The 57,671-nt window shown below is 71.2% G+C and carries 50 protein-coding genes (2 of these 50 running past the window's edge); 44 read left to right on the top strand and 6 right to left on the bottom strand.

Features of this window, described 5'->3' with window-relative positions; translation table 11 throughout:
- From secD to ACWD11_RS12535, 4 genes are all read left to right on the top strand, one after another.
- Nucleotides 1-1,281, top strand: partial view of a protein translocase subunit SecD gene (gene secD / locus ACWD11_RS12550; protein ID WP_389419246.1) — the 3' portion only. 465 nt of this gene lie to the left of the window's left edge; only the last 1,281 of its 1,746 coding nucleotides appear in the window; its start codon lies beyond the left edge, outside the window; it ends in the stop codon at nt 1,279-1,281.
- 1 nt (nt 1,282) lies between these two features.
- A complete protein-coding gene (gene secF, locus ACWD11_RS12545) occupies nt 1,283-2,398 on the top strand; it encodes a protein translocase subunit SecF (protein ID WP_451282845.1) in 1,116 nt (371 codons plus the stop codon).
- On the top strand, nt 2,395-2,934 hold the full coding sequence (locus ACWD11_RS12540) for an adenine phosphoribosyltransferase (protein WP_451282843.1): 540 nt from the start codon (nt 2,395-2,397) through the stop codon (nt 2,932-2,934). The genes secF and ACWD11_RS12540 overlap by 4 nt, the downstream gene beginning before the upstream one ends.
- A gap of 221 nt (nt 2,935-3,155) precedes the next feature.
- Complete coding sequence (locus tag ACWD11_RS12535) at nt 3,156-5,690, top strand: RelA/SpoT family protein (protein WP_389419243.1); 2,535 nt, start codon at nt 3,156-3,158, stop codon at nt 5,688-5,690.
- Nucleotides 5,691-5,778: 88 nt separating this feature from the next.
- Here ACWD11_RS12535 and ACWD11_RS12530 read toward each other — a convergent pair whose 3' ends face one another.
- Together ACWD11_RS12530 and ACWD11_RS12525 are read right to left on the bottom strand one after the other, a co-directional pair.
- On the bottom strand, nt 5,779-7,008 hold the full coding sequence (locus ACWD11_RS12530) for a DUF349 domain-containing protein (protein WP_389419242.1): 1,230 nt from the start codon (nt 7,006-7,008) through the stop codon (nt 5,779-5,781).
- Between the two features lie 136 nt (nt 7,009-7,144).
- On the bottom strand, nt 7,145-7,993 hold the full coding sequence (locus ACWD11_RS12525; protein WP_451282841.1) for a peptidylprolyl isomerase: 849 nt from the start codon (nt 7,991-7,993) through the stop codon (nt 7,145-7,147).
- 180 nt (nt 7,994-8,173) lie between these two features.
- Between ACWD11_RS12525 and ACWD11_RS12520 the strand changes: the two genes are divergently transcribed.
- The 5 genes from ACWD11_RS12520 to rpsD all read left to right on the top strand — a co-directional run bounded on the left by ACWD11_RS12520 (nt 8,174) and on the right by rpsD (nt 13,354).
- The gene (locus ACWD11_RS12520) at nt 8,174-8,893 is read left to right on the top strand and encodes an MBL fold metallo-hydrolase (protein WP_389419240.1); all 720 of its coding nucleotides are present in this window, start codon (nt 8,174-8,176) and stop codon (nt 8,891-8,893) included.
- A gap of 13 nt (nt 8,894-8,906) precedes the next feature.
- Nucleotides 8,907-10,169: a histidine--tRNA ligase gene (gene hisS, locus ACWD11_RS12515; RefSeq protein ID WP_389419239.1), complete on the top strand. Its 1,263-nt coding sequence runs from the start codon at nt 8,907-8,909 to the stop codon at nt 10,167-10,169.
- Nucleotides 10,170-10,352: 183 nt separating this feature from the next.
- Nucleotides 10,353-11,003, top strand: coding sequence for a vitamin K epoxide reductase family protein (locus ACWD11_RS12510; RefSeq protein ID WP_451282839.1), 651 nt, complete (start codon nt 10,353-10,355; stop codon nt 11,001-11,003).
- Between the two features lie 74 nt (nt 11,004-11,077).
- Nucleotides 11,078-12,433: a replication-associated recombination protein A gene (locus tag ACWD11_RS12505; protein ID WP_389419237.1), complete on the top strand. Its 1,356-nt coding sequence runs from the start codon at nt 11,078-11,080 to the stop codon at nt 12,431-12,433.
- A gap of 306 nt (nt 12,434-12,739) precedes the next feature.
- The gene (gene rpsD / locus ACWD11_RS12500; RefSeq protein ID WP_389419236.1) at nt 12,740-13,354 is read left to right on the top strand and encodes a 30S ribosomal protein S4; all 615 of its coding nucleotides are present in this window, start codon (nt 12,740-12,742) and stop codon (nt 13,352-13,354) included.
- 30 nt (nt 13,355-13,384) lie between these two features.
- On the opposite strand, the gene ACWD11_RS12495 is transcribed toward rpsD, so the two are convergent.
- The gene (locus tag ACWD11_RS12495) at nt 13,385-15,544 is read right to left on the bottom strand and encodes an ATP-binding protein (protein ID WP_451282836.1); all 2,160 of its coding nucleotides are present in this window, start codon (nt 15,542-15,544) and stop codon (nt 13,385-13,387) included.
- A gap of 160 nt (nt 15,545-15,704) precedes the next feature.
- Here ACWD11_RS12495 and ACWD11_RS12490 point away from each other — a divergent pair, with 160 nt between their 5' ends.
- The 13 genes from ACWD11_RS12490 to nusB all read left to right on the top strand — a co-directional run bounded on the left by ACWD11_RS12490 (nt 15,705) and on the right by nusB (nt 28,986).
- A complete protein-coding gene (locus ACWD11_RS12490; protein ID WP_451282834.1) occupies nt 15,705-16,139 on the top strand; it encodes a DUF948 domain-containing protein in 435 nt (144 codons plus the stop codon).
- 7 nt (nt 16,140-16,146) lie between these two features.
- Nucleotides 16,147-16,497 (top strand): hypothetical protein, encoded by a 351-nt coding sequence (locus tag ACWD11_RS12485; protein WP_389419233.1) that lies wholly within the window; start codon nt 16,147-16,149, stop codon nt 16,495-16,497.
- Nucleotides 16,497-19,169 (top strand): alanine--tRNA ligase, encoded by a 2,673-nt coding sequence (gene alaS / locus ACWD11_RS12480; RefSeq protein ID WP_389419232.1) that lies wholly within the window; start codon nt 16,497-16,499, stop codon nt 19,167-19,169. The genes ACWD11_RS12485 and alaS overlap by 1 nt, the downstream gene beginning before the upstream one ends.
- Entirely contained in the window at nt 19,169-19,633 is a 465-nt protein-coding gene (ruvX, locus tag ACWD11_RS12475; RefSeq protein ID WP_389419231.1) for a Holliday junction resolvase RuvX, read from the top strand. The genes alaS and ruvX overlap by 1 nt, the downstream gene beginning before the upstream one ends.
- A gap of 121 nt (nt 19,634-19,754) precedes the next feature.
- Nucleotides 19,755-21,431 (top strand): endolytic transglycosylase MltG, encoded by a 1,677-nt coding sequence (mltG, locus tag ACWD11_RS12470; RefSeq protein ID WP_451282832.1) that lies wholly within the window; start codon nt 19,755-19,757, stop codon nt 21,429-21,431.
- A 19-nt stretch (nt 21,432-21,450) separates the two neighbouring features.
- Entirely contained in the window at nt 21,451-22,290 is an 840-nt protein-coding gene (locus ACWD11_RS12465; RefSeq protein WP_451282830.1) for a shikimate dehydrogenase, read from the top strand.
- Nucleotides 22,291-22,338: 48 nt separating this feature from the next.
- Nucleotides 22,339-22,614 carry a hypothetical protein gene (locus tag ACWD11_RS12460; protein ID WP_451282828.1) on the top strand — a complete coding sequence of 92 codons (276 nt, stop codon included), beginning with the start codon at nt 22,339-22,341 and terminating at the stop codon, nt 22,612-22,614.
- Nucleotides 22,615-22,799: 185 nt separating this feature from the next.
- Entirely contained in the window at nt 22,800-23,984 is a 1,185-nt protein-coding gene (gene aroC, locus ACWD11_RS12455) for a chorismate synthase (protein WP_389420698.1), read from the top strand.
- Nucleotides 23,985-24,010: 26 nt separating this feature from the next.
- The gene (aroB, locus tag ACWD11_RS12450; protein ID WP_451283125.1) at nt 24,011-25,624 is read left to right on the top strand and encodes a 3-dehydroquinate synthase; all 1,614 of its coding nucleotides are present in this window, start codon (nt 24,011-24,013) and stop codon (nt 25,622-25,624) included.
- Nucleotides 25,625-25,789: 165 nt separating this feature from the next.
- Complete coding sequence (locus ACWD11_RS12445; RefSeq protein ID WP_389420697.1) at nt 25,790-26,647, top strand: Pro-rich N-terminal domain-containing protein; 858 nt, start codon at nt 25,790-25,792, stop codon at nt 26,645-26,647.
- Between the two features lie 182 nt (nt 26,648-26,829).
- Nucleotides 26,830-27,936, top strand: a complete 1,107-nt coding sequence (locus tag ACWD11_RS12440; protein WP_389420696.1) for an aminopeptidase P family protein — start codon at nt 26,830-26,832, stop codon at nt 27,934-27,936.
- A 49-nt stretch (nt 27,937-27,985) separates the two neighbouring features.
- Nucleotides 27,986-28,552: an elongation factor P gene (efp, locus tag ACWD11_RS12435; protein ID WP_328870023.1), complete on the top strand. Its 567-nt coding sequence runs from the start codon at nt 27,986-27,988 to the stop codon at nt 28,550-28,552.
- A 2-nt stretch (nt 28,553-28,554) separates the two neighbouring features.
- Nucleotides 28,555-28,986, top strand: a complete 432-nt coding sequence (gene nusB, locus ACWD11_RS12430; protein WP_451282825.1) for a transcription antitermination factor NusB — start codon at nt 28,555-28,557, stop codon at nt 28,984-28,986.
- Between the two features lie 263 nt (nt 28,987-29,249).
- On the opposite strand, the gene bldD is transcribed toward nusB, so the two are convergent.
- Nucleotides 29,250-29,750 carry a transcriptional regulator BldD gene (bldD, locus tag ACWD11_RS12425; protein WP_007380685.1) on the bottom strand — a complete coding sequence of 167 codons (501 nt, stop codon included), beginning with the start codon at nt 29,748-29,750 and terminating at the stop codon, nt 29,250-29,252.
- 252 nt (nt 29,751-30,002) lie between these two features.
- On the opposite strand from bldD, the gene pyrR reads away from it, so the two are divergent.
- The 14 genes from pyrR (at nt 30,003) to ACWD11_RS12355 (ending at nt 46,558) form a co-directional block, all read left to right on the top strand.
- Nucleotides 30,003-30,560, top strand: a complete 558-nt coding sequence (gene pyrR, locus ACWD11_RS12420; RefSeq protein WP_351980902.1) for a bifunctional pyr operon transcriptional regulator/uracil phosphoribosyltransferase PyrR — start codon at nt 30,003-30,005, stop codon at nt 30,558-30,560.
- A gap of 84 nt (nt 30,561-30,644) precedes the next feature.
- Entirely contained in the window at nt 30,645-31,622 is a 978-nt protein-coding gene (locus ACWD11_RS12415) for an aspartate carbamoyltransferase catalytic subunit (protein WP_389420694.1), read from the top strand.
- A gap of 5 nt (nt 31,623-31,627) precedes the next feature.
- Nucleotides 31,628-32,914 (top strand): dihydroorotase, encoded by a 1,287-nt coding sequence (locus ACWD11_RS12410; protein ID WP_451119487.1) that lies wholly within the window; start codon nt 31,628-31,630, stop codon nt 32,912-32,914.
- Complete coding sequence (locus ACWD11_RS12405) at nt 32,911-33,468, top strand: PH-like domain-containing protein (RefSeq protein ID WP_389420692.1); 558 nt, start codon at nt 32,911-32,913, stop codon at nt 33,466-33,468. The genes ACWD11_RS12410 and ACWD11_RS12405 overlap by 4 nt, the downstream gene beginning before the upstream one ends.
- A complete protein-coding gene (gene carA, locus ACWD11_RS12400; protein ID WP_451282823.1) occupies nt 33,465-34,607 on the top strand; it encodes a glutamine-hydrolyzing carbamoyl-phosphate synthase small subunit in 1,143 nt (380 codons plus the stop codon). Before ACWD11_RS12405 ends, carA begins: the two co-directional genes overlap by 4 nt.
- Nucleotides 34,600-37,908: a carbamoyl-phosphate synthase large subunit gene (gene carB / locus ACWD11_RS12395; protein WP_451282821.1), complete on the top strand. Its 3,309-nt coding sequence runs from the start codon at nt 34,600-34,602 to the stop codon at nt 37,906-37,908. Before carA ends, carB begins: the two co-directional genes overlap by 8 nt.
- 95 nt (nt 37,909-38,003) lie before the next feature.
- Nucleotides 38,004-39,110, top strand: coding sequence for a quinone-dependent dihydroorotate dehydrogenase (locus ACWD11_RS12390; protein WP_389420689.1), 1,107 nt, complete (start codon nt 38,004-38,006; stop codon nt 39,108-39,110).
- Nucleotides 39,107-39,949: an orotidine-5'-phosphate decarboxylase gene (gene pyrF, locus ACWD11_RS12385; RefSeq protein WP_451282819.1), complete on the top strand. Its 843-nt coding sequence runs from the start codon at nt 39,107-39,109 to the stop codon at nt 39,947-39,949. Before ACWD11_RS12390 ends, pyrF begins: the two co-directional genes overlap by 4 nt.
- A 317-nt stretch (nt 39,950-40,266) precedes the next feature.
- A complete protein-coding gene (locus ACWD11_RS12380; RefSeq protein ID WP_003977346.1) occupies nt 40,267-40,590 on the top strand; it encodes an integration host factor in 324 nt (107 codons plus the stop codon).
- 60 nt (nt 40,591-40,650) lie between these two features.
- A complete protein-coding gene (gene gmk / locus ACWD11_RS12375; RefSeq protein WP_389420687.1) occupies nt 40,651-41,208 on the top strand; it encodes a guanylate kinase in 558 nt (185 codons plus the stop codon).
- A gap of 50 nt (nt 41,209-41,258) precedes the next feature.
- On the top strand, nt 41,259-41,531 hold the full coding sequence (gene rpoZ, locus ACWD11_RS12370) for a DNA-directed RNA polymerase subunit omega (protein WP_003988945.1): 273 nt from the start codon (nt 41,259-41,261) through the stop codon (nt 41,529-41,531).
- A gap of 111 nt (nt 41,532-41,642) precedes the next feature.
- The gene (coaBC, locus tag ACWD11_RS12365) at nt 41,643-42,845 is read left to right on the top strand and encodes a bifunctional phosphopantothenoylcysteine decarboxylase/phosphopantothenate--cysteine ligase CoaBC (protein ID WP_451282817.1); all 1,203 of its coding nucleotides are present in this window, start codon (nt 41,643-41,645) and stop codon (nt 42,843-42,845) included.
- Nucleotides 42,846-43,083: 238 nt separating this feature from the next.
- Complete coding sequence (gene metK, locus ACWD11_RS12360; RefSeq protein WP_389420685.1) at nt 43,084-44,292, top strand: methionine adenosyltransferase; 1,209 nt, start codon at nt 43,084-43,086, stop codon at nt 44,290-44,292.
- Between the two features lie 109 nt (nt 44,293-44,401).
- Entirely contained in the window at nt 44,402-46,558 is a 2,157-nt protein-coding gene (locus ACWD11_RS12355) for a primosomal protein N' (RefSeq protein ID WP_389420684.1), read from the top strand.
- A gap of 592 nt (nt 46,559-47,150) precedes the next feature.
- Here ACWD11_RS12355 and ACWD11_RS12350 read toward each other — a convergent pair.
- On the bottom strand, nt 47,151-47,693 hold the full coding sequence (locus ACWD11_RS12350) for a hypothetical protein (protein ID WP_389420683.1): 543 nt from the start codon (nt 47,691-47,693) through the stop codon (nt 47,151-47,153).
- Nucleotides 47,694-47,931: 238 nt separating this feature from the next.
- Here ACWD11_RS12350 and fmt point away from each other — a divergent pair, with 238 nt between their 5' ends.
- The 3 genes from fmt to ACWD11_RS12335 all read left to right on the top strand — a co-directional run bounded on the left by fmt (nt 47,932) and on the right by ACWD11_RS12335 (nt 50,860).
- Nucleotides 47,932-48,864 (top strand): methionyl-tRNA formyltransferase, encoded by a 933-nt coding sequence (gene fmt / locus ACWD11_RS12345; RefSeq protein ID WP_389420682.1) that lies wholly within the window; start codon nt 47,932-47,934, stop codon nt 48,862-48,864.
- Between the two features lie 86 nt (nt 48,865-48,950).
- The gene (locus ACWD11_RS12340) at nt 48,951-50,369 is read left to right on the top strand and encodes an RsmB/NOP family class I SAM-dependent RNA methyltransferase (protein ID WP_451282814.1); all 1,419 of its coding nucleotides are present in this window, start codon (nt 48,951-48,953) and stop codon (nt 50,367-50,369) included.
- 71 nt (nt 50,370-50,440) lie between these two features.
- Nucleotides 50,441-50,860 carry a DUF6027 family protein gene (locus ACWD11_RS12335; protein WP_389420680.1) on the top strand — a complete coding sequence of 140 codons (420 nt, stop codon included), beginning with the start codon at nt 50,441-50,443 and terminating at the stop codon, nt 50,858-50,860.
- Here the strand turns inward: ACWD11_RS12335 and ACWD11_RS12330 are convergent.
- On the bottom strand, nt 50,811-52,958 hold the full coding sequence (locus ACWD11_RS12330; RefSeq protein ID WP_451282812.1) for an MMPL family transporter: 2,148 nt from the start codon (nt 52,956-52,958) through the stop codon (nt 50,811-50,813). The two genes, ACWD11_RS12335 and ACWD11_RS12330, sit on opposite strands and share 50 nt — an antisense overlap.
- 92 nt (nt 52,959-53,050) lie before the next feature.
- Here ACWD11_RS12330 and rpe point away from each other — a divergent pair, with 92 nt between their 5' ends.
- The 5 genes from rpe to ACWD11_RS12305 form a co-directional block, all read left to right on the top strand.
- Complete coding sequence (rpe, locus tag ACWD11_RS12325) at nt 53,051-53,737, top strand: ribulose-phosphate 3-epimerase (RefSeq protein WP_451282810.1); 687 nt, start codon at nt 53,051-53,053, stop codon at nt 53,735-53,737.
- Between the two features lie 78 nt (nt 53,738-53,815).
- Nucleotides 53,816-54,859: a sugar-binding transcriptional regulator gene (locus tag ACWD11_RS12320; RefSeq protein ID WP_389420677.1), complete on the top strand. Its 1,044-nt coding sequence runs from the start codon at nt 53,816-53,818 to the stop codon at nt 54,857-54,859.
- Between the two features lie 105 nt (nt 54,860-54,964).
- Nucleotides 54,965-55,255 (top strand): barstar family protein, encoded by a 291-nt coding sequence (locus ACWD11_RS12315; RefSeq protein ID WP_389420676.1) that lies wholly within the window; start codon nt 54,965-54,967, stop codon nt 55,253-55,255.
- Between the two features lie 131 nt (nt 55,256-55,386).
- A complete protein-coding gene (locus ACWD11_RS12310) occupies nt 55,387-56,829 on the top strand; it encodes a GuaB1 family IMP dehydrogenase-related protein (RefSeq protein WP_389420702.1) in 1,443 nt (480 codons plus the stop codon).
- A 333-nt stretch (nt 56,830-57,162) separates the two neighbouring features.
- Nucleotides 57,163-57,671, top strand: partial view of an amino acid permease gene (locus ACWD11_RS12305; protein WP_389420675.1) — the start only. 961 nt of this gene lie beyond the right edge of the window; 509 of the gene's 1,470 nt are visible here — the first part of the coding sequence; the start codon lies at nt 57,163-57,165; the stop codon falls past the right edge of the window.

Genomic DNA, 57,671 nt, shown 5'->3' with positions numbered 1-57,671 from the left:
GCGACCGACAAGGCGACCTCCTCCTCGTCCCCCTCGGCGACCGGCACCCCCTCGGCGAGCGCCACCTCCCAGGGCCGCGCGGTCACCGACGCCCTCAAGGCGGACCCCACCGGATCGGCGAGCCCCAGCTCCAGCGCCTCGCCGTCCGCCAGTGCCTCCGGCGCCGCGGACACCAGCAAGCTCGAAGCCCAGTACGCCGCCCTCGACTGCACCGACGAGACGGCCCGCGCCAAGGCGGGTGACGGCGCCAAGCCCACCGAGCCGACCGTGGCCTGCGGCCAGAGCACGCCGGGCCAGTGGCAGAAGTACATCCTCGGCCCCGCCGAGGTCGACGGCACGGACGTCGCCGAGGCCGAGGCCGCCTTCGCCACCACGACCGGCGCCGGCTGGACCGTGAACATGAAGTTCACGGGCGAGGGCCGCAAGAAGTTCGGTGACATCACCGGCAAGCTGGCGCAGAACCAGCCCCCGCAGAACCAGTTCGCCATCGTCCTGGACAACGAGGTCGTCTCCGACCCGCGCGTCAGCCAGGCCCTGACCGGCGGCAACGCCGAGATCTCCGGCAACTTCGACCAGGAGTCCGCCCAGAGCCTCGCCAACATGCTGTCGTACGGCGCCCTGCCGCTGTCCTTCAGCGAGGACAGCGTCACCACGGTGACCGCCGCGCTCGGCGGCGAGCAGCTCAAGGCCGGTCTGATCGCGGGCGCGATCGGTCTCGCCCTGGTCATCCTGTACCTGGTGGTCTACTACCGCGGCCTGTCGCTCGTCGCCATCGCCTCGCTGCTGGTCTCCGCCGCCCTCACCTACGTGATCATGTCGCTGCTGGGCCCGGCCATCGGCTTCGCGCTGAACCTGCCGGCCGTCTGCGGTGCCATCGTCGCCATCGGCATCACGGCGGACTCGTTCATCGTGTACTTCGAACGCGTCCGGGACGAGATCCGCGAGGGCCGTTCGCTGCGCCCCGCCGTGGAGCGGGCCTGGCCGCGCGCCCGGCGCACCATCCTGGTCTCCGACTTCGTGTCGTTCCTGGCCGCCGCGGTGCTTTTCGTCGTCACCGTCGGCAAGGTCCAGGGCTTCGCGTTCACGCTGGGCCTGACCACCGTGCTCGACGTGGTGGTCGTGTTCCTGTTCACCAAGCCCCTGCTGACCCTGCTGGCCCGCACCAAGTTCTTCGCGAGCGGCCACCCCTGGTCCGGCCTCGACCCCAAGCGACTGGGGGCCGAGCCGCCGCTGCGCCGTACCCGTCGTCCCGCCGGCCCCGTCGACCCGAAGGAGGCGTGAGATGTCGAAGCTCGGCAACCTCGGCGCCCGACTGCACCGTGGCGAGGTCGGCTACGACTTCGTCGGCAACCGCAAGCTCTGGTACGGCCTGTCCATCCTGATCACCATCACGGCGATCGTGGGCCTCGCGGTGCGCGGCCTGAACATGGGCATCGAGTTCCAGGGCGGCGCGGTCTTCACCACCCCGAAGACCTCCGTCTCCGTCGCCCAGGCGCAGGAGTACGCGGAAGAGGCCTCCGGCCACGACGCGATCGTGCAGAAGCTCGGCGACGGCAAGCTGCGCATCCAGGTCGCGGGCATCGAGACCAAGGAGGCCGACCGGGTCTCCGCGGAGCTCGCCAAGGACCTGAAGGTCGACGAGAACGACGTCACCGGCGAGCTGGTCGGCCCCAGCTGGGGTGAGCAGATCGCCAACAAGGCCTGGCAGGGCCTGGGGATCTTCCTGGTCCTGGTGGTGATCTATCTGGCCATCGCCTTCGAGTGGCGCATGGCGGTGGCCGCGTTCGTCGCGCTGATCCACGACATCACCATCACGGTCGGCATCTACGCCCTGGTGGGCTTCGAGGTCACCCCGGGCACGGTGATCGGTCTGCTGACCATCCTCGGCTATTCGCTCTACGACACGGTGGTCGTCTTCGACAGCCTCAAGGAACAGACCAAGGACATCACCAAACAGACCCGCTGGACCTACAGCGACATCGCCAACCGGTCGATCAACAGCACGCTGGTGCGTTCCGTCAACACCACGGTGGTCGCGCTGCTGCCGGTGGCCGGCCTGCTGTTCATCGGCGGCGGCTTCCTCGGCGCCGGCATGCTGAACGACATCTCGCTGTCGCTGTTCGTCGGCCTCGCCGCCGGTGCGTACTCCTCGATCTTCATCGCCACCCCGCTCGTGGCCGATCTCAAGGAGCTCGAGCCGCAGATGAAGTCCCTGAAGAAGCGCGTACTCGCCAAGCGCGCCCAGGCCGCGGCCAAGGGTGAGCCGGTGGGCGACGGTCCGGTCGACGAGCCCTACGACGACGAGCCGGACGATGCCGCGCCCGCGGTCGTCGGTCCTCGCAACCAGCCCGCGTCCCGCACCCGGGGCCGTGGCCGCCCGTCGGGGAAGCGGCGATGACCGGCATCGAGGAGCTGCTGCTCAGCCGTATCCGTGATGTGGCCGACTACCCGGTGCCGGGGGTGATGTTCAAGGACATCACCCCGCTGCTGGCGGACCCGGCCGCGTTCACCGCGCTCACCGACGCCCTCGCGCAGATCGCCGAGCGCACCGGCGCCACCAAGGTCGTCGGCCTGGAGGCCCGCGGCTTCATCCTCGGTGCCCCCGTCGCCGTCCGCGCCGGACTGGGCTTCATCCCGGTGCGCAAGGCGGGCAAGCTCCCCGGAGCCACCCTCGCCCAGGCCTACGACCTGGAGTACGGCTCGGCGGAGATCGAGGTGCACGCCGAGGACCTCACCGCCGAGGACCGCGTCCTGATCGTCGACGACGTCCTCGCCACCGGCGGCACCGCCGAGGCCTCGATCCAGCTCATCCGCAGGGCGGGCGCCGAGGTCTCGGGCCTGGCCGTGCTGATGGAGCTCGGTTTCCTCGGCGGCCGCGCCCGCCTGGAGCCCGCGCTGGCCGGCGCCCCGCTGGAAGCGCTGCTCAGGGTCTGACCCCGCACATCACGGAAACGGCCGCCCCGGCACATCGGGGCGGCCGTTTCCGTGCGCGCCGCGACGCGGAGACCCCTCCCCGGGAATCCGGCGGCAGTCCCTCGCGTTCCTCCGGTATACGGCCCCCACATCGGCCTGAAGGCGATCCCGGGGCGCAGGATCGCTACCATGGGGTATCCGGAGCCTGACCGGGGGACCCGGATCGCGCACGAGGAGCCCTCTTGCCAGACGAGGCCCAGCACCTGACCGCCGCCAAGCCCGACTCCGCCTCGGGCCCCGCGGACAAGCCCGCGCCGAAGACGTCGAACGCGAAGAACGACGCCCGCGGGCCGGTCGAGCACGCCCAGTCCGCGCCCGTCGACAAGTCGGCCGACGAGTCGCGCCCCAAGCCGGTCCCCGCCGAGCGCCCGGCCGCCCCCGTGGTCCGCCCCAACACCGGCCAGCCGCCCCGCACCGGCTCCTCCAACCGCGTCCGCGCCCGTCTCGCCCGCCTCGGAGTGCAGCGCTCCAACCCGTACAACCCGGTGCTTGAGCCCCTGCTGCGGATAGTGCGCAGCAACGACCCGAAGATCGAGACGGCCACCCTCCGGCAGATCGAGAAGGCCTACCAGGTCGCCGAGCGCTGGCACCGCGGCCAGAAGCGCAAGAGCGGCGACCCGTACATCACGCACCCGCTCGCCGTCACCACCATCCTGGCCGAGCTGGGCATGGATCCGGCCACGCTGATGGCGGGCCTGCTGCACGACACCGTCGAGGACACCGAGTACGGCCTCGACCAGCTCCGCCGGGACTTCGGCGACTCCGTCGCCCTGCTCGTCGACGGCGTCACCAAGCTGGACAAGGTCAAGTTCGGCGAGGCCGCGCAGGCCGAGACCGTCCGCAAGATGGTCGTCGCCATGGCCAAGGACCCGCGCGTCCTGGTCATCAAGCTCGCCGACCGGCTGCACAACATGCGCACCATGCGCTACCTCAAGCGCGAGAAGCAGGAGAAGAAGGCGCGCGAGACCCTGGAGATCTACGCGCCGCTCGCCCACCGCCTGGGCATGAACACCATCAAGTGGGAACTGGAGGACCTCGCCTTCGCGATCCTCTACCCCAAGATGTACGACGAGATCGTCCGGCTGGTGGCCGAGCGGGCACCGAAGCGTGACGAATACCTGGCCATAGTGACCGACGAGGTCCAGCAGGACCTGCGCGCGGCCCGCATCAAGGCCACCGTCACCGGCCGCCCGAAGCACTACTACAGCGTCTACCAGAAGATGATCGTCCGCGGCCGTGACTTCGCGGAGATCTACGACTTGGTGGGCATCCGCGTCCTGGTGGACACCGTCCGCGACTGCTACGCCGCGCTGGGCACCGTCCACGCCCGCTGGAACCCGGTTCCGGGGCGGTTCAAGGACTACATCGCGATGCCCAAGTTCAACATGTACCAGTCGCTGCACACGACGGTCATCGGCCCCAACGGCAAGCCGGTCGAACTCCAGATCCGCACCTTCGACATGCACCGCCGTGCCGAGTACGGCATCGCCGCGCACTGGAAGTACAAGCAGGAGGCCGTCGCCGGCGCCTCCAAGGTGCGCACCGATGTGCCCAGGGTCGCCAAGGGCAAGGACGACCACCTCAACGACATGGCGTGGCTGCGCCAGTTGCTGGACTGGCAGAAGGAGACCGAGGACCCGGGCGAGTTCCTGGAGTCCCTGCGCTTCGACCTGTCCCGCAACGAGGTCTTCGTCTTCACCCCCAAGGGCGACGTCATAGCGCTCCCCGCGGGCGCCACCCCGGTCGACTTCGCCTACGCCGTCCACACCGAGGTCGGCCACCGCACCATAGGCGCACGGGTCAACGGCCGTCTCGTCCCTCTCGAATCCACCCTGGACAACGGCGACTTGGTGGAGGTCTTCACCTCCAAGGCCGCCGGTGCGGGCCCGTCCCGCGACTGGCTCGGCTTCGTCAAGTCACCGCGCGCCCGCAACAAGATCCGGGCGTGGTTCTCCAAGGAGCGCCGCGACGAGGCGATCGAGCAGGGCAAGGACGCCATCGCCCGCGCGATGCGCAAGCAGAACCTGCCGATCCAGCGCATCCTCACCGGCGACTCCCTCGTCACGCTGGCGCACGAGATGCGCTACCCCGACATCTCCTCGCTGTACGCGGCGATCGGCGAAGGCCATGTGGCCGCGCAGAACGTCGTACAGAAGCTGGTGCAGGCGCTCGGCGGCGAGGAGGCGGCCTCCGAGGAGATCGACGAGTCGGTGCCGCCCGCGCGCGGGCGCAGCCGCAAGCGGCGCAGCAGCCAGGACCCCGGTGTGGTGGTGAAGGGCGTCGACGACGTCTGGGTCAAGCTCGCCCGCTGCTGCACGCCCGTCCCCGGCGACCCGATCATCGGCTTCGTGACCCGGGGCAGTGGTGTATCGGTTCACCGCAGCGACTGCGTGAACGTGGATTCACTGTCCCGCGAGCCCGAGCGCATCCTCGACGTCGAGTGGGCGCCCACCCAGTCCTCGGTCTTCCTGGTCGCCATCCAGGTCGAGGCCCTGGACCGCTCGCGGCTGCTGTCGGACGTCACCCGCGTCCTGTCCGACCAGCACGTCAACATCCTGTCGGCGGCCGTGCAGACCTCGCGCGACCGCGTCGCCACCTCCCGCTTCACCTTCGAGATGGGCGACCCCAAGCACCTCGGGCACGTCCTGAAGGCGGTCCGGGGAGTGGAGGGCGTCTACGACGTCTACCGGGTCACCTCGGCGCGCAGCCGGTCGTAGGGCCTCGCCCTCTGACGGGACATGACGAGACGGGACATGACGAAAGGGGCTCCCCGCGGGGAGCCCCTTCCCATGTTCCTCGGCGTGGTCAGCCGCCGAACTCCTGAAGGCCCTTCAGGGCCTGGTCGAGCAGCGCCTGGCGGCCCTCGAGCTCACGCTCCAGCTTGTCGGCCTTGGCGTTGTTGCCCTGGGCGCGCGCCTGCTCGATCTGGCCGCGCAGCTTGTCCACGGCGGCCTGGAGCTGGCCGGTCAGGCCCTCGGCACGCGCGCGTGCCTCCGGGTTGGTCCGGCGCCACTCGGTCTCCTCGGCCGCCTGGATGGCCCGCTCGACGGCGTGCATCCGGCCCTCGACCTTCGGCCGGGCGTCCCGCGGCACATGGCCGATGGCCTCCCAGCGCTCGTTGATCTGGCGGAACGCGGCACGTGCGGCCTTGAGGTCCGTCACCGGGAGGATCTTCTCGGCCTCGTGGGCCAACTCCTCCTTCAGCTTCAGGTTCTCGGACTGCTCGGCGTCGCGCTCGGCGAAGACCGAGCTGCGCGCCGCGAAGAACACGTCCTGGGCGCCGCGGAAGCGGTTCCACAGGTCGTCCTCGTGCTCGCGCTGGGCACGGCCCGCGGCCTTCCACTCCGTCATCAGCTCGCGGTATCGGGCCGCCGTCGGACCCCAGTCCGTCGACCCGGACAGCGACTCGGCCTCGACGACCAGACGCTCCTTGGTCCTGCGGGCCTCCTCGCGCTGCGCGTCCAGCGCCGCGAAGTGGGCCTTGCGGCGCTTGGAGAACGCCGAGCGCGCGTGCGAGAAGCGGTGCCACAGCTCGTCGTCCGACTTGCGGTCGAGCCGCGGCAGCCCCTTCCAGGTGTCCACCAGCGACCGCAGCCGCTCGCCGGCCGACCGCCACTGGTCGGACTGCGCCAGCTCCTCCGCCTCGGCGACCAGCGCCTCCTTGGCGTGCCGCGCCTCGTCGGACTGCTTCGCGCGCTGCTGCTTGCGCTCCTCGCGCCGCTTCTCGACGGTCTCCACGAGCTTGTCCAGACGCTGCCGCAGCGCGTCCAGGTCACCGACCGCGTGGTGCGCGTCGACCTGCTGGCGAATGTGGTCGATCGCCACCTGGGCGTCCTTCGCGGACAGGTCGGTGGTCTTCACTCGCTTCTCGAGGAGGCCGATCTCGACAACCAGGCCCTCGTACTTGCGCTCGAAGTAGGCCAGCGCCTCCTCAGGGGAGCCGGCCTGCCAGGAACCGACGACCTGCTCGCCGTCGGCCGTACGCACGTACACGGTCCCCGTCTCGTCGACGCGGCCCCACGGGTCGCTGCTCACAGCGCCTCCTCCACATGATGCCTGCTCGGGGCTTCAGCGCCCCCGGGCATCGTCCACAGTTTCGTCACGGCCAACATAGGCGACCGGCGGGTTGCCTGTCCGCATCCCGCGCGACCGAAATTTCGCAGTTGAGGGGTCAGGATTTGGTGACAGTTGCCTTGTTGATCACCACGGTCGCGTTGGGTGCGGTGTTGCCCGTCGTGGGGTCCGCGGCCTGCGCTCCGGCGGCCGCCAGCTTCTTGAGAACCTTCATCCCCGCCTCGGACACCGTGCCGAACGGGGTGTAGTTGGGCGGCAGCGGACTGTCCTGGTAGACGAGGAAGAACTGGCTGCCGCCGGAGTCCTTGCCCTCCCCGGTCTGGGCGTTGAACTGGTTCGCCATCGCGACCGTTCCCGCCGGGTAGGTGTCGCCCTTGAGGCTCTTGTCCTTGAGGTTCTCGTCCGGGATCGTGTAGCCGGGACCGCCGGTGCCGGTGCCCGTGGGGTCGCCGCACTGGAGCACGTAGATCCCGCTGTCGACCAGCCGGTGGCACTTGGTGTGGTCGAAGTAGCCCTTGCCGGCGAGGAAGTTGAACGAGTTGACGGTGTGCGGGGCGGCCGACGCCTTGAGCGCTATGTCGATCTCACCGCAGGTCGTGTCCAGCTTCATCGTGTAGTCCGCGGCCTTGTCGATGGTCATGGCCGGTTCCTTCTTCCAGCTCATGGTCTCGACCTTGCCCGCGGCCGGCTTCTTGCACGGGTCCGGGACCTTGCTGGTCGGCGCCGCGCTCGGGGTGGCCTCCGCGCTCGCGTTCGACTTGCCGTCGTCCCCGTCGAAGGCGCCGGCCGTATACAGCCCGAGGCTGCCGATGAGTACGACGCCGAGCGCGGACGCGATGACCGCGTTGCGCGTGCGTGACTTGCGCCGCGCGTCCGTGCGCCGCTGCTGCTGCCGCAAGAACTTCTCCCGGGCGAGCTGACGCCGCCGCTGTTCCTGGCTGACCACGGGGTTGTCTCCTCAAGCGTCTGAATGCGTCGACCGGTGCGAGTGCGTCCGGTGGGCCGACCGTCTGCGTGTGCCCCGTACCGTATATGGGTTCGCTGAGGAATCGGCAGCGCCGGTAGGCTCTGACCTCAGGCGCAGCCCACCGACTTGTCACCCGAACCGACACAACGAAGGACGATCGTGCTCATTGCCGGGTTCCCCGCCGGGGCCTGGGGGACGAACTGCTATCTCGTCGCCCCCGCCGCCGGTGAGGAGTGCGTGATCATCGACCCGGGCCACCAGGCGGCCCCCGGAGTCGAGGAAGCACTGAAGAAGCATCGGCTCAAGCCCGTCGCCGTCGTCCTCACCCATGGCCACCTCGACCATGTGGCCTCGGTCGTCCCGGTGTGCGGCGCGCACGACGTGCCGGCCTGGATCCACCCCGAGGACCGGTACATGATGAGCGACCCCGAGCGGGCGCTCGGCCGTTCCATCGGGATGCCGTTGCTGGGCGACCTGACGATCGGCGAGCCGGACGACGTCAAGGAGCTGGCCGACGGCGCGAAGCTGGAGCTGGCGGGCCTGGAGCTGTCCGTCGCCCATGCGCCGGGCCATACCAAGGGGTCGGTGACCTTCAGGATGCCCGAGGCGGCGGACATCCCGCCGGTCTTCTTCTCGGGCGACCTGCTGTTCGCCGGCTCCATCGGACGCACCGATCTGCCCGGCGGTGACATGGCCGAGATCCTCGACTCGCTGGCCCGTGTGTGCCTGCCGCTCGACGACTCGACCGTGGTGCTGTCCGGCCACGGCCCCCAGACGACCATCGGCCACGAGCGTGCCACCAACCCGTATCTGCGGCAGGTGGCCGCAGGCCGCCAGGATCGCGGAGCAGCCCCGCAGGCTCCCCGACGAGGAATGTGACGAGAGACCTCCCGTGAGCACCTTCAAGGCCCCCAAGGGCACCTACGACCTGATCCCGCCGGACAGCGCCAAGTTCCTGGCCGTCCGCGAGGCCATCGCCGCCCCGCTGCGCAACTCCGGCTACGGCTACATCGAGACGCCCGGCTTCGAGAACGTCGAGCTGTTCGCGCGCGGAGTCGGGGAGTCCACCGACATCGTGACCAAGGAGATGTACGCCTTCGAGACCAAGGGCGGCGACCGGCTGGCCCTGCGCCCCGAGGGCACCGCGTCCGTGCTGCGCGCCGCGCTGGAGGCCAACCTGCACAAGGCGGGCAACCTCCCGGTCAAGCTCTGGTACTCCGGCTCCTACTACCGCTACGAGCGCCCCCAGAAGGGCCGCTACCGCCACTTCTCGCAGGTCGGCGCCGAGGCGATCGGCGCGGAGGACCCGGCGCTGGACGCCGAGCTGATCATCCTGGCCGACCAGGCGTACCGCTCCCTGGGCCTGCGTGACTTCCGCATCCTGCTCAACAGCCTGGGCGACAAGGAGTGCCGTCCGGTCTACCGCGCCGCGCTCCAGGAGTTCCTGCGCGGCCTCGACCTCGACGAGGAGACCCTGCGCCGGGCGGACATCAACCCGCTGCGCGTCCTCGACGACAAGCGCGAGGCGGTCCAGAAGCAGCTCGGGGACGCGCCACTGCTGCGCGACTACCTCTGCGACGCGTGCAAGGCGTACCACGAGGAGGTCCGCGAGCTGATCACGGCCGCGGGCGTCGGCTTCGAGGACGACCCCAAGCTGGTGCGCGGCCTGGACTACTACACCCGGACGACCTTCGAGTTCGTCCACGACGGTCTGGGCTCCCAGTCCGCGGTGGGCGGCGGCGGCCGCTACGACGGCCTGTCCGAGATGATCGGCGGCCCCGCGCTGCCGTCCGTCGGCTGGGCCCTCGGCGTCGACCGCACGGTCCTCGCGCTGGAGGCGGAGGGCGTCGAACTCGAACTGCCCTCCACCACCAGCGTGTTCGCGGTCCCGCTCGGCGAGGAGGCCCGCCGGGTGCTGTTCGCCAAGGTGGGCGAGCTGCGCAAGCAGGGCGTCGCGGCGGACTTCTGCTACGGCGCCAAGGGCCTCAAGGGCGCCATGAAGAACGCCAATCGCAGCGGCGCCCGCTACACGGTCGTCGCCGGCGAACGCGACCTCGCCGAGGGCGTCGTCCAGCTCAAGGACATGGAGTCCGGCGAGCAGACGGCGATCGGCGTCAACGAGATCGTCGCCGAGCTGGAGGCCCGGCTGGGCTGAGGGCCGCACGGTCACGGTCACGGGGGCTTCGCGGGAACGCGAGGCCCCCGTTGTCGTGAACCGAACGCTCCTCGTCCCTCGCGAGGGTTCCTTATCTCCAGTGAACGGTGGGGACGGGTCCGTTTGCGGCACAATGACCCCTGCCCGGAGCAGGTCCCCCTCTCAAGTGACGGAATCGGCGTGATGAGCAAGACGACCCTCCAAGACGTCTCCACCGAGCCCGAGCGCACCGTCGAGGCGCCGCGCACGGCGGGCGGCAGCACGGCCTTCGCGCTGATGCTGGTGATCACCGGCGCGGCCGGGCTGCTCGCCGCGTGGGTCATCACGCTCGACAAGTTCAAGCTGCTGGAGGCCAAGGCCGAGGGGAAGACCTTCGTCCCCGGGTGCAGCCTGAACCCCGTCGTCTCCTGCGGCAGCGTCATGGAGAGCGACCAGGCCTCGGTCTTCGGCTTCCCCAACCCGATGCTCGGCCTCGTCGCCTACGGCATCGTCGTCTGCGTCGGCATCAGCCTGCTCGCCCGCGCCCGCTTCCCGCGCTGGTACTGGCTCACCTTCAACGCCGGCACCCTGTTCGGCGTCGGCTTCTGCACCTGGCTGCAGTTCCAGTCGCTGTACCGCATCGGCGCCCTGTGCCTGTGGTGCTCGCTGGCGTGGGTCGCGACGATCATCATGTTCTGGTACGTCACCTCGTTCAACGTGCGCAACGGCTTCCTGCCCGGCCCCCGCCGGCTGAAGGCCTTCTTCGGCGAGTTCACCTGGGTGCTGCCGGTGCTGCACATCGGCGTCATCGGCATCCTGATCATGACCCGCTGGTGGGACTTCTGGACCAGCTGACGGCGCCGGGGGCATTGTCAGTGCGGTGCTGTGCATTCTGGGGGACACCCCCAGACCCCCGGTAGGGTTTCAGGGTGGAGCCCGACCTGTTCACCGCCGCAGCCGAAGAACGCCAGGAGAAGGACCCGGCCGCCAGCCCCCTGGCCGTCCGGATGCGCCCGCGCACCCTCGACGAGGTGGTGGGCCAGCAGCACCTGCTGAAGCCGGGCTCACCGCTGCGCAGACTGGTGGGGGAGTCCGGCGGCGGCCCGGCCGGCCCTTCCTCGGTGATCCTGTGGGGCCCGCCCGGCACCGGCAAGACGACCCTCGCCTACGTCGTCTCCAAGGCCACCAACAAGCGGTTCGTGGAGCTGTCCGCGATCACCGCCGGGGTCAAGGAGGTCCGCGCGGTCATCGAGGGCGCCCGCCGCGCCACCGGCGGCTACGGCAAGGAGACCGTCCTCTTCCTCGACGAGATCCACCGCTTCAGCAAGGCCCAGCAGGACTCCCTCCTGCCCGCGGTGGAGAACCGCTGGGTGACGCTGATCGCGGCGACCACGGAGAACCCGTACTTCTCCGTCATCTCGCCCCTGCTGTCCCGCTCCCTGCTGCTCACCCTCGAATCCCTCACCGACGACGACGTCAGAGGTCTGCTGAGGCGGGCGCTGAGCGACGAGCGCGGCCTCGGGGACGCCCTCGGCCTCCCGGAGGACACCGAGGAGCACCTGCTTCGGATCGCCGGCGGCGACGCCCGGCGCGCCCTGACCGCCCTGGAGGCCGCCGCGGGGGCCGCCCTGGACCAGGGCGAGAGCGAAATCAGCCTCCGGACGCTGGAGCAGACCGTCGACCGGGCGGCGGTGACGTACGACCGCGACGGCGACCAGCACTACGACGTCGCCAGCGCCCTCATCAAGTCCATCCGCGGCTCCGACGTCGACGCGGCCCTGCACTACCTGGCCCGGATGATCGAGGCCGGCGAGGACCCCCGCTTCATCGCCCGCCGGCTGATGATCTCGGCCAGCGAGGACATCGGGCTCGCCGACCCGCAGGCCCTGCCCCTCGCGGTCGCCGCGGCCCAGGCCGTCGCCATGATCGGCTTCCCGGAGGCCGCCCTCACCCTCAGCCACGCCACCATCGCCCTCGCCCTGGCGCCCAAGTCCAACGCCGCGACGACCGCCATCGGCGCAGCCATGGAGGACGTCCGCAAGGGACATGCCGGGCCGGTGCCGGCGCATCTGCGCGACGGGCACTACAAGGGCGCCGCCAAGCTCGGCCACGCGCAGGGGTATGTGTACCCGCACGACCTGGCCGAGGGCATCGCCGAGCAGCAGTACGCCCCGGACGCCCTCAAGGACCGCGAGTACTACACCCCCACCCGGCACGGCACGGAGGCCCGGTACGCGGACGCGGTGGAGTGGACCAGGAAGCGCCTCGGTCGCAAGCGGTCCTGAGCAACCTGTAGACTCCCTCGAAGTGCTGTGTCCCGTGCAGTCAGAACGGGACGGTCAGCCGGAGACCCGGTTCCCAGGAACCGGCTCCAGGAGCGTCGCGCACCGTCGAACGGTGTCGCGGGCAGCCCACCACCACTCGTCGCAGGACGGGACCGGTCGGTGGGCCACTCGCGTGCTGCACGTATGTGCCCAGATCAGGGAGCGGCTGCCCAGCAGGTCCGACCGACCGGACGTGCAGGGTCTCCCCGGCTGCGGATGCGACCTCCCTCAACCCTGACAAGCCGAACACCAGGAAATGAGAAACAAGTGGCGAATCAGCCCCGCCCCAAGGTCAAGAAGTCGCGTGCCCTCGGCATCGCGCTGACCCCGAAGGCCGTCAAGTACTTCGAGGCCCGTCCCTACCCGCCGGGCGAGCACGGCCGCGGCCGCAAGCAGAACTCGGACTACAAGGTCCGTCTGCTGGAGAAGCAGCGTCTGCGCGCGCAGTACGACGTGTCCGAGCGCCAGCTCGTCCGCGCCTACGAGCGTGCCTCGAAGGTTCAGGGCAAGACCGGTGAGGCCCTGATCATCGAGCTCGAGCGTCGTCTCGACGCCCTGGTGCTGCGTTCGGGCATCGCCCGCACCATCTACCAGGCCCGTCAGATGGTCGTTCACGGCCACATCGAGGTCAACGGCCAGAAGGTCGACAAGCCGTCGTTCCGCGTCCGTCCCGACGACGTCGTGATGGTCCGCGAGCGCAGCCGCGAGAAGACCCTCTTCTCGATCGCCCGTGAGGGCGGCTTCGCCCCCGACGGCGAGATCCCGCGCTACCTCCAGGTGAACCTCAAGGCCCTGGCGTTCCGCCTGGACCGCGAGCCGAACCGCAAGGAGATCCCGGTGATCTGCGACGAGCAGCTCGTCGTCGAGTACTACGCCCGTTGATCCGTCAGCGGACGTAGCACCACCTGCGCGTCAGCCCGCCGTCTCGCCGCCCTTCCGGGTGGGCGAGGCGGCGGGTTCGTGCATGTCAGGGGTGGCGGGCGAGTGCCGTACGGGCCCGCGCGGCGCGGGCAGCCCCGCCGGCCCCCCGAGGCGCAGCGCCCGGGCCACCGCCGCCTCCCGGTCGAGCAGCGCACCCGCCCGTACGCACTCCTCGTACCGCTCGTCGCCCAGTCGCTCCCGGGCCATGGCCTCGCACAGCTCGTGCGGGGCGTTGTAGTAGGCCGAGCCGAACAGCGGCAGTCCCACCGACGGCCACATCCGCTCCGCCGCCCCTTGCAGCAGCGCCGCCTCCGCCGCGTCGCCGTCGGCCGCCGTGACCAGGGCCAGCAGCTCCACCGTGAGCACCGCGCCGAGCAGGTCGTGGAAGGAGTGGGCGCCGGACAGGCAGTCGGTCAGCAGCTCGCGCGCGCGTGCCCGGTCGCCCTCGCGCCAGGCGGCGTACGCCAGTACATACAGGGCGTAGCCGCGGGCCCAGCGCTCGCCGTGGTCCTCGCACACCCGGCGCACGTCCTCGCACAGCCGTACCGCCTCGGCCGGATCGTCCTGGAAGGCCCGGGCCATGGCGAGCTCCACCTGGCCCATGAGGACGTTGCTGTTGAGCTCGCCGATCTCCTGGTAGCGGGCCAGCGCCGAGCGCAGCAGCGTTTCAGCACGGGCCATGTCGTCGGTGACCAGGGCGACACAGCCGATGCGGTGCTCGGCGTAGGCCGCCGCGACGGGGTTCGCCGACGCCCGCGCCTCCTCACCGCACTCGTGCAGCGCGGCGAGCGCGGCGCCCGTGTCGCCCTGGAGGACCGCCACGTAACCCAGCACCCACAGCGCCTTCAGCCGGGACTGCTCATGGCCGGAGTCCAGCCGGACGGCCTGGTCCAGCCAGTGCCGGCCCTCCGACAGACGTCCGCAGCCGACCCAGTAGAACCACAGCGAGCCCGCGAGGAGCTGGCCCAGATGCGCCTCGTCGGGCTCGGACAGGCAGTGCTCCAGGGCGCTGCGCAGATTCGGCAGCTCCGCCTCCACGCGCGCGGCGACCTCCGCCTGGCGCGGCGAGAACCAGTCCAGCTCGCACCAGGTCGCCAGGCCCAGGTACCAGTCGCGGTGCCGGCGCCGCAGCCGCTCCGCGTCACCGGTCGCCGCCAGCCAGTCGGCCCCGTAGGCCCGGACGGTGTCCAGCATGCGGTAGCGCACGCCCGACGCGGTCTCCTCCCGGGAGACCACCGACTGGGCGAGGAGTTCCGAGAGCACGTCGAGGACGTCGTCGGCGTGCAGGCCGTGCCCGCTGCACACGTATTCCACGGACTCCAGGTCGAAGCTCCCCGCGAACACCGACAGGCGCGCCCACAGCAACCGCTCCTCGGGCGTGCACAGTTCATGGCTCCAGCCGATCGCCGTGCGCAGCGTCCGGTGCCGCCACAGCGCCTCCCCGCCGTCCCGGGTCAGCAGCCGGAACCGGTCGTCGAGCCGGGCCAGCAACTGCCCGGCGGACAGCGCCCGCAGCCGCCCGGCCGCCAGCTCCACCGCCAGCGGGATCCCGTCCAGGCGCCGGCACAGCTCCCGTACGTCGTCATCGCCGGTGGCCACCTTCGCCCCGTGCAGCGCGGCCCGCTCCGCGAACAGCTCGACGGCCTCGTCCTCGGCCAGCGGCTCCAGCGGGAACAGCCGCTCGCCCCGCACCGACAGCGGCCTGCGGCCCACCGCGAGCACCGTCAGACCCGGCGCCCGGCCCAGCAGCTCGGTCACCAGCTCGGCACAGGCGTCGACCAGGTGCTCGAACCCGTCGAGCAGCAGCAGGAGTTGACGTCCGGCGAGATGGGACAGGAGCGTTTCGCGCGGCGGGCGGGTGGTGTGGTCGGTGAGGCCCAGCGCCGCCACCACCGCGTGGTCGACGAACGCCGGATCGCTGACCGGCGCCAGCTCCACCCGCCACACCCCGTCCGGCGGCGCGCACCGGGCGGCCGCGTGGGCCGCGAGCCGTGACTTGCCCACCCCGCCCGTTCCGCACACGGTCACCAGCCGCGTCTCGCCGAGCGCCTCGGCAAGCCCCGCGAGTTCGGCCGTACGCCCGACGAACGCGTCGAGCTCCAAAGGGAGATTGCCGGCCACCGGAGCGGCCTCACGCTGTCGATCTCGCATGGGATACGGAGCGTACTGAACCGTATTCACTCCGTACAATCGCTTCGTCGAACTCGCGCGCCCGCGGGCCGTAATCCGGTACGGAGCCGCGCGCCCGGCGCGATAGGCTCGACCCACGACTTTTCGATGGTGAGACACGTTTCAGGGAGCGGGTGCAACAGTGTCCGGTGGAGAGGTGGCCGGGATCCTGGTGGCCGTGTTCTGGGCGATCCTGGTCTCCTTCCTCGCCGTGGCACTGGTGAGGCTGGCCCAGACGCTCAGGGCGACCACCAAGCTGGTCGCGGACGTGACCGATCAGGCCGTGCCGCTGCTGGCGGACGCCTCCTCGGCGGTGCGCTCGGCGCAGACCCAGATCGACCGGGTCGACGCGATCGCCTCCGACGTCCAGGAGGTCACCTCCAACGCCTCCGCGCTGTCCAGCACGGTGGCCTCCACCTTCGGCGGCCCCCTGGTCAAGGTCGCGGCCTTCAGCTACGGCGTGCGCCGCGCGATCGCGGGCCGCAAGGACGACGTGCCCGCCAAGGAACCCCGACGTACCGTGATCGTGGGCCGTACCGTTCCGGCCGCACGGCGGAACAAGCGGAAGAAGGGCTGATCCAGCGATGTTCCGCCGTTCGTTCTGGTTCACCACAGGTGTCGCGGCCGGTGTGTGGGCCACCACCAAGGTCAACCGCAAGATCAAGCAGCTGACCCCGGAGCACCTGGCCACCCAGGCCGCCAACAAGGCACTCGAGGCGGGCACCCGCCTCAAGGACCGCGCGGTGGGCTTCGCCCTCGACGTCCGCGACAACATGGCCCAGCGGGAGGCCGAGCTGGAGAACGCGTTGGGCATCGACGCGGACCCCGAACTCCCCGCACTGCGGCGGCAAGCCGCGATCGAGAACCGCACCGAGCCGAAGACGTACGTCATCGACGACACGACGTACACGTACAACCGGAATGAGGACCACTGATGGAGTCGGCTGAGATCCGCCGCCGCTGGCTGAGCTTCTTCGAGGAGCGCGGGCACACCGTCGTCCCTTCGGCGTCGCTCATCGCGGACGACCCGACTCTGCTCCTCGTCCCGGCCGGCATGGTGCCCTTCAAGCCCTACTTCCTGGGTGAGGTCAAGCCGCCCTTCGACCGCGCCACCAGCGTGCAGAAGTGCGTGCGCACGCCGGACATCGAAGAGGTCGGCAAGACCACCAGGCACGGCACGTTCTTCCAGATGTGCGGCAACTTCTCCTTCGGCGACTACTTCAAGGAAGGCGCCATCAAGCTCGCCTGGGAGCTGCTCACCAGCCCCCAGGACAAGGGCGGTTACGGCCTGGAGCCGGAGAAGCTCTGGATCACCGTCTACAAGGACGACGACGAGGCCGAGCGCATCTGGCACGAGGTCGTCGGGGTGCCGAAGGAGCGCATCCAGCGCCTCGGCATGAAGGACAACTACTGGTCGATGGGCGTCCCCGGCCCCTGCGGCCCCTGCTCCGAGATCAACTACGACCGCGGCCCCGAGTTCGGCGCCGAGGGCGGTCCCGCCGTCAACGACGAGCGGTACGTGGAGATCTGGAACCTCGTCTTCATGCAGTACGAGCGGGGCGAGGGCACCGGCAAGGAGAGCTTCGAGATCCTCGGCGACCTGCCGAGCAAGAACATCGACACCGGGCTCGGCCTGGAGCGGCTCGCCATGATTCTGCAGGGCGTGCAGAACATGTACGAGATCGACACCTCCATGGCCGTCATCAACAAGGCCACCGAACTGACCGGCGTGGCCTACGGTGACGCCCACGGCTCGGACGTCTCGCTGCGCGTGGTCACCGACCACATGCGCACCGCCGTGATGCTCATCGGCGACGGCGTCACCCCGGGCAACGAGGGCCGCGGCTACGTCCTGCGCCGCATCATGCGCCGCGCCATCCGGAACATGCGGCTGCTCGGCGCCACCGGTCCGGTGGTCAAGGAGCTGGCCGACACCGTCATCGCGATGATGGGCCAGCAGTACCCGGAGCTGGTCACCGACCGCGAGCGGATCGAGAAGGTCGCCGTCGCCGAGGAGAACGCCTTCCTCAAGACGCTGAAGGCCGGCACCAACATCCTCGACACCGCCGTCACCGAGACCAAGCAGGCCGGTGGCACGGTCCTCGCCGGTGACAAGGCCTTCCTGCTCCACGACACCTGGGGCTTCCCGATCGACCTCACCCTGGAGATGGCCGCCGAGCAGGGGCTGTCCGTGGACGAGGACGGCTTCCGGCGCCTGATGAAGGAGCAGCGGGAGCGCGCCAAGGCCGACGCCCAGTCCAAGAAGACCGGCCACGCCGACATGGGCGCCTACCGCGAGATCGCCGACCGGGCCGGTGAGACCGAGTTCATCGGCTACTCCGACACCGCGGGCGAGTCGACGATCGTCGGCATCCTCGTCGACGGCGTCTCCTCCCCGGCCGCCACCGAGGGCGACGAGGTCGAGATCGTCCTCGACCGCACCCCGTTCTACGCCGAGGGCGGCGGCCAGATCGGTGACACCGGCCGCATCAAGGTGGACTCCGGTGCCGTGATCGAGATCCGCGACTGCCAGAAGCCGGTGCCGGGTGTGTACGTCCACAAGGGCGTCGTCCAGGTCGGCGAGGTCACCGTCGGCGCCAAGGCCGAGGCCGCCATCGACGCCCGCCGTCGGACGGCCATCGCCCGCGCCCACTCGGCCACCCACCTGACCCACCAGGCCCTGCGTGACGCCCTCGGCCCGACGGCCGCCCAGGCCGGTTCCGAGAACCAGCCCGGCCGCTTCCGCTTCGACTTCGGCTCGCCGTCCGCCGTTCCGACGGCCGTGATGACCGACGTCGAGCAGAAGATCAACGAGGTGCTGGCCCGCGATCTGGACGTGCGGGCCGAGGTCATGGGCATCGACGACGCCAAGAAGCAGGGCGCCATCGCCGAGTTCGGCGAGAAGTACGGCGAGCGCGTGCGGGTGGTGACCATCGGCGACTTCTCCAAGGAGCTGTGCGGCGGCACCCATGTGCACAACACCGCCCAGCTCGGCCTGGTCAAGCTGCTCGGCGAGTCCTCGATCGGCTCCGGTGTGCGCCGTATCGAGGCTCTCGTCGGTGTCGACGCCTACAACTTCCTCGCCCGTGAGCACACGGTCGTCGCCCAGCTCCAGGAGCTGATCAAGGGCCGCCCGGAGGAGCTTCCGGAGAAGGTCTCCGCCATGCTCGGCAAGCTGAAGGACGCCGAGAAGGAGATCGAGAAGTTCCGCGCCGAGAAGGTGCTCCAGGCCGCCGCCGGTCTCGCCGAGTCCGCCAAGGACGTCCGCGGCATCGCGCTGGTCACCGGCCAGGTCCCGGACGGCACCACCGCCGACGACCTGCGCAGGCTGGTCCTCGACGTGCGTGGCCGCATCCAGGGCGGCCGGGCCGTCGTAGTCGCCCTGTTCAGCGTGGTCAACGGCAAGCCGCTGACGGTCATCGCCACCAACGAGGCCGCCCGCGAGCGCGGCCTGAAGGCCGGCGACCTGGTCCGTACGGCGGCCAAGACGCTCGGCGGCGGCGGTGGCGGCAAGCCGGACGTCGCCCAGGGCGGCGGCCAGCACCCGGCCGCGGTCGGCGAGGCCGTGGACGCCGTGGAGCGCCTGGTCGGGGAGACGGCCAAGTAATGCGCAGAGGACGTCGGCTCGCCATCGACGTCGGGGACGCCCGGATCGGGGTCGCCTCGTGCGACCCCGACGGGATCCTCGCGACCCCGGTGGAGACGGTGCCCGGCCGGGACGTCCCCGCGGCCCAGCGGCGGCTGAGGCAACTGGTCGAGGAGTACGAGCCGATCGAGGTCGTCGTCGGTCTCCCGCGTTCCCTCAAGGGGGGCGAGGGCCCGGCCGCGGTCAAGGTCCGCGGCTTCACCCAGGAACTGGCGCGCCTGATCGCGCCGGTTCCGGTGCGGCTCGTGGACGAACGGATGACCACGGTGACGGCCAGTCAAGGACTGCGCGCCTCGGGCGTGAAGTCGAAAAAGGGCAGATCGGTCATTGACCAGGCAGCGGCTGTGATCATCCTCCAGCAGGCACTGGAATCCGAACGGGTGTCAGGTAAAGCTCCCGGCGAGGGCGTCGAAGTGGTCATCTGATCGCGATACGGTAACGTTCCGCGCGATGCGGCGGTGTTCGAACAGCCGCCGCACAAAGAGAGGCGGAACGGAAGCCGGGCCCCACCCCGCGCGACCGCCGCCTCGCGGCTCTAGGGGATCGATGACTGAGTATGGCCGGGGCCAGGGCTCCGAACCGTGGCATCCCGAGGACCCGTACCACGGGGACGGTGGATGGGAGGGACAGCAGGCCCAGGCGGGCCAGCAGTCCCCTTACGGCGGCCAGCCGCAGCACTATCCGGAGCAGCAGCAGCCGCAGGAACCCCAGCAGCCGCAGCAGTACGGCGACTGGGGCACCGGCCAGCAGGGCGGATACGGTCAGGCGCAGCAGCAGTACCCGCAGCAGTACGACCAGCAGCAGTACCAGGACCAGGGCCAGCAGGGGTACGACAACAGCGGCTGGGGCACCGGCACGCACGGGCAGGTCCAGTACACCGATCCCGCCGACCCCTACGGCCAGCAGAACGCCGCCTACGGCGAACAGCAGTCGGACTTCTACGGCACTCCCGAGGCGTACCCGCCGCCGGAGCCGCCGAGCCGACGACAGGCCGAGCCGGAGCCGCGCACCGACTGGGACCCGGGTCCCGACCAGGGCGAGCACGCTTTCTTCGCGGGCGGCGACGATGACGACGACGTCGACGACCTGGGGAGCCGCCGCGGCCGAGGCGACCGGCGGGGCCGGGGCGGCAAAGGCGGCAAGAAACGCCGTAGCGGATGCGCCTGTCTGGTCGTCCTGCTGGTGTTCGGCGGAGGCATCGGCGGCGTCGGATATTTCGGCTATCAGTTCTACCAGGATCGTTTCGGCGACGCCCCGGACTATGCGGGCAGCGGCAACGGCGAGCAGGTGACCGTCGAGATCCCCGAGGGCGCCGGCGGCTATTCCATCGGCCAGGAGCTGAAGTCGAAGGGCGTGGTCAAGAGCGTCGACGCGTTCGTCGCCGCCCAGCAGCAGAACCCCAAGGGCAACACGATCCAGGCCGGTGTCTACACGCTGCAGAAGGAGATGTCGGCCAGCAGCGCGGTCGACCTCATGCTCAGCCCGAAGAGCCAGAACAACCTGATCATCCCCGAGGGCACCCGCAATGTCGCGGTCTACAAGCTGATCGACGCGCGCCTCGAACTCGACAAGGGCACCACGGCGGAGATCGCCGAGGAGAAGGCGGACAGCCTCGGCCTTCCCGAGTGGGCGACGGGCCACAAGGACGTCAAGGACCCGCTGGAGGGCTTCCTCTACCCGTCCAGCTACCCGGTGGCCAAGGGCCAGAAGCCCGAGGCCGTCCTCAAGCGGATGGTCGCCCGGGCCACGGAGAAGTACGAGGAGCTCGGCCTGGAGAAGAAGGCCGCCGACCTGGGCCTGGAAAGCCCCTGGCAGCTGCTCACCGTGGCGAGCCTGGCGCAGGCCGAGGGCACCAGCCACGACGACTTCCGCAAGATGGCCGAGGTGGTCTACAACCGCCTCGAGCCCGGCAACCCCGAGACCTACGGCTCGCTGGAGTTCGACTCCACGTACAACTACATCAAGAACCAGAGCAAGATCGACCTGACGATCGCCGAGCTGCGGGAGTTCGACAACCCGTACAACACCTACTTCGTCAAGGGACTGCCGCCCGGCCCGATCGACAACCCGGGCGAAGAGGCGCTGAAGGGCGCGCTGAACCCGACGGACGACGGCTGGTACTACTTCATCTCGCTGGACGGCAAGACCAGCAAGTTCACCAAGACGCTCGCCGAGCACGAGAAGCTGGTCGAGCAGTTCAACGCGTCGCGGAACAACGACTGACGGCTCAAGGACAGGTGCAATGACAGGTCAGGGCACAGACGCCCGCCGGGCCGCCGTGCTCGGTTCGCCCATCGCCCACTCCCTCTCGCCGGTGCTGCACCGCGCCGCCTACGAGCAGCTGGGGCTCACCGGCTGGACGTACGACCGGTACGAGGTGGACGAGGCGGCGCTGCCCGGGTTCTTCGCCGAGCTCGGCCCCGAGTGGGCCGGACTGTCGCTGACCATGCCGCTGAAGCGGGCGGTCATCCCGCTGCTCGACGAGATCAGCGAGACGGCCCGCTCGGTCGAGGCGGTCAACACCGTCGTGTTCACCGAGGACGGCCGCCGCACCGGCGACAACACCGACATCCCCGGGATGGTCGCCGCCCTGCGCGAACGCGGCATCGAGCAGGTCGACTCGGCCGCGATCCTGGGCGCGGGTGCCACCGCCTCCTCCGCGCTGGCCGCGCTCGCCCGCATCTGCACCGGCGAGGTCGTGGCCTACGTCCGCAGCCCTGCCCGCGCCGCGGAGATGCGGCAGTGGGGCGAACGGCTCGACGTCGAGGTGCGGACGGCGGACTGGGCGGACGCCGCCGAGGCGCTGCGCGCGCCCCTGGTCGTCGCGACCACTCCGGCCGGTACGACCGACGAGCTCGCCTCCGCCGTACCGGAGCGCCCCGCCACGCTGTTCGACGTGCTCTACGACCCCTGGCCCACCCCGCTCGCGGCCCGCTGGTCCATGTTCGGCGGGGCCGTCGTCAGCGGGCTCGACCTGCTGGTGCACCAGGCGGTGCTCCAGGTCGAGCAGATGACGCGGCGCACTCCGGCCCCGCTGGACGCCATGCGAAAAGCGGGCGAACACGCGCTCGACGCCCGCTAAGATCCTTCCGGTTCCGCAGGGGGCGGGACCGGGAGGGGAATTCGTTCGATGTCCACAGGTCAGCCGCTGGCGTCCGGCAAGAGCCAGATCTTCGAGAGCCTGCTGTGGTTCCTGCCCGACTGGGTGCAGAACACCGTGCTGGTCCTGATCGTGCTCGCCCTGCTGGCCACCTGGACCATCAGGCTGCGCAACAAGATCGCCCGCCGCCGCGCGCTGCGTCAGCCGCAGCCTGTCCCGGCGGCTGCGCCCCAGGGCCAGGGGAGCGGGGCCGACTACCTGGGCCCGTACGCCCCGCAGCGGCGCCCGGAGGACAGCTCCGCCTGATGGCGCAGCCGCGTCGCGGCCTGACACATTCGCGTCCGACTGATGGACCGGCGGCCGGGGACCGCACCGGGACGTGGGAGGATCGGAAGCGGCGGGCCGGGGCCGCGCACCTGGTCGTGCCGACGCCGTACGCGAGGACACGCGTACGAAGGGCAGTACCAGGGCGCGAGCACTGAGGAGCATCGTTGAGCAGGTTGCGCTGGCTGACCGCGGGGGAGTCCCACGGCCCCGCACTCGTGGCGACGCTGGAGGGCCTCCCGGCCGGCGTGCCGATCACCACGGAGATGGTGGCGGACCACCTGGCCCGGCGCCGGCTCGGCTATGGCCGCGGTGCGCGGATGAAGTTCGAGCGCGACGAGGTCACCTTCCTCGGCGGCGTCCGGCACGGCCTCACCCTGGGCTCCCCGGTGGCGATCATGGTCGGCAACACCGAGTGGCCCAAGTGGGACCAGGTCATGGCGGCCGACCCGGTCGACCCGGAGATCCTCGCCGGGCTCGCCCGCAACGCCCCGCTGACCCGGCCCCGCCCCGGCCACGCGGACCTCGCGGGCATGCAGAAGTACGGCTTCGACGAGGCCCGGCCGATCCTGGAGCGCGCCTCGGCGCGTGAGACGGCGGCCCGGGTGGCGCTCGGCGCGGTGGCGCGGTCGTACGTGAAGGAGACCGCCGGCATCGAGATCGTCAGCCACGTGGTCGAGCTGTGCTCCGTGAAGGCCCCGCAGGGCGTGTACCCCACCCCGGCCGACGTCGAGAAGCTGGACGCCGACCCGCTGCGCTGCCTGGACGCGGACACCTCGAAGGCGATGGTCGCGGAGGTCGACCAGGCCCACAAGGACGGCGACACCCTCGGCGGCGTGGTCGAGATCCTGGCCTACGGCGTCCCCGTCGGCCTCGGCTCGCACGTGCACTGGGACCGCAAGCTGGACGCGCGGCTCGCCGGTGCGCTCATGGGCATCCAGGCGATCAAGGGCGTGGAGCTCGGCGACGGGTTCGAGCTGGCGCGGGTGCCGGGCTCCAAGGCGCACGACGAGATCGTCAACACCCCCGAGGGCATCAAGCGCGTCTCCGGCCGCTCCGGCGGCACCGAGGGCGGTCTGACCACCGGTGAGCTGCTGCGGGTCCGGGCCGCGATGAAGCCGATCGCGACCGTGCCGCGCGCCCTGCAGACCGTGGACGTCACCACCGGCGAGGCCGCCGCCGCCCACCACCAGCGCTCCGACGTCTCCGCGGTCCCGGCCGCCGGCATCGTCGCCGAGGCCATGGTGGCCCTCGTCCTCGCGGACGCGGTGGCGGAGAAGTTCGGCGGCGACTCGGTCGCCGAGACCCGGCGCAATGTGCGCTCCTACCTCGACAACCTGGTGATCCGGTGAACCCGGTGGTGGTGCTCGTCGGCCCGATGGGCGTGGGCAAGTCCACCGTCGGGCGGCTGCTCGCCGAGCGGCTCGGCGTCGGCTACCGCGACACCGACGACGACATCGTCGCCGAGCAGGGCCGGGCCATCGCCGAGATCTTCGTCGACGAGGGCGAGCCCGCCTTCCGCGCGATCGAGAAGCAGGCCGTGCTGCGGGCACTGGCCGAGCACGAGGGCGTCCTCGCGCTCGGCGGCGGCGCCATTCTGGACGAGGACACGCGCACGGCGCTGGCCGGACTGCGGGTCGTCTACCTCTCGATGGACGTCGAGGAGGCGGTCAAGCGCACCGGCCTGAACGCCGCCCGCCCGCTGCTCGCGGTCAACCCCCGCAAGCAGTGGCGCGAGCTGATGGAGGCCCGCCGTCATCTGTACGAGCAGATCGCCACGGCGGTCGTGGCCACCGACGGCCGTACGCCCGACGAAGTCACCCGAGCCGCCCTGGACGCACTGGAGTTGAAGACTGCATCCCCCGGGGGGCAACCCCCGGACCCCCGGCCGGAGGACGTCATGGCAAGCCAAGTCACCAGGATCCAGGTCGGCGGCACGGCGGGCAGTGAGCCGTACGAGGTTCTGGTGGGCCGTCAACTCCTGGGCGAGCTCGGCGGGTTGATTGGTGACCGGGTCAAGCGGGTCGCCGTCATCCACCCCGAGGCCCTCGCCGAGACCGGCGAGGCGCTGCGTGCCGACCTCGCCGGGCAGGGCTTCGACGCCGTCGCCATCCAGGTGCCGAACGCCGAGGAGGCCAAGACCGCCGAGGTCGCCGCCTACTGCTGGAAGGCGCTCGGCCAGTCCGGCTTCACCCGCACCGACGTCGTGGTGGGCGTCGGCGGCGGCTCCACCACCGACCTCGCCGGGTTCGTGGCCGCGACCTGGCTGCGCGGGGTGCGCTGGATCGCCATCCCGACGACCGTGCTCGCCATGGTCGACGCGGCCGTCGGCGGCAAGACCGGCATCAACACCGCCGAGGGCAAGAACCTCGTCGGCGCCTTCCACCCGCCCGCCGGTGTCCTGTGCGACCTGGCCGCACTGGACTCCCTCCCGGTCAACGACTACGTCTCCGGGCTCGCCGAGGTCATCAAGGCCGGCTTCATCGCCGACCCGGCGATCCTCGACCTCATCGAGTCCGACCCCGAGGCCGCCCGCACCCCGGCCGGACCGCACACCGCCGAGCTGATCGAGCGCTCGATCCGGGTGAAGGCCGAGGTCGTCTCCTCGGACCTGAAGGAGTCGGGCCCGCGCGAGATCCTCAACTACGGCCACACCCTCGGCCACGCCATCGAGAAGAACGAGCGCTACAAGTGGCGGCACGGCGCGGCGGTGGCCGTCGGCATGCACTTCGCCGCCGAACTGGGCCGCCTGGCCGGGCGGCTCGACGACGCGACCGCCGATCGGCACCGCACGATCCTGGAGGCGGTCGGCCTTCCGCTGCACTACCGCTACGACCAGTGGCCCAAGCTGGTGGAGAACATGAAGGTCGACAAGAAGTCCCGCGGCGACCTGCTCCGCTTCATCGTCCTGGACGGCCTGGCCAAGCCGACCGTCCTGGAGGGCCCGGACCCGGCCGTGCTGCTCGCCGCGTACGGAGAAGTGGGCCAGTAAGTCCGCCGGGGCGCCGTACGCCCGATTTTCCCTGTGCGCAGGGGCACTTCGGACCGCCCCCGGCCGTTCACCAAACAGTGGCCGGGGGCGGTACCGTTCGGTAGGGAGCGGGGCTCGCCCCTCGCTGCCAGCGCCAATGTCCCGTACGAGATGGAGTGGCACCGGATGCAGCACGCAGTGGGTTCTCCGCTGCCGCCGCCCCACCAGCCGGGGCACGGACCGGCCGTCGGCTGGTCCCCGGCCGCACACCACCCGGGTCCGCCGCACCCGGGCCCGCACCAGGGGGCCGCCCCGGTGCCCCCGCCGGCGCCCGGCTTCACCGGGCCGCCCCCGGGCCCGGTTCCGCCGACGCCCCCGCACGTCCCGCAGCCCCCGGCCCCGGACACCACCGGCCATGTGCCGCTGCCCCCCGGCGGCCCGGTCGCCATGCCGCCCGTCCCCGCCCCGGGCGCGCCCGATCCGTCCGGCACGACCCTCGCGGTGCTGCTCATCGGCCCGGCGGGTGCCGGGAAGACCAGCGTCGCCAAGTACTGGGCCGACCACCGTCGGGTGCCCACGGCCCACATCAGCCTCGACGACGTCCGCGAATGGGTCCGCTCCGGCTTCGCCGACCCCCAGACCGGCTGGAACGACCACTCCGAGGCCCAGTACCGCCTGGCCCGCCGCACCTGCGGCTTCGCCGCCCGCAACTTCCTGGCCAACGGCATCTCCTGCATCCTCGACGACGCGGTCTTCCCCGACCGCCCGGTCGTCGGCCTCGGCGGCTGGAAGCGCCATGTGGGCCCCGGCCTGCTGCCGGTGGTCCTCCTGCCGGGCCTGGAGATCGTCCTGGAGCGCAACGCGGAACGCTCCGGCAACCGCCGCCTCACCGACGAGGAGGTGGCCCGCATCCACGGCCGCATGGCGGGCTGGTACGGCTCGGGCCTGCCGATCATCGACAACTCCCAAATGGACGTGCAGCAGACGGCCCAGGTCCTGGACGACGTACTGGCCCGGTCCATAGCGAGCCCGCCGAGCTGGTAAAGGGCTCCTTGTGACGCAGGGGACCGGTCCCACCCCAGGGGCGCGGGGCTGTATCGATGTGCGGCTCCGCCGCGCGGGCGCGACAAGCCCCCACAGCCCCGCACCTGGCGCAGCAACCGCAACCACCCCCCACTCGGCCCTCCCGACCGGCGCCGCGCCTACAAGACTCCTACGCTCGTGTCATGTCAGAGGTGTACGCCACGCGAAGATCCCGCCTACGGGACCACTGCCAAGCCGGCGGCAGCCACTCCGCTCTGGTCACCCGCCCCGCCAACGTCCGCTACCTGGCGGGCGCGGCCCCCCAGAACGCCGTCCTGCTGATCGGCCGTACCGAGGACGTCCTGGTGTGCACCGGCCCGCCGGACGACCGCCCCGCCGGGGGCCGCCCGGACGAGGCGCTGCGCGTGCACCGGCTCCCCGGCGCCGGAGGCGATCCGGCGGTGGCCGCCGCCGATCTCGCCGGAGGGCAGCGCGCCGAATCCCTGGCCGTGGAGGAGCATCACCTCACCGTCGCCCGGTACCGGGCCATCACCTCCGTCGCGCCCCGGCTGCGCCTCGCGGGGCTGGGCGGAGCCGTCGAACAGCTGAGGGTGGTGAAGGACGAGGAGGAGATCTCCTGTCTGCGCATCGGCGCCGAGATCGCCGACCAGGCCCTCGGCGAGCTCCTGGAGTCCATCCTCGTCGGCCGCACCGAGCGGCATCTCGCCCTGGAGCTGGAGCGCCGGCTCGTCGACCACGGGGCCGACGGCCCCGCCTTCCCGACCTCTGTGGCCACCGGCCCGAACTCCGGCCGCCGCGGCCACCGGCCCACCGACCGACGGGTCGAGGAGGGCGACTTTCTCTCCGTCTGCCTGGGCGCCACCTACCGCGGCTACCGCTGCGAGATCGGCCGCACCTTCGTCATCGGCACCTCGCCGGCCGACTGGCAGATCGAGCTGTACGACCTCGTCTTCGCCGCTCAGCGCGCCGGCCGGGAGAGCCTGGCACCCGGCGCCGCCTACCGCGACGTGGACCGGGCGGCCCGCCAGGTGCTGGACTCCGCGGGGCATGCGGAGGGGCTGCCACCGCTCACCGGCCATGGCGTCGGACTCGAAATCGACGAGGACCCGCAGTTGGCTCCCGCGGCCATGGGTAAACTGGACGCTTGCGTGCCGGTCACCGTCGAACCGGGGGTTCACCTCCCGGGCCGGGGCGGCGTCCGGATCGATGACACGCTCGTCGTCCGCCCCGAGGCGGACGGCGGACCCGAGCTACTCACCATCACGACCAAGGAGCTGCTCGCGCTGTAGGAGTGCGTGCGCCGGGGTCGTCCACGTCAGTCCAGGAGATTCCGCAACCGTGGCTTCCACGAACGACCTCAAGAACGGCATGGTGCTCAAGCTCGAAGGCGGCCAGCTCTGGTCCGTCGTCGAGTTCCAGCACGTCAAGCCCGGCAAGGGCCCGGCCTTCGTGCGCACCAAGCTCAAGAACGTGCTCTCCGGCAAGGTCGTCGACAAGACGTTCAACGCCGGTGTCAAGGTCGAGACGGCCACTGTCGACAAGCGCGACATGCAGTTCTCGTACATGGACGGCGAGTACTTCGTCTTCATGGACATGGAGACCTACGACCAGCTGATGGTCGACCGCAAGGCCGTCGGCGACGCCGCCAACTTCCTGATCGAGGGCTTCACCGCCACCGTCGCGCAGCACGAGGGCGAGGTGCTCTTCGTCGAGCTGCCGGCCGCCGTCGAGCTCGTCATCCAGGAGACCGAGCCGGGCGTCCAGGGCGACCGCTCCACCGGTGGCACCAAGCCCGCCATCCTGGAGACCGGCCACCAGATCAACGTCCCGCTCTTCATCACCACCGGTGAGAAGATCAAGGTCGACACCCGCACGAGCGACTACCTCGGCCGGGTGAACAGCTAACCGTGGCTGCCCGCAACACGGCCCGCAAGCGCGCCTTCCAGATCCTCTTCGAGGGCGACCAGCGCGACGCCGACGTCCTGACGGTCCTCGCGGACTGGGTCCGGCTCTCCCACGCCGACACCCGCCAGCCGCCGGTGAGCGAGTACACGATGCAGCTCGTCGAGGGCTACGCGGAGCACGCGCGCCGGATCGACGACCTGCTCGCGCAGTACTCGGTCGGCTGGACGCTGGACCGGATGCCGGTCGTGGACCGCAACATCCTGCGGCTCGGCGCCTACGAGCTGATCTGGGTCGACGAGACCCCGGACGCCGTCGTGCTCGACGAGATGGTGCAGCTGGCCAAGGAGTTCTCCACGGACGAGTCGCCCTCGTTCGTGAACGGCCTCCTCGGCCGTCTGAAGGAGCTCAAGCCGACGCTGCGCCGGGAGGCGTAGGCGGCGGTACGACGAACGCCGGGGGCCTGCAGCGCGCTTGCTGCGGGCCCCCGGCGTTCGTGCGCCCAGGGGGGCGGGGTGGTGCCGCCGCTTGCGGCCCGGCGGTGGTCCGTGGCTGGTCGCGCAGTTCCCCGCGCCCCTGCCCGGCGTTGCCGTGGCCGGAGTCGTCACCGCGCCGGAACACGGAAAACACCGCCGGGGTGGCGGGAGCCACATAGCTCCTACCACCCCGGCGTTACGTTTCTGCTCAACCCGCGGAGCGTTCAGCTGTCCTCGTGGGACACCGCGCGGCGGGCGTCGGCGTCCAGCACGCCCCAGCTGATCAGCTGCTCGGTGAGGACCGAGGGGGACTGGTCGTAGATGACGGCGAGTGTGCGCAGGTCGTCCTGGCGGATCGAGAGCACCTTGCCGTTGTAGTCACCGCGCTGCGACTGGATCGTCGCGGCGTAGCGCTGGAGGGGGCCCGCCTTCTCGGCCGGCACGTGGGCCAGCCGCTCCAGGTCCAGGACCAGCTTCGGCGGCGGCTCGGCGGCCCCGCCCGGCGTGGTGCCGGGCAGCAGCTCCTGCACCGGAACGCCGTAGAAATCCGCCAGCTCGGCAAGGCGCTGCACGGTCACGGCACGGTCGCCGCGCTCGTACGAACCGACCACCACGGCCTTCCAGCGTCCCTGGGACTTCTCCTCGACACCGTGGAGGGAAAGGCCCTGCTGGGTGCGGATGGCCCGGAGCTTGGCCCCGAGCTGTTTGGCGTATTCGCTGGACATATAGCTCCCCGGACACTGTGTCGACGCGGCCGGCCGTCTTCCTGCCGCGCGGCTGGTAACTCACTGTGAGGTTACGCAGCGTGACTCTCGTGCGTCAAGCCGAATGGTCCACACCGACTCTTCCGTGGTCGCGGCGGTCGGTTGGGCCAAGGGGGTGATCCGAGTCCGGTTCCCGGCCTGCTACGGTGGATGACGCAAACCCGACGTCCTTTAAGGTCCGTCCCGTGAGGCGGAGAAGGAGGTCCTTTTCCCATGGACACGCAAGCGTCCGATGCGCGGCCCGTTCTCGAGGGCCCCGACATCGCGCGGGTACTGACCCGCATCGCCCACGAGATCGTCGAACGCGCCAAGGGCGCCGACGACGTGGTGCTCCTCGGCATTCCCACCCGGGGCGTCTTCCTCGCCCGGCGGCTGGCCGAGAAGCTCGAAGAGATCACCGGCGGCAAGATCCCGGTCGGCTCGCTCGACATCACCATGTACCGCGACGACCTGCGCATGCACCCGCCGCGCGCGCTCGCCCGTACGGAGATCCCCGGTGACGGGCTCGACGGCCGGCTGGTCGTCCTCGTCGACGACGTGCTCTTCTCCGGCCGCACCATCCGTGCCGCCCTCGACGCGCTGAACGACCTCGGCCGCCCCCGCGCCGTGCAGCTCGCCGTGCTCGTCGACCGCGGCCACCGCGAACTGCCCATCCGCGCCGACTACGTCGGCAAGAACCTCCCCACGTCGTTGCGGGAGACGGTCAAGGTCCAGCTCACCGAGGAGGACGGTCGCGACACCGTGCTGCTCGGTGTGAAGCCGACCTCGTAGCAGCCGGACCGCGTACGCCCTGTCGGTGCGCCCTCGCCTGCCCGGAATCTCCCGATACCTGAACTGCCTTACGGAGCCTGACAGATGCAGCGTCATCTCATCTCGGCCGCCGATCTCACCCGCGACGACGCCGTCCAGATCCTCGACACCGCCGAGGAGATGGCCCGGGTGGCCGACCGGCCCATCAAGAAGCTGCCGACCCTGCGCGGCCGCACCATCGTGAACCTCTTCTTCGAGGACTCCACGCGCACGCGTATCTCCTTCGAGGCCGCCGAGAAGCGCCTGTCCGCGGACGTCATCAACTTCTCGGCCAAGGGATCCAGCGTCTCCAAGGGCGAGTCCCTCAAGGACACCGCCCAGACCCTGGAGGCCATGGGCGTCGACGCCGTGGTCATCCGGCACGGCGCCTCCGGAGCGCCGTACCGGCTCGCCAACTCCGGGTGGATCGACGCGGTCGTCATCAACGCCGGTGACGGCACCCACCAGCACCCCACCCAGGCCCTGCTGGACGCCTTCACCATGCGCCGCCGGCTCGTCGGCCGGGACGCCGGGATCGGCCAGGACCTGGCCGGCAAGCGGATCACGCTGGTCGGCGACGTCCTGCACAGCCGGGTCGCCCGCTCCAACGTCGACCTGCTGCACACCCTCGGCGCCGAGGTCACCCTGGTCGCCCCGCCCACCCTGGTCCCGGTCGGCGTCGGCACCTGGCCGTGCGAGGTGTCGTACGACCTGGACGCCGTGCTCCCCAAGTCCGACGCCGTGATGATGCTCCGCGTCCAGCGGGAGCGCATGAACGCCGCGTTCTTCCCCACCGAGCGCGAGTACTCGCGCCGCTACGGCCTCGACGGCGACCGCATGGCCAAGATGCCCGAGCACGCCATCGTGATGCACCCCGGGCCGATGGTGCGCGGCATGGAGATCACCGCCGAGGTCGCCGACTCCGAGCGCTGCACCGTCGTCGAGCAGGTCGCAAACGGAGTCTCCATCCGGATGGCCGTCCTGTACCTGCTGCTGGGCGGCAACCAGCCCGCCGTCAGCCACACCCGCATCGAGGAGAAGTAAGACAGATGAGCAAGATCCTGATCCGTGGTGCGAAGGTGCTCGGGGGCGAGCCGCAGGACGTCCTGATCGACGGTGCGACCATCGCCGAGGTGGGCACCGGTCTGAGCGCGGAGGGCGCCGAGGTCGTCGAGGCGGCCGGCAAGGTGCTGCTGCCGGGCCTGGTCGATCTGCACACCCATCTGCGCGAGCCCGGCCGCGAGGACTCCGAGACCGTCCTGACCGGCACGCGCGCGGCGGCCGGCGGTGGCTACACCGCCGTGTTCGCCATGGCCAACACCTTCCCCGTCGCCGACACCGCCGGCGTGGTCGAGCAGGTCTACCGGCTCGGCCAGGAGCACGGCTACTGCGACGTCCAGCCCATCGGTGCCGTCACCGTCGGCCTGGAGGGCAAGAAGCTCGCCGAGCTGGGCGCCATGCACGAGTCGGCGGCCGGTGTCACCGTCTTCTCCGACGACGGCAAGTGCGTCGACGACGCCGTGATGATGCGCCGGGCGCTGGAGTACGTGAAGGCCTTCGGCGGCGTTGTCGCGCAGCACGCGCAGGAGCCGCGGCTGACCGAGGGCGCCCAGATGAACGAGGGCGTCGTCTCCGCCGAGCTGGGACTCGGGGGCTGGCCCGCGGTGGCCGAGGAGTCGATCATCGCCCGGGACGTCCTGCTCGCCGAGCACGTCGGCTCCCGCGTCCACATCTGCCACCTGTCGACCGCCGGGTCCGTCGAGATCGTGCGCTGGGCCAAGTCCCGCGGCATCGACGTCACCGCCGAGGTCACCCCGCACCACCTCCTGCTCACCGACGAGCTGGTGCGGACGTACAACCCGGTCTACAAGGTCAACCCGCCGCTGCGCACCGAGCGTGACGTCCTGGCGCTGCGCGAGGCGCTCGCCGACGGCACGATCGACATCGTCGCCACCGACCACGCCCCGCACCCGCACGAGGACAAGGACTGCGAGTGGGCCGCGGCCGCCATGGGCATGGTCGGCCTGGAGACCGCGTTGTCAGTGGTCCAGGAGACCATGGTGGACACCGGGCTCCTCACCTGGGCCGGGGTCGCCGAGCGCATGTCCGTCAAGCCCGCCGAGATCGGGCGGGCGACGGGACACGGCCGCCCCGTCTCGGCTGGTGAGCCCGCCAACCTCACGCTCGTCGACACGGAATACCGTGGGTCCGTGGACCCCGCGGGCTTCGCCTCGCGCAGCCGCAACACTCCGTACCAGGGGCGTGAGCTGCCGGGCCGTGTGACGCACACGTGGCTCCGGGGCAAGGCCACGCTCGTCGACGGGAAGCTCACGTGACACCTGTAACTCTGCTCGCCGAACAGAAGTCGGCCGAGGTGACCGACTGGGCCGCCCGGATCGGCTGGCTCGTCGGACTGGCCCTCTTCGTCGCGCTCGTCTACTGGCTGATGCGCGAGGGCTGGAAATGGCGCGGCACCCTCCAGGGCGACCTGCCCGAGCTGCCCGGCGCGCCGTCCGAGCCGGGCGAGGCCACACTGACGATGAGCGGCCGGTACCACGGCTCCACGACCGCCGGGCAGTGGCTCGACCGCATCGTGGCGCACGGCCTGGGCACCCGCAGCCGGGTCGAGCTCACGCTGACGGAGGCGGGCCTGGACGTCGTACGCCCCGGGGCGAGCGACTTCTTCGTCCCGGCCGGGCAGCTGCGCGAGGCCCGGCTCGACAAAGGCATCGCCGGCAAGGTCCTGACCGAGGGCGGACTGCTCGTGGTGACCTGGGCGCACGGCGACCGCCTGATCGACTCCGGCTTCCGCTCGGACACGGCGGCCGAGCACACCGAGTGGGTCGACACCCTGAACCAGATGATCAACGACACGGAAGGCGCACGATGACGACCTCCACCAGGGGAGCCACCAGGGTTCCCGCCGTCCTCGTCCTGGAGGACGGCCGGATCTTCCGCGGCCGTGCCTACGGGGCCGTGGGGGTGACCTTCGGCGAGGCCGTGTTCTCCACCGGGATGACCGGCTACCAGGAGACCCTCACCGACCCGTCGTACCACCGCCAGGTCGTCGTGATGACCGCCCCGCACGTGGGCAACACCGGCGTCAACGACGAGGACTCCGAGTCGAAGCGGATCTGGGTCGCCGGATACGTCGTGCGCGACCCCGCGCGCGTGCCGTCCAACTGGCGCTCCCGGCGCTCGTTGGACGAGGAGCTGCGCCGGCAGGGCGTCGTCGGGATCTCCGGCATCGACACGCGCGCGCTGACCCGCCATCTGCGCGAGCGCGGCGCCATGCGCGTCGGCATCTTCTCCGGCAACGCCCTGCCCGACGAGGGCACCATGATCTCCGAGGTGCGCCAGGCCCCCGAGATGACGGGCGCCGACCTCTCCGCAGAGGTCGCCACCACCGAGACGTACGTCGTCCCGGCGATCGGCGAGAAGAAGTTCACCGTCGCCGCCATCGACCTCGGCATCAAGGGCATGACCCCGCACCGGATGGCCGAGCGCGGCATCGAGGTGCACGTCCTGCCGGCGACCGCGACCCCCGAGGACGTGTACGCGGTCCGGCCCGACGGCGTGTTCTTCTCCAACGGCCCGGGCGACCCGTCCACCGCCGACCACCCTGTCGCCCTCATGCAGGCGGTCCTGGAGCGCGGCACCCCGCTGTTCGGCATCTGCTTCGGCAATCAGATCCTGGGCCGCGCGCTCGGCTTCGGCACGTACAAGCTGAAGTACGGCCACCGCGGCATCAACCAGCCCGTGCAGGACCGTACGACCGGCAAGGTCGAGGTCACCGCGCACAACCACGGATTCGCCGTCGACGCCCCGCTCGACAAGGTCTCCGACACCCCCTTCGGCCGCGCCGAGGTCTCCCACGTCTGCCTGAACGACAACGTGGTGGAGGGCCTGCAGCTGCTCGACAAGCCGGCCTTCAGCGTCCAGTACCACCCCGAGGCGGCGGCCGGCCCGCACGATGCCGCCTACCTGTTCGACCGCTTCACGTCTTTGATGGAGGGCCAGCGTGCCTAAGCGCACCGATATCCAGTCCGTCCTGGTCATCGGCTCCGGCCCGATCGTCATCGGCCAGGCCGCCGAGTTCGACTACTCCGGCACGCAGGCGTGCCGCGTGCTCAAGGCCGAGGGCCTGCGCGTCATCCTGGTCAACTCCAACCCGGCGACGATCATGACCGACCCGGAGATCGCCGACGCCACCTACGTCGAGCCGATCACCCCCGAGTTCGTCGAGAAGATCATCGCCAAGGAGCGCCCGGACACCCTGCTGCCCACCCTGGGCGGCCAGACGGCGCTCAACACCGCCATCTCGCTGCACGAGAACGGCGTCCTGGAGAAGTACGGCGTCGAGCTGATCGGCGCCAACGTGGAGGCGATCCACAAGGGCGAGGACCGCGACCAGTTCAAGGTGGTCGTCGAGGAGGTCCGCAAGAAGATCGGCCACGGCGAGTCCGCCCGCTCGGTCATCTGCCACACCATGGACGACGTCCTCAAGGGCGTCGAGACCCTGGGCGGCTACCCAGTCGTCGTCCGCCCGTCCTTCACCATGGGCGGCGCCGGATCCGGCTTCGCCCACGACGAGGAGGAACTGCGCCGCATCGCCGGGCAGGGCCTCACGCTCTCGCCGACCACCGAGGTGCTCCTGGAGGAGTCCATCCTCGGCTGGAAGGAGTACGAGCTGGAGCTGATGCGCGACAAGCACGACAACGTCGTGGTCGTCTGCTCCATCGAGAACTTCGACCCCATGGGCGTGCACACCGGTGACTCGATCACCGTCGCCCCCGCGATGACGCTGACCGACCGCGAGTACCAGGTGCTGCGCGACGTCGGCATCGCGATCATCCGCGAGGTCGGCGTCGACACCGGCGGCTGCAACATCCAGTTCGCGGTGAACCCCGAGGACGGCCGGGTCATCGTCATCGAGATGAACCCGCGCGTGTCCCGGTCGAGCGCGCTCGCCTCCAAGGCGACCGGCTTCCCGATCGCCAAGATCGCCGCCAAGCTCGCCGTCGGCTACACCCTCGACGAGATCCCGAACGACATCACCCAGGAGACCCCGGCCTCCTTCGAGCCCACGCTCGACTACGTGGTCGTCAAGGCCCCCCGGTTCGCCTTCGAGAAGTTCCCGTCCGCCGACTCCACGCTGACCACCACCATGAAGTCGGTCGGCGAGGCCATGGCCATCGGCCGCAACTTCACCGAGGCGTTCCAGAAGGCGCTGCGCTCGCTGGAGAAGAAGGGCAGCCAGTTCACCTTCGTGGGCGAGCCCGGCGACAAGGCCGCGCTGCTGGAGGAGTCCGTCCGCCCCACCGACGGCCGGATCAACACCGTCATGCAGGCCATCCGCGCGGGCGCCACGCCCGAGGAGGTCTTCGCGTACACGAAGATCGACCCCTGGTTCGTCGACCAGCTCTTCCTGATCAAGGAGATCGCCGACGAGCTCGCCGAGGCGCCCGAGCTGACCCCCGAGCTGCTCGCCGAGGCCAAGCGGCACGGCTTCTCCGACCAGCAGATCGGCGAGATCCGCGGCCTGCGCGAGGACGTCGTCCGCGAGGTGCGGCACGCGCTCGGCATCCGCCCGGTCTACAAGACGGTCGACACCTGCGCCGCCGAGTTCGCCGCGAAGACGCCGTACTTCTACTCCTCCTACGACGAGGAGACCGAGGTCGCCCCGCGCGAGAAGCCCGCGGTGATCATCCTCGGCTCCGGCCCCAACCGGATCGGCCAGGGCATCGAGTTCGACTACTCCTGCGTCCACGCCTCCTTCGCGCTGAGCGACGCCGGGTACGAGACCGTGATGGTCAACTGCAACCCGGAGACCGTCTCCACCGACTACGACACCTCCGACCGCCTGTACTTCGAGCCGCTGACGTTGGAAGACGTGCTGGAGATCGTCCACGCGGAGGCGAAGGCCGGTCCGATCGCCGGCGTCGTCGTGCAGCTCGGCGGGCAGACGCCGCTGGGCCTGGCGCAGGCGTTGAAGGACAACGGCGTCAAGGTCGTCGGTACGTCCCCGGAGGCGATCCACGCCGCCGAGGACCGCGGCGCCTTCGGCCGCGTCCTGAAGGAGGCCGGCCTCCCGGCGCCCAAGCACGGCACCGCCACCACCTTCGCCGAGGCCAAGGCCATCGCCGACGAGATCGGCTACCCGGTCCTCGTGCGGCCGTCGTACGTCCTCGGCGGGCGCGGCATGGAGATCGTCTACGACGAGACCCGGCTGTCGTCCTACATCGCCGAGTCGACCGAGATCAGCCCGACCCGGCCGGTCCTCGTCGACCGCTTCCTGGACGACGCGATCGAGATCGACGTGGACGCGCTCTACGACGGCGAGGAGCTCTACCTCGGCGGCGTGATGGAGCACATCGAGGAGGCCGGCATCCACTCCGGCGACTCCGCGTGCGCGCTGCCCCCGATCACCCTCGGCGGCTTCGACATCAAGCGGCTCCGGGCGTCCACGGAGGCCATCGCCCGCGGCGTCGGCGTCCGCGGCCTGATCAACATCCAGTTCGCGATGGCGGGTGACATCCTCTACGTCCTGGAGGCCAACCCGCGCGCGTCCCGTACGGTCCCCTTCACCTCGAAGGCGACCGCGGTGCCGCTGGCGAAGGCCGCCGCCCGGATCTCGCTCGGTGCGACCGTCGCCGAGCTGCGGGCCGAGGGGCTGCTGCCGCGCACCGGGGACGGCGGCGAGCTGCCGCTGGACGCGCCGATCTCCGTCAAGGAGGCCGTCATGCCGTGGTCGCGCTTCCGCGACATCCACGGCCGCGGTGTCGACACCGTCCTCGGCCCGGAGATGCGCTCCACCGGCGAGGTCATGGGCATCGACTCCGTCTTCGGCACGGCGTACGCCAAGTCGCAGGCCGGCGCGTACGGCCCGCTGCCCACCAAGGGCCGCGCCTTCATCTCGGTGGCCAACCGCGACAAGCGCTCGGTGATCTTCCCGGCCCGTGAACTGGTCGCGCACGGCTTCGAGCTGCTCGCCACCTCCGGCACCGCCGAGGTCCTCAAGCGCAACGGCATCAACGCCACCGTGGTGCGCAAGCAGTCCGAGGGCACCGGCCCGAACGGCGAGAAGACCATCGTCCAGCTCATCCACGACGGCGAGGTCAACCTCATCGTCAACACCCCCTACGGCACGGGCGGCCGCCTGGACGGCTACGAGATCCGTACGGCCGCCGTGGCGCGGTCCGTGCCCTGCCTGACGACCGTGCAGGCGCTGGCCGCCGCGGTGCAGGGCATCGACGCCCTCAACCACGGCGATGTGGGCGTCCGCTCGCTCCAGGAACACGCCGAGCACCTGACCGCGGCCCGCGGCTAGCAGCCCTGAGGGGGACACCGGAAACGGTGTCCCCCTCTTGGTGAGGACACCGGACACCCCTTCCTGGTGCGGACACCACATTCCTGGTGAGGACCATGTACAAGATCTTCTTCAACCTCGTCTTCAAGCGGATGGATCCCGAGCGGGCGCACTACCTGGCCTTCCGCTGGATCCGGCTCGCCGTGCGCGTCCCGGTGCTGCGCACGTTCATCGCCGCCGCGCTCGCGCCCCGCCACAAGGAGCTGCGCACCGAGGCCTTCGGGCTGCGGATGCACGGGCCCTTCGGGCTCGCCGCCGGCTTCGACAAGAACGCGGTCGCCATCGACGGCATGTCGATGCTCGGCTTCGACCACGTCGAGATCGGCACCGTGACCGGGGAGGCGCAGCCCGGCAACCCCAAGAAGCGGCTGTTCCGGCTCGTACCGGACCGGGCGCTGATCAACCGCATGGGCTTCAACAACGAGGGCTCGCTGGCCGTCGCCGCCCGGCTGGCCTCCCGCAACCCGGTCTTCAGGACGGTCGTGGGCGTGAACATCGGCAAGACCAAGGTGGTGCCCGAGGCCGAGGCGGCCGGTGACTACGTGAAGTCGACCGAGCGGCTGGCGCCGTACGCCGACTACCTCGTCGTGAACGTCTCCTCGCCGAACACGCCGGGGCTGCGCAACCTCCAGGCCACCGAGGCGCTGCGCCCGCTGCTGAGCGCCGTGCGCGAGGCCGCCGACCGCACGGTCACCACGCGCCGCGTCCCGCTCCTGGTCAAGATCGCTCCGGACCTCGCCGACGAGGACATCGACGCCGTCGCCGACCTCGCGGTCGAGCTCGGCCTGGACGGGATCATCGCCACGAACACCACCATCGCGCGCGAGGGCCTCGGTCTGACCTCCGAGCCCGCCCTGGTCAAGGAGGCCGGCGGACTGTCCGGCGCCCCGCTCAAGGCCCGCTCCCTGGAGGTGCTGCGGCGCCTCTACGCGCGCGTGGGCGACCGCATCACCCTGGTGGGCGTCGGCGGCATCGAGAACGCCGAGGACGCCTGGCAGCGCATCCTGGCCGGCGCCACGCTGGTCCAGGGATACAGCGCCTTCGTCTACGAGGGGCCCTTCTGGGGCCGCGCGATCCACAAGGGCCTCGCCGCCCGCCTGCGCACCAGCCCGTACGCCACTCTCGCCGACGCGGTCGGCGCCGACGTGAGGAAGGCCGCATGACCCAGGAACCCTTCGGCGCGCGGCTGCGCCGTGCCATGGACGAGCGGGGCCCGCTCTGCGTCGGCATCGACCCGCACGCCTCACTGCTCTCGGAGTGGGGCCTGGACGACGACCTCGCGGGGCTGGAGCGCTTCAGCCGTACCGTCGTCGAGGCCATGGCCGACCGGGTCGCCGTCCTGAAGCCGCAGAGCGCGTTCTTCGAGCGCTTCGGCTCGCGCGGGATCGCCGTGCTGGAGAAATCGGTGGAGGAGGCGCGGGCGGCCGGGGCGCTGGTCGTCATGGACGCCAAGCGCGGCGACATCGGCTCGACCATGGCCGCGTACGCCGAGTCCTTCCTGCGCAAGGACTCCCCGCTGTTCTCGGACGCGCTGACCGTCTCGCCGTACCTCGGCTACGGCTCGCTCTCGCCCGCCGTGGCGCTGGCGCGGGAGAGCGGCGCGGGGCTGTTCGTGCTGGCGCTGACCTCCAACCCGGAGGGCGGCGAGGTCCAGCACGCGATCCGCGCGGACGGCCGGAACGTCGGCGCGACGATGCTGGCCCACCTGGCCGCCGAGAACGAGGGGGAGGAGCCGCTCGGCTCCTTCGGGGCGGTCGTCGGCGCCACGCTCGGCGATCTGTCCTCCTACGACCTGAGGATCAACGGCCCGCTCCTGGCGCCCGGCATCGGCGCCCAGGGGGCCACTGCGGCCGACCTTCCCCGGGTCTTCGGGGCGGCGGTGCGAAATGTGGTGCCGAACGTAAGCCGGGGAGTGCTGCGCCACGGTCCCGACGTCGGGGCGCTGCGCGCGTCCGCCGAGCGGTTCGCGGAGGAGATCCGGACGGCCGTGACCGCCGGGTGAGTCCCGCGGGGACACCGATCGGGAGTATTTAGACGCTTGATCGGCAGTATTTAGACGCTTGTTCGAGTCCGCCGATGAGTGACCGCGGGTCGACTTGAGTCTGAATACATCCTCAAATCCAGGGCAATATGTCTTAAATGTCCGTCCTGACGGAGGCTGACCAGGACTTTTCCGCTGTTCTCGCTGACTCTGGCGGACTTGCCCGCTAGTCTCCGAGCAGAGAACGGGCAAGCGTGTTGCTCGTACTCCGCAGGTGTGGGGCGACTAGGTTCCTCACCGGTCCGTATCCGACAGTCAACATCCGAGGTGACGTAGGCGTGGCTCTTCCGCCCCTTACCCCTGAACAGCGCGCAGCCGCGCTCGAAAAGGCCGCCGCGGCTCGCCGGGAGCGGGCCGAGGTCAAGAATCGACTCAAGCACTCCGGCGCCTCCCTTCACGAGGTCATCAAGCAGGGCCAGGAGAACGACGTCATCGGCAAGATGAAGGTCTCCGCCCTTCTTGAGTCGCTGCCGGGCGTGGGCAAGGTCCGCGCCAAGCAGATCATGGAGCGACTCGGTATCTCCGAGAGCCGCCGTGTGCGTGGCCTCGGCTCCAACCAGATCGCTTCCCTGGAGCGTGAGTTCGGCAGCACCGGCTCCTGATCCCGGGCACTGCCGGGAAGGGAGTCCCGGGCACCCCGGGATTGCTGGAATAATCGCTGCATGAGTGAACGTCCGCGGCTGACCGTGCTCTCCGGCCCCTCTGGGGTCGGCAAGAGCACGGTCGTCGCCCATATGCGCAAGGAACACCCCGAGGTCTGGCTCTCGGTGTCGGCGACGACCCGCAAGCCCCGACCCGGCGAGAAGCACGGAGTCCACTACTTCTTCGTCACCGACGAGGAGATGGACAAGCTGATCGCCAACGGCGAGCTGCTGGAGTGGGCCGAGTTCGCGGGCAACCGCTACGGCACGCCGCGCGCGGCCGTGCTGGAGCGCCTGGAGGCGGGCGAGCCCGTCCTGCTGGAGATCGACCTCCAGGGCGCCCGGCAGGTCCGCGACTCCATGGAAGAGGCTCATCTGGTGTTCCTGGCTCCTCCCTCCTGGGAGGAGCTGGTGCGCAGGCTCACCGGCCGCGGCACCGAGCCGCCCGAGGTGATCGAGCGCCGGCTCCAGGCGGCGAAGGTCGAACTGGCCGCCGAGCGGGAGTTCGACGAGACCCTGGTCAACACCTCCGTCGAGGACGTGGCGCGCGAGCTGCTAGCCTTGATGGACGTTGTGTGATCGTCTCTGATCGCCTGACTTAATCTTTCCCATCCATCGGAAGGTAGAGCGTGTCCTCTTCCATCTCCGCGCCCGAGGGCATCATCAACCCGCCGATCGACGAGCTCCTCGAGGCCACCGACTCGAAGTACAGCCTCGTGATCTACGCGGCCAAGCGGGCCCGCCAGATCAACGCGTACTACTCGCAGCTCGGCGAGGGCCTCCTCGAGTACGTCGGTCCGCTCGTCGACACCCACGTCCACGAGAAGCCGCTCTCGATCGCCCTCCGGGAGATCAACGCGGGGCTGCTGACGTCCGAGGCCGTCGAGGGCCCGGCGCAGTAATATTTCCTGCTTGCAGCAGTCTTTTCCACAGGCCCGGCAGTCATGCTGCCGGGCCTGTGGTGTGTCATGGGGTTGTACGTGTTCCGAGCGTTTCCGAGCCGGGGAGAGACCGTGGACAAGCCGAGGGTCGTGCTGGGGGTCAGCGGTGGCATCGCCGCGTACAAGGCCTGTGAGCTGCTGCGCAGGCTGACCGAGTCGGGACATGACGTCCGTGTGGTGCCCACCTCCTCCGCGCTGCACTTCGTCGGCGCCGCCACCTGGTCGGCCCTGTCCGGCAACCCCGTCTCGACCGAGGTGTGGAACGACGTCCACGAGGTGCCGCACGTCCGCATCGGCCAGCACGCCGACCTGGTGGTGGTCGCCCCGGCCACCGCGGACCTGCTCGCCAAGGCGGCACACGGCCTCGCCGACGACCTGCTGACCAACACCCTGCTCACCGCCCGCTGCCCGGTCGTGTTCGCCCCCGCCATGCACACCGAGATGTGGGAGCACCCGGCCACCCAGGAGAACGTGGCGACCCTGCGCCGCCGGGGCGCCGTCGTCATCGAGCCCGCCGTCGGCCGCCTCACCGGCGTCGACACCGGCAAGGGCCGGCTGCCGGACCCCGCGGAGATCTACGAGGTCTGCCGCCGGGTGCTGGCCCGGGGCGTCACCGAGCCCGACCTCACCGGGCGGCACGTCGTGGTCAGCGCCGGCGGCACCCGCGAGCCGCTCGACCCGGTCCGCTTCCTCGGCAACCGCTCCTCCGGCAAGCAGGGCTACGCCCTCGCCCGCACCGCCGCCGCGCGCGGTGCCCGGGTCACGCTGATCGCCGCCAACACCGGGCTGCCGGACCCGGCGGGCGTGGACGTCGTCCAGGTCGGTACGGCCGTACAGCTGCGGGAGGCGGTGCTGAAGGCGGCCGCCGACGCCGACGCGGTGGTCATGGCCGCGGCGGTCGCGGACTTCCGGCCGGCCGATTACGCCGCCGGGAAGATCAAGAAGAAGGACGGCCAGGACCCGGACCCGATCGTCCTGGTGCGGAATCCGGACATCCTCGCGGAGATCTCCGCCGACCGGGCCCGCCCCGGCCAGGTGGTCGTCGGCTTCGCCGCCGAGACCGACGACGTGCTGGCCAACGGCCGCACCAAGCTGGCGCGCAAGGGCTGCGACCTGCTGGTGGTGAACGAGGTGGGGGAGCGCAAGACCTTCGGCGCCGAGGAGAACGAGGCCGTGGTGCTGGGCGCCGACGGCACCGAGACGCCGGTCCCCTACGGCCCCAAGGAAGCGCTGGCCGAAACCGTGTGGGATCTGGTGGCCGTCCGGCTCGACTGACCGTCGCATTCGCCGCAGGGCCTGCGAAACCGCGCACATTGGGGCGTGGCGCCCCTGGCCAAGGCCACGGAGGATTGGGCAGAATGCCCGTGCCGCAGGTCACAGCGCTCCCGAGAGGCGAGACGGGTGGGCCCGCGGGTGAGCGCGACCGATAAACTGTTCACGGACGACGCCGGGCGCAGCCCCCGTCCCGTCCACCAATGATCAGCCAGCAGCCGCTGCAACCCCAGGGAGCGTTGTGTCCCGTCGCCTGTTCACCTCGGAGTCCGTGACCGAGGGTCACCCCGACAAGATCGCTGACCAGATCAGCGACACCATTCTCGATGCGCTCCTGCGCGAGGACCCGACCTCCCGGGTCGCCGTCGAGACGCTGATCACCACCGGCCTGGTGCACGTGGCCGGCGAGGTCACGACCAAGACGTACGCGGACATCGCGACGCTGGTCCGCAACAAGGTCCTCGAGATCGGCTACGACTCCTCCAAGAAGGGCTTCGACGGCGCCTCCTGCGGTGTCTCCGTCTCCATCGGCGCGCAGTCCCCTGACATCGCGCAGGGCGTCGACACGGCGTACGAGACCCGGGTCGAGGGCGACGAGGACGAGCTGGACCGCCAGGGCGCCGGTGACCAGGGCCTGATGTTCGGCTACGCGACCGACGAGACGCCGACGCTGATGCCGCTGCCGATCTTCCTGGCGCACCGCCTGTCGAAGCGGCTGTCCGAGGTCCGCAAGAACGGCACCATCCCCTACCTGCGCCCCGACGGCAAGACGCAGGTCACCATCGAGTACGACGGCGACAAGGCCGTCCGCCTCGACACGGTCGTCGTCTCCTCGCAGCACGCGAGCGACATCGACCTGGAGTCCCTGCTCGCCCCCGACATCCGCGAGTTCGTCGTGGAGCCGGAGCTGAAGGCGCTCCTGGACGAGGGCATCAAGCTGGACACGGAGAACTACCGCCTGCTGGTCAACCCCACCGGCCGCTTCGAGATCGGCGGCCCGATGGGCGACGCGGGCCTCACCGGCCGCAAGATCATCATCGACACGTACGGCGGCATGGCCCGCCACGGCGGCGGTGCCTTCTCCGGCAAGGACCCGTCCAAGGTGGACCGCTCGGCCGCGTACGCGATGCGCTGGGTCGCCAAGAACGTCGTCGCGGCGGGCCTCGCCTCCCGCTGTGAGGTCCAGGTGGCGTACGCCATCGGCAAGGCCGAGCCGGTGGGTCTGTTCGTCGAGACCTTCGGCACCGCCAAGATCGACGCCGAGAAGATCGAGAAGGCCATCGACGAGGTCTTCGACCTCCGCCCGGCCGCGATCATCCGCGACCTCGACCTGCTCCGCCCGATCTACGCCCAGACGGCCGCGTACGGCCACTTCGGCCGCGAGCTGCCCGACTTCACCTGGGAGCGCACGGACCGCGTGGACGCGCTGCGGGCGGCGGCGGGGCTGTAAGGCTCCGCATCCGGTACGGCTGACGAGGCCCGGCGCCCCTTCGGGGGTGCCGGGCCTCGCGTATGTCCGGGTGGCGCCGCTGTCAGTGGCATTTGGTAAGAATGCAAGCGTGAGCAGCGAGGACGGGCAGGTCGGGGGTGGGGCCGAGGGGGCGCCGCCCGAGCAGCTCGCGTTCATTCGGGAGAGTGTGCGCAAGGCCAAGGGGCCGCGGGCCAAGCCGCGGACCTGGCGGGGGGCCGCGCTTGCTCCCGAGCTGCCGGTCGCGCGGGTGCTGGTGGACAAGGGGGTGCTGCACCTCGACCGGTACTTCGACTACGCGGTGCCGGAGGAGCTGGACGCCGACGCGCAGCCCGGGGTGCGGGTGCGGGTGCGGTTCGGGGCCGGGCGGCACCGGGTGCGGGACGGGCGCCGTGAGGGCGGGGGGCTGATCGACGGGTTCCTGATCGAGCGGCTGGCCGAGTCGGACTACTCGGGGCCGCTCGCCGCGCTGGCCCAGGTGGTGTCGCCGGAGCGGGTGCTCGACGAGGAATTGCTGGGCCTGGCCCGGGCCGTCGCGGACCGGTACGCGGGGAGCCTGGCCGATGTGCTGCAGCTGGCTGTTCCGCCGCGGAGCGCCCGGGCCGAGCAGCGGCCCTCGCCGGAGCCGTTGCCGGTACCGGCGGCGCCCGAGGCGGGGTCCTGGGAGCGGTACGAGCACGGTGGGACGTTCGTGCGGGCGCTGGCCTCGGGCGGGGTGCCTCGGGCCGTGTGGAACGCCCTTCCCGGGCCCGAGTGGAGCGAGGAGATCGCCCGGGCGGTCGCGGCGACGCTGGCGTCCGGCCGGGGGGCGCTGGTCGTGGTGCCGGACGGGCGGGCCGTGGCGCGGGTGGATGCCGCGTTGACGGCGCTACTGGGGGAGGGGCGGCACGCCGTGCTCACCGCCGATGCCGGGCCCGAGAAGCGGTACCGGGAGTGGCTGGCCGTGCGCCGGGGGGCCGTGCGAGCCGTCGTGGGGACGCGGGCGGCCATGTTCGCGCCGGTGCGGGATCTTGGGCTCGTGGTCATCTGGGACGACGGGGACGACAGTCACAGCGAGCCGCACGCTCCTCAGCCGCATGCGCGGGACGTGTTGCTGCTGCGGGCCGCGCAGGACAAGTGCGCGTTCCTCCTGGGGGCTTGGAGCTGCACCGTCGAGGCCGCCCAGCTGGTGGAGAGCGGGTGGGCCCGGCCGCTGGTCGCCGGACGGGAGCAGGTGCGGGGGGCCGCGCCGCTGGTGCGGACGGTGGGTGACGGGGACCTGGCCCGGGACGAGGCCGCTCGCGCCGCGCGGCTGCCGACGCTGGCCTGGCAGGTCGTCCGGGACGCGGTGCGGCAGGGGCCGGTACTGGTGCAGGTGCCCCGGCGGGGGTACGTGCCGCGGCTGGCGTGCGCCAACTGCCGGGCGCCCGCTCGGTGCCGGCACTGTTCGGGGCCGCTGGAGGCGCAGGACGCGGGGGCGCTTCGGTGCGCGTGGTGCGGGCGGGAGGAAGGCGCCTGGCACTGCGCGGAGTGCGGGGGGTTCCGGCTGCGGGCGCAGGTCGTGGGGGCTCGGCGGACCGCGGAGGAGCTGGGGCGGGCGTTTCCGGCCGTGCCGGTGCGGACGTCCGGGCGGGAGCAGGTGCTGGACACGGTGCCGGGGGTGCCAGCGCTGGTGGTGAGTACCCCGGGGGCCGAGCCGGTGGCCGAGGGCGGTTACGCGGCGGCCCTGCTCCTGGACGGGTGGGCCATGGTGGGGCGGCCCGATCTGCGGGCCGGTGAGGACGCGTTGCGGCGATGGATCGGGGCCGCGGCGCTGGTGCGGCCGCAGGGGGACGGGGGGACCGTGGTGGTGGTGGCCGAGCCGACCCTGCGGCCCGTGCAGGCGTTGGTGCGGTGGGATCCCGTGGGACATGCGGTGCGGGAGCTGGCGGAGCGAGCCGAGCTGGGGTTTCCGCCGGTGTCCCGGATGGCCGCGGTGTCGGGGACGGCGGAGGCTGTGGGGGAGTTTCTGGGGGCCGTGGAACTGCCGGGGGAGGCGGAGGTGCTGGGGCCGGTCCCGGTGCCGGTCACCGCCCCTGGGCGGCCTCGGCGGACGGGTGGGCCGCCGCCGGGGGAGCGGTGGGAGCGGGCGTTGATCCGGGTGCCGCCGGGGAGGGGGGCGGCGCTGGCCGCCGCGCTGAAGGCTGCGCAGGCTGCCCGGATGGCTCGGGGTGGGGCCGGTGGGGAGGCGGCGGTTCGGGTGCGGATCGATCCGCCGGATATTGGGTGACGGGGGTGGGGTGCGGGGTGCGGTGGGTTTGCCTGCCGTGCGTCGGTGCGGGTGCGCGTGCGGTGGGGTTCGCGTGTACGTGCGCTGGTGCGGTTCCGGTTGGTTTGTGGCGCCGGGGGGTGGGTGCGCTCCCCCCTCTGGCGGGGTGCCTCCCCCAGAGGGGGGGACCCCAGCCCACCCGTGCCGCCCCAGCGGCGGCGGGCGGGGGATGAGGGCCGGTGTGCGGGGGGTGCCGTAGCCGTAGCCGCAGTGGCAGGGGTTTCGGGGCGCTTGCGCTGCCGGGCTCCTGGGCGGCTGAGCGCTCCATCAGCACGCCTCCTGGCAGCCGCGGCGGATGTGTCGGGTGCCGTGAGGAGTGGCTTGCGTGCGGGTCGATGGCGGCGATGAGGCGTGAGCGTCCGCTGGGGCGCGTAGCCCCGCAGCCGTGGGGATGGGTGCCGCAGGGGCAGGGGCAGGGGCAGGGGCAGGGGCAGGGGCAGGGGTTTGAGGGCTTCGGAGGTCCCGCGCTCGCGGGGTGAACCGGTGCGGAGATGTTTGTGCCCCCGGCCTCCCGGTGTCGGTGGGGGAGGGCGGGGGCGTGGGGGCGGGGGTGTCAGCCGTTGCGGGGGGACGGGAAGGCTGGGGGGCGGGGGTCTTCTCGGAGGGCGGGGGTCGTGGCCGTGGGCTGGGTGGGCATCGACCGTGCCGCGGGGACCGTGGGGACCGACGGGATGCCGGTGTTGACGCTCACCGTGCGGGTGGCCGTCGTCTCCGTCGTGCGCTCGGCCTCGGCCGCCGCCTGGGTCACGGCGCGGCGGGCGCCGTAGCGGCGGTGGACCGCCTGCTTGGTCACGCCGAGGGCGGAGCCCACCGCGTCCCACGAGAAGCCGAGTGAGCGGTCGAAGTCCACGGCCGCCGTCACCAGGGTCTCGACGCTGTCCCGCAGCTCCTGGGCGAGGCGTACCGTCGGGGCGGGAGCGCGTCCGTAGACGACGAAGCCCGTGGACGGGCCGGAGCGGCGCGGGCGGTAGACGTTGCCCAACTGGGCGGTGAGCGTGCGCAGTGCGTCCACCTGCCGGCGGACCCGCTCGATGTCCCGCACCAGCAAGTGCAGGCTGGCCCGAGCCTGGGCGTCGTGGGTTGCGTGGTCGGCCATGAACAAGCCTCTCGAACCGGCGTTGAAAAGGAGCGGGCCGCGCGATGTGCGGCCCGTTGGGGTCAACTCTTTCTTGACCAACGCGTAGACGCTCCGCTGGTCACGCAGAGGGGGCGTACCGGCATATGCGTGCGCCGGGGGTGCGGGGCTGCCGACGGCCCTCCCCTCGGCGGCCGCTTTCCCCCAATAGACTGGTGCGCTGCCCGACCCATCCCGACCGAGAGGCCCGCACCCACCCATGAAGCTCGTCTTCGCCGGTACCCCCGAGGTCGCCGTTCCCGCTCTGGACGCTCTTCTCGCCTCCGGGCGGCATGAGGTGGCCGCTGTCGTCACGCGGCCCGACGCTCCCGCCGGGCGAGGGCGCAGGCTCGTCGCCTCGCCGGTGGCCGAGCGGGCCGAGGAGGCCGGGATCGAGGTGCTGAAGCCCGTCAAGCCGCGGGACCCGGAGTTCCTGGAGCGGCTGCGGGAGATCGCGCCGGACTGCTGTCCCGTGGTCGCGTACGGCGCGCTGCTGCCGCGCGTCGCCCTCGACATCCCGGCCCACGGCTGGGTCAACCTGCACTTCTCCCTGCTGCCGGCCTGGCGCGGGGCCGCGCCGGTGCAGCACTCCATCATGGCGGGGGACGAGATCACCGGTGCCTCCACCTTCCTCATCGAGGAGGGCCTCGACTCCGGGCCCGTCTACGGCACCGTCACCGAGACGGTCCGGCCCACCGACACCAGCGGCGACCTGCTCACCCGGCTCGCCTTCGCCGGCGCCGGGCTGCTCGCCGCGACCATGGACGGGATCGAGGACGGCTCCCTGAAGGCCGTACCGCAGCCGGGCGAGGGCATCAGCCTGGCGCCCAAGGTCAATGTGGAGGACGCCCGCATCGACTGGAGCGCCCCCGCCCTGCGCGTCGACCGGGTCGTCCGCGGCTGCACCCCGGCGCCCGGCGCCTGGACCGTCTTCCGCGGGGAGCGGCTCAAGCTCATCCAGGTCCAGCCGGTGCCGGACCGGACCGACCTCGCCCCGGGCGCGCTTGCCGTGGGCAAGAACAGCGTGCACGTCGGCACCGGTTCGTACGCCGTCGAGCTGCTGTGGGTGCAGGCCCAGGGCAAGAAGCCGATGCGGGCGGCCGACTGGGCGCGCGGGGTGCGGATCGCCGACGGCGAGCGGCTCGGGGCCTGACCGGCCGCGCACCGGGCGCCCGGTGCGACGTACGCTGGACACGCACGTCCAGCACATGTCATCCAGCAACGCGGAGCACCTTTTTCGTGAGCGAGACCTCCCGTCGGCCCCGTAAACCCGGCAAGCCCTACCGGCGGCCCCAGAAGGACCCCGTCCGCTTTCTCGCCTTCGAGGCCCTGCGGGCGGTGGACGAACGGGACGCGTACGCCAACCTCGTGCTGCCGCCGCTGCTGCGCAAGGCGCGCGAGCAGGGGGACTTCGACGGGCGGGACGCGGCGCTCGCGACCGAGCTGGTGTACGGGACGCTGCGCCGGCAGGGGACGTACGACGCCGTCATCTCCGCGTGCGTCGACCGGCCGCTCAGGGAGGTCGACCCGCCGGTGCTCGATGTGCTGAGCCTCGGGGCGCACCAGCTCCTCGGCACCCGGATCCCGACGCATGCCGCCGTGTCCGCCTCCGTCGAGCTCGCCCGGGTCGTCCTCGGCGACGGGCGGGCCAAGTTCGTGAACGCCGTGCTGCGCAAGGTCTCCCAGCACGATCTCGACGAGTGGATCGAGCGGGTCGCGCCGCCCTACGACGACGACCCCGAGGAACATCTCGCCGTCGTGCACTCGCATCCGTGCTGGGTCGTCGCCGCGCTGTGGGACGCGCTCGGCGGGGGACGCGCCGGGATCGAGCGGCTGCTGGCGGCCGACAACGAGCGGCCCGAGGTGACCCTGGTCGCCCGGCCCGGGCGGGCCACCACCGAGGAACTGCTCGGCGAGGACGCGGCGGTGGCGGGGCGCTGGTCGCCGTACGCGGTGAGGCTGGCCGAGGGCGGTGAGCCCGGCGCCATCGAGGCCGTACGCGAAGGGCGGGCCGGGGTGCAGGACGAGGGGAGCCAGCTCGTCGCCCTCGCCCTCGCCCACGCGCCCCTGGACGGGCCCGACGCCAGGTGGCTCGACGGATGCGCCGGGCCCGGTGGCAAGGCGGCGCTGCTCGCTGCGCTCGCCGCCGAGCGCGGGGCCGTGCTGCTCGCCGCCGAGAAGCAGCCGCACCGGGCCGGGCTGGTGGCCAAGGCGCTTGCCGGCAACCCCGGGCCGTACCAGGTCATCGCCGCCGACGGGACCCGGCCGCCGTGGCGGCCCGGCTCCTTCGACCGGGTGTTGATGGACGTACCGTGCACCGGTCTCGGCGCCCTGCGGCGGCGGCCGGAGGCCCGGTGGCGGCGCAGGCCCGAGGACCTCGACGGGTTCGCGCCGCTCCAGCGGGGCCTGCTGGGCACCGCCCTCGACTCCGTGCGGGTCGGCGGGGTCGTCGGCTACGCCACCTGCTCCCCGCATCTCGCCGAGACCCGTGCGGTCGTCGACGACGTGCTCAAGCAGCACCCGGGCGCGGAGCTGATCGACGCCCGCCCGCTGCTGCCCGGCGTACCGGACCTGGGCGACGGGCCCGACGTCCAGCTGTGGCCGCATCTGCACGGGACCGACGCGATGTATCTGGCGCTGATCCGCCGCACGGCTTGACCGGCCGGGCGGTTGCCCCGGCCCGGCCCTCCTGCCGAGACTCGTGAGGACCGAGCCGTGCCGGGAGGCTGATGTCCTTGACCGAGGATCCGGATGTGTGGGCCGACGAGGACGGGCATGACGTCGTACGGCTGCGCCCCTGGAAGGGGGAGTGGACCGAGGCCGATCCGCACGCCGCCTTCAAGTCGGACGTGGTGGGGTACGGCCTGCTCGACCCGCTGGCCACGGTGCGCGGGATGTCCCGGAACCTGGACATCCCGGTCGGCGCCCTCGTCCGCTACGTCCTGGCCCGCTGGGCCTCGGGCGGCAGCGGGGGGCTGCTGGAGGTGGGGCCCGTCATGGTGCCCCGGCTGTGGGAGCCCGTCGCCGCCGCCGAGGAGGCGGACAGCGACGAGGAGCGGCTGCGCGCCTACCACCAGCTCCGCCAGATGATCGCCTGGCTCAAGGTCCCGCTGGACGAGCCGTCGGTGTATCCGCCGCAGCGGGACTGACCGAGCCGTCCTCCTTGGCCGGCCGGTGCGGCCACCACACCTTCGGGCCGACGTCCATGAACAGCGCCGGGACCAGGATCGAGCGCACGATGAAGGTGTCCAGGATGACGCCGAGCGCGACCGCGAAGCCGATCTCCGCGAAGGCGACCATCGGGAGCGTGCCGAGGGCGGCGAAGGTCCCGGCCAGGACCAGGCCGGCCGAGGTGATGACCGCGCCCGTCGCGGCGAGGCCGGTCACCACGCCCGCCCGGGTGCCCTGACGGGCCGCCTCCTCGCGGATCCGGGTGGTCAGGAAGATGTTGTAGTCGATGCCCAGGGCGACCAGGAAGACGAAGACGAACAGCGGGAAGTCCGTGGACTCGCCCGCGTAGTGGAAGAGGTGGCGGAAGGCGAGCGCGCTGAGGCCCAGGGCCGCCGCGAAGGACAGGATCACCGTGCCGATCAGCAGCAGCGGGGCGATCAGGGCGCGCAGCAGGACGCACAGGATCAGCAGCACGACGATCAGCACCAGCGGGATGATCAGCAGGTTGTCGTGCGTGGTCGCCCGGTCCATGTCCAGCAGGGCCGCCGTACCGCCGCCGACCTGGGCGTCGGCGTCCGGCACCGCGTGCACGGCGTCCCGGACCCGCTCCACCGTCTGCTGGGCCGCCTCGCTGTCGGCCGGGTCGGACAAGGTGGCCTCGAACAGCACCTTGCCCTCGAAGGACGGTTTCGTGCCCGGTGGCAGGCCCAGGGACTCCGGGACCACGCCCGGGGTCCGGGCGACCGCCTGGCCGACCTCCTCGGCCCGGTCCCGGTTGCTGATGACGACGAGCGGATCGCCGCTGCCCGCCGGGAAGTAGCGCTCGGAGACCTGCTGGCCGGTGATGGAGTCCGGGGTGCCGGTGAAGGCGTCCGCGTTGCCGATGCCCTCGGCGCGCAGCTGGATCAGGCCGAGGGAGCACAGCGCGAGGACCGCCGCCGTGACCGCCCACACCATGCGCGGCCGCACGGAGATACGGCGGCCCATGCGGGCCCAGATGCCCCGCTCGTGCGGGTCGGGGGCGCCGACGTGCGGGATCACCGGCCAGAAGATCCACCGGCCGCAGATCACCAGCAGTGCCGGGAACAGCGTCATCATGGCGAGCAGGCCGACCGCGACCCCGATCGCGGCGACCGGTCCGAGGCCGCTGGTGGAGTTCATCTCGGCGGCCAGCAGCACCAGCATGCTCAGCACGACGGTGGCGCCGGAGGCGATCACCGCGGGGCCCGCGCGGTGCAGGGCCAGTGCCATCGCCTCGTGCCGGTCCTCGTGGGAGCGCAGCTCCTCGCGATAGCGGGCCACGAGCAGCAGGGCGTAGTCCGTCCCCGCGCCGAAGACCAGCACGGTCAGGATGCCCGCGCTCTGGCCGTTCACGGTCAGGCCCGCGTGCTCCGCGAGGAAGTAGATGAGCGCCTGCGCGGTGAGCAGGGCGGCGATCACGGCGAGCAGCGGGATCACCAGCAGGGTCGGGCTGCGGTAGGTGATCAGCAGCATCACGATGACGACCGCCATCGCCGACAGCAGCAGGGTGGAGTCGATGCCCTCGAAGGCCTCGGCGAAGTCCGCGGACGTACCGCCCGGGCCCGTGATGTGCACGGCGAGGCCGCCGCCGCCCTCCCCGGTCACCGCCTGGATGTCGTCGACCGCGGGCGAGATCTGCTCCCAGCCCTTCTCGTCCATCGTGATCGGCACGTACACCTGGGCCGCCCGCGGATCGGTCTCCCGATCGTAGGCGGGCCCCCGGGTCTCGTCGCCGCGGATCCCGTGCGCGGTGAGCCGCTTCAGCTCCCGCACGTCCTCCGCGATCGCGGCCCGGTCCTCCGCCGTGAGTCCGCTGTCCCGGGCGTAGATGACGATGGCGGGGATCTGCTCCGGCCTGAAGTCCTCGGACATCTGCAGGACTTGGGTGGACTCGGCGGAGCCGGGCAGCCAGGAGGCGGCGTCATTGTCCTGGGCGTCGGTGAGCTTCTGGGCGAACGGCGCCGTAAGGAAGAGCACGATGAGCCACAGCACCAGGACGACCCACTTGGCCCGCCGCCCGCAGACGCGATGCGCAATCCCGCGCTTTCCGGTCATCGCCACCCCCGGGGCCGAGAGGATGCCGTGCACTGGAGCCCCCGGTAAGGGGCGCCACGACGATCCCCCGCGGGGCGTGGCAGAGTTGGGTCATGGCCGTGCAGATCAACCCCAGCATCCTGTCCGCCGATTTCGCCCGCCTCGCGGACGAGGCGAAGGCGGTCGAAGGAGCCGACTGGCTCCACGTCGACGTCATGGACAACCATTTCGTCCCGAACCTCACGCTCGGCGTGCCGGTCGTAGAGTCGCTGGCCCGTGCGACGGACACTCCGCTGGACTGCCATCTGATGATCGAGGCCCCCGATCGATGGGCGCCCCAGTACGTAGAAGCGGGGGCCGGTTCGGTCACCTTCCACGTCGAGGCGGCCGCCGCTCCGGTGCGTCTGGCCCGCGAGATCCGGGCCAAGGGTGCGCGAGCCTCCATGGCGCTGAAGCCCGCGACGCCCATCGAGCCGTACGAGGACCTGCTCCCCGAGCTCGACATGTTGCTGATCATGACGGTCGAACCCGGTTTCGGGGGACAGGCGTTCCTCGACATCATGCTCCCCAAGATTCGCCGCACCCGCGAGTTGATCAGCAAGCACGGACTTGAGCTGTGGCTTCAGGTGGACGGCGGGGTCTCGGTCACGACGATCGAGCGGTGCGCGGAGGCGGGCGCGGACGTCTTCGTGGCCGGCTCCGCGGTGTACGGGGCGGCGGATCCCGCCGAGGCGGTCCGCGCGCTGCGGGCACAGGCGGAAGGAGTGACCAAGTCCGCGGCCTGGGCATGCGACCACTGAACCAAGGGAACGTGAACGGCGCCCATCAGGGCGGACCCGGTGCGCCGGATCTGCAAGGATGAACGGCGAATCCAGAGTGTGAACAGTAGTGAGGAGATCGCCGTGTCGGGTATGTCGGCGGGCCGGTCAGCCATGCGGATGGGACCCGCTGAGCTGGTGCAGGCGGCGGCCATGGCCCGCCGCTTCTACCTCGAGGGGAAGTCCAAGATCCAGATCGCCGAGGAGTTCGGCGTCAGCCGCTTCAAGGTGGCCCGGGTCCTGGAGACCGCCCTCGAAAGGGATCTCGTGCGTATCGAGATCCGCGTCCCCGCCGAGCTGGACGCCGAGCGCTCGGACGCGCTGCGGGCCCGCTACGGCCTCAGGCACGCCGTCGTGGTCGAGTCGCCGGCGGAGGCCCAGGACTCTCCCGACCCGGAGAACCTGGGAGAAGTGGCGGCCGATCTGCTCGGCGAACTGGTGAACGAAGGTGATGTCCTGGGCCTGGCCTGGGGCCGCTCCACCATCCACATGGCGGCCGCGCTCGACCGGCTGCCGCCGTGCACCGTGGTGCAGCTGACCGGCGTGTACGACGCCGGGACCGCCGAGCGCGGCTCGGTGGAGGCGGTGCGCCGGGCGGCCCAGGTCTCGGGCGGCGACGCGCACCCGATCTACGCGCCGATGCTGCTGCCGGACGCGGCCACCGCGGCGGCGCTGCGCAACCAGACCGGGATCGCCCGGGCCTTCGAGTACTTCGACAAGGTCACGGTCGCCTGTGTCTCCATCGGTTCCTGGGAGCCGGGCATCTCCACGGTGCACGACATGCTCAGCGACCAGGAGCGGGCGCACTACGCCTCGCTCGGAGTCGCCGCCGAGATGTCGGCGCACCTCTTCGACGCCGATGGCCGCCGGGTCGGGCGGGACCTGGGCGAGCGGTGCATCACCGTCAAGGCCGACCAGCTCCGCCGTATCCCCGAGGTGGTCGCCATAGCGGGCGGGTCGCGCAAGGCGTCCGCGATCGACGCCGTGCTGCGGTCGGGGCTCGTCACCAGCCTGGTGACCGACACCTCGGCGGCGGACGTGCTGATGACGGCCGGGCCGACGCCCAAGCCCGCGCTCAACAGGTCTGATCCGGACGGAATCTGACGGAAGGTCAGGAGGGGATGGCCGTGGCCGCGGCGACGGAATGCCGCCGCGGTCCGTCCCCGCCGTGGCCGATGATCACCACGACTCGTTCCGGACGGTACTGAGATGGCGGAAGTGCTGGCCACGCTGGACCTCACCGGGGTCACCGACAAGGCGGGCCTGATGGACCGGTGCCTGCGGGACCTGGGACTGCCGGACTACTTCGGCCGCAACTGGGACGCGCTGGCCGACGTCCTGTCCGATCCCGGCCTGTGGCCCGAGGGCCCGGCCATGGTCCTCGTACGGAACTGGGAGCCGTACGCCGAGGCGCGCCCCGAGGAGTGGGCGACCGCCCGTGAGGTTTTCTCGACCGGCTCGGCCGTCACCGTGGCGCTCGTCCTTGGAGGATCCTCCTAAGCGCCTCTGACCAGCCTGGATGAACAGACCGTGTATGGCGTACCGGTCGTCATGGGAGAATGAAGTACGTGCTCTTTCCCCCTGGCTGACCTGTCCGGGGGCCACCTCTGATCGACTGGGATGTGCAGCACGTGCGTTTCCTCAATGACATCCAGCCCCCGTACGACCTGACGTACGACGACGTCTTCATGGTGCCGAGCCGCTCCGCGGTCGGTTCCCGGCAGGCGGTGGACCTCAGCGCCCCCGACGGCACGGGCACCACGATTCCGCTCGTCGTCGCCAACATGACCGCCATCGCCGGCCGCCGCATGGCGGAGACGATGGCCCGGCGCGGCGGTCTGGTGGTCATCCCGCAGGACATCCCGATCGACGTCGTCACCGAGGTCGTCACCTGGGTCAAGAGCCGTCACCTGGTCCTCGACACCCCCATCGTGCTGGCCCCGCACCAGACGGTCGCCGACGCCCTCTCCCTGCTGCCCAAGCGCGCGCACAACGCCGGGGTCGTCGTCGACGACGACTTCAGGCCGGTCGGCGTGGTCACCGACGCCGACCTGAGCGGCGTGGACCGCTTCACCCAGCTCGAGGTCGTCATGTCCCGCGACCTGCTGCTGCTCGACGCCGACATCGACCCGCGCGAGGCCTTCAACACCCTCGACCACCACAACCGCCGCTACGCCCCCGCCGTCGACGCGGAGGGCAAGCTGGCGGGCATCCTGACGCGCAAGGGCGCCCTGCGGGCCACCCTCTACACCCCGGCCGTGGACGCCGACGGCAAGCTGCGCATCGCCGCCGCCGTGGGCATCAACGGCGATGTGGCGGGCAAGGCCAAGCAGCTGCTCGACGCGGGCGTGGACACGCTCGTCATCGACACCGCGCACGGCCACCAGGAGTCGATGATCAGCGCGGTCAAGCTGGTGCGCGCACTCGACCCGCAGGTGCCGATCGTGGCCGGCAACATCGTCGCCGCCGAGGGCGTCCGCGATCTCATCGAGGCCGGTGCCGACATCATCAAGGTCGGCGTCGGACCCGGTGCCATGTGCACCACCCGCATGATGACCGGCGTCGGCCGGCCGCAGTTCTCCGCGGTGCTGGAGTGCGCCGCCGAGGCGAAGAAGTACGGCAAGCACGTGTGGGCCGACGGCGGCGTCCGGCACCCGCGCGACGTGGCGATGGCCCTCGCGGCCGGTGCGTCCAACGTCATGGTCGGCTCCTGGTTCGCGGGCACCTACGAGTCCCCGGGCGACCTCCAGCACGACGCCCAGGGACGCGCCTACAAGGAGTCCTTCGGCATGGCCTCCGCGCGCGCGGTGCGCAACCGTACGTCGGAGGAGTCGGCCTACGACCGGGCCCGCAAGGCGCTGTTCGAGGAGGGCATCTCCACCTCGCGGATGTTCCTCGACCCGGCCCGTCCGGGCGTGGAGGACCTGATCGACTCGATCATCGCGGGCGTCCGCTCCTCCTGCACCTACGCCGGTGCCGGCTCCCTGGAGGAGTTCGCCGAGAAGGCCGTCGTCGGCGTCCAGAGCGCCGCCGGCTACGCCGAGGGCAAGCCGCTGCACGCCAGCTGGAGCTGACTGCCCCTGCCTCACGTACGGCCCCCGTCGTTCCCCGCCCGGGAACAGCGGGGGCCGTTCTGCGTGCCCCCCGAAAACTCCCGTCAAAAGGCCCCGGCGAAGGTCATCGCGCAACGGTCGAAAGCCGCCGTGCAACGAACACCCACCCAGGCCGGAAGTACGCAATGATCATGCGGGTATGCGCAAGGTTGCTGCATTTCATCAGCAACGCCCCACCTCATAGGCTGTCGCCTCGTACGTGGCGTGGCGGGGACCCCGCTCGGTGGGTCCCTGCTTCGAAGGGGTACCGCCTGTCCCTGCCGCCCTGACCGGCAGCGATGAAGGAGCCAGCGCGTGCTCGACCAAGGCGCACCCCCGCACGACCCAAGCCAGACCGCCCCCGCGTCCCCGGGGCTCGGCGCGCGCCTGATGCGACGCAAGCCCGTGGAAGCCCTGGTCGAGGAGGGTGGCCAGGGCGAGGGAGGTTCGCTGCGGCGCTCCCTGGGCCTGTGGCAGCTCACCATGATCAGCATCGGTGCCACCCTCGGCACCGGCATCTTCGTCGTCCTCGGCGACGCCGTCCCCGAGGCCGGTCCCGCCGTCACCCTGGCCTTCGTCATAGCGGGTCTCACGGCACTGTTCTCGGCCCTGTCCTACGCGGAGCTCGCGGGCAGCATCCCGGTCGCCGGATCCTCGTACTCGTATGCGTACGCAACGATGGGCGAACTCGTCGCCTGGGTCTGCGGCTGGTGTCTGGTGCTGGAGTACGGCGTCTCCGTGGCCGCCGTCGCGGTCGGCTGGGGCGAGTACCTCAACGAGCTCCTCGACGGCACGATCGGCGTCACCATCCCCTCCGCGCTCTC

The organism is Streptomyces sp. NPDC002776 (assembly GCF_053592195.1).
The sequence above is the reverse complement of the archived record's forward strand: the minus strand, read 5'-3'. Positions and strand labels throughout refer to the sequence as shown.

Bases quoted from the DNA above. Each gene is read 5' to 3' on its own strand.
- gmk (WP_389420687.1), top strand. From the start codon at position 40,651: ATGAGTGAACGTCCGCGGCTGACCGTGCTCTCCGGCCCCTCTGGGGTC.
- ACWD11_RS12510 (WP_451282839.1), top strand. From the start codon at position 10,353: ATGAGCAAGACGACCCTCCAAGACGTCTCCACCGAGCCCGAGCGCACC.
- mltG (WP_451282832.1), top strand. From the start codon at position 19,755: ATGACTGAGTATGGCCGGGGCCAGGGCTCCGAACCGTGGCATCCCGAG.
- ACWD11_RS12460 (WP_451282828.1), top strand. From the start codon at position 22,339: ATGTCCACAGGTCAGCCGCTGGCGTCCGGCAAGAGCCAGATCTTCGAG.
- secF (WP_451282845.1), top strand. From the start codon at position 1,283: ATGTCGAAGCTCGGCAACCTCGGCGCCCGACTGCACCGTGGCGAGGTC.
- fmt (WP_389420682.1), top strand. From the start codon at position 47,932: ATGAAGCTCGTCTTCGCCGGTACCCCCGAGGTCGCCGTTCCCGCTCTG.
- ACWD11_RS12330 (WP_451282812.1), bottom strand. From the start codon at position 52,958: ATGACCGGAAAGCGCGGGATTGCGCATCGCGTCTGCGGGCGGCGGGCC.
- bldD (WP_007380685.1), bottom strand. From the start codon at position 29,750: ATGTCCAGCGAATACGCCAAACAGCTCGGGGCCAAGCTCCGGGCCATC.
- ACWD11_RS12335 (WP_389420680.1), top strand. From the start codon at position 50,441: ATGTCCTTGACCGAGGATCCGGATGTGTGGGCCGACGAGGACGGGCAT.
- ACWD11_RS12415 (WP_389420694.1), top strand. From the start codon at position 30,645: ATGCAGCGTCATCTCATCTCGGCCGCCGATCTCACCCGCGACGACGCC.
- rpe (WP_451282810.1), top strand. From the start codon at position 53,051: ATGGCCGTGCAGATCAACCCCAGCATCCTGTCCGCCGATTTCGCCCGC.
- ACWD11_RS12495 (WP_451282836.1), bottom strand. From the start codon at position 15,544: ATGCGAGATCGACAGCGTGAGGCCGCTCCGGTGGCCGGCAATCTCCCT.
- ACWD11_RS12390 (WP_389420689.1), top strand. From the start codon at position 38,004: ATGTACAAGATCTTCTTCAACCTCGTCTTCAAGCGGATGGATCCCGAG.
- ACWD11_RS12445 (WP_389420697.1), top strand. From the start codon at position 25,790: ATGCAGCACGCAGTGGGTTCTCCGCTGCCGCCGCCCCACCAGCCGGGG.
- ACWD11_RS12315 (WP_389420676.1), top strand. From the start codon at position 54,965: ATGGCGGAAGTGCTGGCCACGCTGGACCTCACCGGGGTCACCGACAAG.
- ACWD11_RS12350 (WP_389420683.1), bottom strand. From the start codon at position 47,693: ATGGCCGACCACGCAACCCACGACGCCCAGGCTCGGGCCAGCCTGCAC.
- ACWD11_RS12540 (WP_451282843.1), top strand. From the start codon at position 2,395: ATGACCGGCATCGAGGAGCTGCTGCTCAGCCGTATCCGTGATGTGGCC.
- ACWD11_RS12485 (WP_389419233.1), top strand. From the start codon at position 16,147: ATGTTCCGCCGTTCGTTCTGGTTCACCACAGGTGTCGCGGCCGGTGTG.
- pyrF (WP_451282819.1), top strand. From the start codon at position 39,107: ATGACCCAGGAACCCTTCGGCGCGCGGCTGCGCCGTGCCATGGACGAG.
- alaS (WP_389419232.1), top strand. From the start codon at position 16,497: ATGGAGTCGGCTGAGATCCGCCGCCGCTGGCTGAGCTTCTTCGAGGAG.
- ACWD11_RS12440 (WP_389420696.1), top strand. From the start codon at position 26,830: ATGTCAGAGGTGTACGCCACGCGAAGATCCCGCCTACGGGACCACTGC.
- ACWD11_RS12410 (WP_451119487.1), top strand. From the start codon at position 31,628: ATGAGCAAGATCCTGATCCGTGGTGCGAAGGTGCTCGGGGGCGAGCCG.
- pyrR (WP_351980902.1), top strand. From the start codon at position 30,003: ATGGACACGCAAGCGTCCGATGCGCGGCCCGTTCTCGAGGGCCCCGAC.
- aroB (WP_451283125.1), top strand. From the start codon at position 24,011: ATGGGCGTGGGCAAGTCCACCGTCGGGCGGCTGCTCGCCGAGCGGCTC.
- carA (WP_451282823.1), top strand. From the start codon at position 33,465: ATGACGACCTCCACCAGGGGAGCCACCAGGGTTCCCGCCGTCCTCGTC.
- ACWD11_RS12465 (WP_451282830.1), top strand. From the start codon at position 21,451: ATGACAGGTCAGGGCACAGACGCCCGCCGGGCCGCCGTGCTCGGTTCG.
- ruvX (WP_389419231.1), top strand. From the start codon at position 19,169: ATGCGCAGAGGACGTCGGCTCGCCATCGACGTCGGGGACGCCCGGATC.